This is a genomic window from Actinobaculum suis (assembly GCF_900618115.1).
Lineage (GTDB): Bacteria > Actinomycetota > Actinomycetes > Actinomycetales > Actinomycetaceae > Actinobaculum > Actinobaculum suis.
On record NZ_UYIO01000001.1, the window covers coordinates 2,189,983 to 2,247,653 of the forward strand.

A 57,671-nucleotide genomic window follows, 5' to 3' on the forward strand; every position below is an offset into this window, starting at 1 on the left:
CCGGTTATGATACTGGCGTTTGGATTTCTTCGCTCGCTCCGGAAGACCGTCCTACCGCTGTTTTTTCCGCTAATGACCAAATGGCACTCGGGCTACTAGCGGCTTTTCTAGCCACTGGCATTGATGTGCCTGGGGACATTTCCGTGATCGGTTTCGATAATGTGCCTGAATCTGAATTCTACAGCCCGGCCCTCACCACTATTACTCAAGACTTCACGGAGCTCGGTCATCGCGTCCTCGAAGCCACCCTCGCTTTGTTAGAAGGAAAGGACCCAGATGTCACACCGATCCCTGCAAATCTTGTAGTACGGCAGTCCACCGCCCGTAAGAAGGTCTGACCCAGCAACGCCTAGATGTGCTAATGGTAGCCCCGAATGGCACCTCGGGTTGCGGAGCAGAAGACGAATTTGGGGAGCTCTATGCGAACAGGGCTGATAAACATAGATCCCTAGCTCGCTAAAGAGCTCCCCTATTCCCCGTTTCCATGCGCCACGACTAACCGTAATCGGGCAGTTGGGGTGTGGTTACTAAAATCCGTAGCCTGGTTACTCCTTGCGGGAGAAACACTAAATGGCGAAAGCATTTCACCATTCTACAGTCGGAAAATGTGGATAGGATTGCGTTACTGCCTCTCGCTCAACTCCTTCATAATTGTTGGAAGCTTCTTGTCAATATCGTAGAAGTACAAGATTACTGCCTGTAGGACAAACGTGATCATCGGTACGTAAATAAACGACCATAAAATCGCGCTTATAGCACCATCGGTCTGTACAGAAGCCGCCCCATCGTATCCGCCCATGCCTAAGATCCAGCTCATCAGGGCGGTTCCGATTCCAATACCAAGCTTCTGCGCAAAACTTCCCGAGCTGTATAGCAAGCCTTCAGATCGAATACCGGTTTTCCATTCTCCGTATTCGATCGTGTCCGGGAAAAGAGCCCACACAATCCCCAGTAGTGGGACTTGCCCCAACCCCTTGAGAATCTGAGCGGTCACGGCAACAGTGAAGCTCGCAGGGGCAACCGCCATCACGATAAGACCTATCAATGAAATGACGACCCCCACCATCATCAGCTTCGTTTTACCGTAACGCCGAATAAGTTGCGGCAAAAATAGAAATCCAACCATAACCGGAACCAGGAATGCCCACGTGAGTACAGACACGAGTTGTTCATTCCCCAATATCCACTTACAGTAGTAAACCAAAGCAGATTGATTTAACGCGTAACCCACACTAAACACAAGGAAGAAAACTGTCGCTAAAATCCAGTACTTATTAGCGAACATTGCTTTCAGTCTAGTTTTAAGGGGTAAGTTCTCTTGCCCTTCGTCTCGAGCCGCTCTGATTTCCCGGGTGCCGGCGACTGTGAACCAGAATAGAATGACAGATAAACTCGTCAATATAGCAAACGCAATAACCCACGCACGCTGATCGTTTCCCAGCCGCTTCACCAGCGGCAGAGTGACAGTAGTTACTAGCAAGAACCCGATTTGAGCCATGAACATTCTGTAAACGTTCAATTTTGCTCTTTCGTTGATGTCACGCGTCATCAGTGTATTAATGGTTCCATATGGAATACAGACCGCAGTGAATGCAAGAGTCATCAGGAGATAAGTTACATACGCATATAGCAGTTTCCCCGAAACAGACGTATTCGGAACTGCGAAGAGTAAGGTGGAAAACGCTGCAAACGGGATCGCGCCGAACAAGACCCAAGGCCTTGCTTTCCCCCACCTGGTATCGGTTTTATCTACCAGAGCTCCCACAATTACATCTGTAATGCCATCAAAAACCCTGCCGAGTAGCATCAGAGTTCCAACAGCCGTCGCGGGAATGAAAGCTACATCGGTATAGAAGAATACAATAAACATTCCCAGCGCGGCCCAGGTAATATTGACAGCCATATCGCCAGCGCCGTATGCTATCCGGTTCCAAGTTTTAATCTCACCCTTGAAACCGCATATTTTCGCTTCTGGGCCTGGTTTGGTCTCACTCATTCTGCTACCCCCACAGTTACAACCGAGAAGGACGCCGGCGGCAAATCCACACCAGATTGATCGCGAGAGCCCATTTCCTTCATAGAGATTTCGTTTGGATTCTCAAACGTATTAACACTATTTAGCTTTTCGCCTTCTAGCCTACGCACGCCCGTAATCTTGAAATCGTGCCCACTTACTTGTATTTCAAGCGGAACAGATTCGTCAAGATTTGCGTTCAATACGAAGATAGTCAATTCGCGAGTCTCCGGATTTCGCACTACTGCTGCATACACAGTTGGAATTTCCCGTTCATTGACCGTAACTTTCGTACATTCCAGCCTGTAATCCAGCACCTCTCCGCGTCCACGCTGCGTAAACTCACGGAGCGGATACCAGATCGCTTGCCGTAGGATTCCACCCTCCTCGCTCGTAGTAATTGGAGCGATAGCATTTACCAACTGGGCTAGACATGCAATCTCTACGCGGTCTGCATGGTTGATCAGGGTCATCCCTAAACCTGCAAACGTCAATGCATCTAGAAGCGTGTATTTTTCCTGCAGAATAGGCGGGGCTTCCTCCCACCTTTCCGCTGATGTAACCTCCAACTCAGTAGCACCAAGCAGATCATCTGGTCCATCAATCTTGAGATCAGAGAAGTTCCAGACGTTCCATTCGTCGAGACATACCGGAATGTCTTTTGTCTCGCCTCGCTTCCCCTTCACGAAATCGAGAACAGCCTCGGAATTACTGAGATGCTCGTCTAGAGCGTGCCATGCGTAGATAAATTCAGAAGCCTCGCTCCCTCCACGCGAGGCATAAAAATGAGTGGAAAGATAGTCAATTTGCGAATAAAGCTTATTCAGAACAATCCTATCCCACTCCAGACATTCAGGAAGTACATGGTAGGAACTACCGCAGGCGACGAGCTTAATGTCTCGGTCAACCCATCTCATCATCTTCGCAGCTTCGAGCGCCTTGTCCGCATAGTTCTCAGCGCTAAGATGCCCGGCTTGCCAATCTCCCTCCATTTCATTCCCAAGACACCAGTACTTGATGCCGTATGGCTCCTCATGGCCGTTCTTTCGCCGAAGATCGCTCCAGTACGTCCCACCCGGATGGTTGCAGTACTCGACAAGTTCCGCCGCTTCCTTGGGGGTGCCCGTACCAAGATTCACGGCGATCATAGGCTCAACGTTTGCCTTTCGAGCCCAGTCAATAAACTCGTCAATACCAAACTGATTGGGCTCGATGGTTGCCCAGGCAAACTCAAGCCTTCGCGGGCGATCTTCCTTTGGTCCAATACCGTCCTTCCAGTTGTAGTTTGAAACAAAGTTCCCGCCTGGATAGCGCACTAGACTTATCCCGAGTTCGTTAATTTCATCAATCACATCCTGACGCAGGCCTTTCTCATCCGCAGTTTTGTGATCGGGCTGGAAAAGCCCTCCATAAATGCATCGGCCTAAGTGCTCAGTAAACGACCCCCAAATTAGCTCGTTAATGGTAGCGTTCACATATTTAGGATCTACATGCAGTTTCGCCATTGAAGCCTCCCATAGAAATTTAAGAGGCGAGCCAACCTACTGCCCACCTACTGCGAAGATCATCTTTGATCCGCGGTAATGTTACCGATAACATGCGCTCGTGGCGAAGTCTAGTCCCAATAACTTCGACGCAGTCTGCCTATCGCTCTTACTCCACGTGTTCAAAGAGGATAGCCCCGGAATTCGTAAATGGCCGAACGGCTTCTCATCCAACCCACGAACGGGGCATTTCTACAAGATTCTTCGGGCGAATCGTCCCGCCGCGCAGAATTTTTAAACGAGCGGGCGCACACGCATATTCCTAGTCTCACGCCTGAGATTGTTTTCTACCGTTTTATGTCGAGGCAACTAAAACATAGCGTGTTTATGCCACTAACCATTACCGTGTGTGCACTGGGCGTGGCATTCGTGCGCTTGCGTGTTCCTGAAACTCGCGGCAAGAGTCTCGAAGAAATCGAAGAAGCCGCCGCTCAACGCGCTGGGCTTGCTACTAGGCAAACGCTGAACGGCTAGCCAAGCTCTTCGCGGTTACATACACCGACAGGTAGGGGCCGGTTTAGTTCGGACTAAACCGGCCCCTACCTCGCATCCATATGCAATTACCCATTACCAGCACGCAGGCACTACCCGTTTACCGGCTGGAACCGCTTAAGAGCCTGCTGCTCGCCACCGCCTGCCCGCGAGTGCGGGCCATAGCGCCGGCGATACGGCTTCGCGGAAGGGATCGCGCCTAGTCTTCCGCTTGCGCGTGGGCGATAGCGGCGGCGAGTTTTTGGTAGCGCGGCCAAGCCGGGTTTGCCGGGCCGGGCGTAATAGTTTCCGTGATCTCCGGTTCCCAGCCGGGAGCGCTCACGTCGAACCCGCACACCAGCGCGGCCTGGCGAGCCGCCCCGCGCGCCACATATTCACCCGGGCGGGGTATATACAAAGGAATCTGTAACACGTCCGCCATGATCTGCGCCAAAACTGCCGACCGCGTGGCCCCGCCAATCAGCATCGCCCGCTCAATACGCAAACCGCCATCCCGCAAAGCTTCCAAAGCCCCGCGGAGCAAACACGCCAAACCTTCGTAGGCGGCCCGGGCGAAGTTGTGCGGCGTCGTCGAACCTGGGGTAAGACCATGCAAACTCGCGGTAGCGCGCGGCAAATTGGGCGTACGCTCCCCCGCAAAATAGGGAACCAACGTGACCCCACCGGCACCGGGCGCGGCCTGCGCCGCCAACTCCCCCAAACGCTCGAAACTCACGCCCAAAAGTTCGCAGAAGTAATCCTGAATCAGCGCGCCATTGAGCGTGCAGGCGAGCGGCAACCATGCTCCGTTCGCGTCCGCAAAACCGGTGACCCCGGAATGTGCGTCACGCACCGGATGTTCGGCAATCGCTGCCACCACCCCGGAAGTTCCGATCGAAATCGATGCCTGCCCGGGCCGCAAATTCAGCCCCAAAGCCGCCCCCGCATTATCGCCAGCCCCCGGGCCCAGCAACACCGGCACACTAGTTTTCGGCTGAGCAGTTCCCGGCAAGTTCGGCTCAGTTCCCGACGCCGCAGCTTCAGTTACCTCCGCTGCTTCAGTTCCCGACGCCGTAGCTTCTCCCGTTTCCTCCAAAAACTGTGGGTGTACGCGCCCCACGGATTCGTAGGGGGCGGCGATGCGCGGCAACACGAGCTGCCGGGCTTGGGCTTCGGTAATGCGCAGGGCGTGGGCGAGGATGTCATACCGGTATTCGTTAGTTTCACAATCCATGTAACCTGTGCCGGAAGCGTCCGAACGGTCTGTGGTGAGAGCGCGAATATCGGCGGTGCCGCGCAGTTTCCAGGTGAGCCAATCGTGCGGGAGGCAGATCGCGGCGATGCGGGCCGCGTTTTCTGGTTCGTTATCGGCAATCCAGCGCAGTTTCGTTACCGTGAGCGAGGCAACCGGCACTGAACCCACCGCTTGCGCCCAAAATTCGGCGCCCAGCTCGGCGGTAAGAGCGCGCGCAGCGGCCGCTGACTTCGTGTCATTCCATAATTGGGCGGGGCGGATTACTTCGCCCGCGGCGTCCAAAAGCACCATGCCATGTTGCTGGCCGGCTACGGAAAGGCCGCTAATATCGGCCAAACCGCCCGCCCGGGCAGCGGCCTCGCGGAAAGCGGTGAGCCAGGCCTGCGGGTCTACCTCCGTACCGGTCGGATGCGCGGCCCGGCCTTCGCGAACCGTGGCACCCGTGCGGGCGTCCACAATCAGAATCTTGGTGGACTGCGTGGAAGAATCAACCCCGGCCACTAGTTGCGGGGACTGTTCGGAATGTTTGGCTTCTTGCATGGCGCTCCTTCGGGCCGTACCGCATGCGAGGGCACCTGCGGCTACGCTGTTCGCTGTTTACAACGTGCTGTATACAACGTGCCGCTTGCCTGACGCCGCTTGCCTGACGCCGCTTGCCTGACGCCGCTCACTAGGCGCCTTTGCTAGGTGCCGTTTGGCAGGCACCACTTGCTAGGCGCTGTTCGCTCGGTGCGCGCAAATACATGGCACGCACCGCGCAAACCGATAGGACGGCCGCCGGCAAGCTGACAAGCCGGTGAGCTGGCAACCGGGGTAGTACGGCACCCCAACAGTGCAGCAAACCGGCAAGCCAACACGCGGCAGACTACCCCCGCAACGGGACTTTGTTCTTAAGTAAAACTAACCAATTGAGCCGCGTTTTTCAATGCCATGCGGAGCTGAAATCAGGGCGCGGCTGGCCACAGTTACCAAGGTGCCCGCCATAGCGTTACCAAGGTGCCCGCCATAGCGTTACCAAGGTGCCCGCCGCAGTATTCTCCGCTACAAAAGGTTCGCCGCCACGTCCTATTGTGGCAGGTAATTGGATGGTCTTAGTTCTTTTCGTTTATGCTGAAATACTGACGGCTCGGTGAGCCTGTCTATGACGGATTTTTCATCTAGAAGTCACATATCTAGAAGTCATACATATGTACAGTGTGCGAGGCCTGGAAAGGATCACAGCATGAAACCCGGCAAGAATGCGACGTCGATTCGTCAAGACAATTTGCGTCTCATTCTTTGTAATATCCTCGCGGCCGGTTCTGCTACTGCCGATCCCACTATTACTTCTGCGCCTTCGGCCGGAAAGGCTCACGCGCCACTACCGGAAGACGTTTCCGAGTTGCATGAAACGGCCGTCGCAAGCTCCGCACCGGTAACGGGCACTAACGAATCTCCCAACGCGGCTCCCCTAGCGTCTCCGCACGAAACTCCCCACGAGACTCCCGAAGGTTCACCCGATTTACCCGCCCCCGTAGCGGGCACTAACGAAACCCCTGATGAAGCTCCCGCAGGGTCCTCCAATTTACCCGCCCCGGAAACTGCTACTGGCCTTTCCCGCGCGAAGTTGGCACAAAGTACCGGGCTCACGCGGGCAACGGTTTCCCGCCTTACTGACGAGTTGATTTCGGCAGGCATGATTGAGGAGTTGGAGCCGGTGCGGCCACAGGTGGGGCGGCCGGCAGCGCCACTAGCCGCCCAGCCGGGCAAGAACATCGTGCTGGCCTTGGAAATCAACCTGGAATACGTAGCGATTTACGCCCTCGACTTGGCGGGAAATGTGCTCACATCGCGCCTCGAACGGTCTGATTCACGCGGTTCGGATCCGGCGGTGGTATTGGCCTGGGTTTCTCGGCTAGCGGGCGAAGAAGCGAGCAAGTTGCCGGCCGGGCAGTTGCTAAGCACGGTGTTGTGCGTGCCCGGGCTGGTAGATACGGATAGGCGCACGATCGTTACCGCACCAAACCTGGGTTGGCAGAATGTAGACGCAGGTGTTTTGCTGGATTTTCCGGGGTTTGATGCGGGGCATTTCCGGGTGATTAATGAGGCAGATGCGGCCGCTTTTTCGGTGTTCTTTTCCCGCCCCGGCGTGCGCGCCGGCTACTCGAGTTTCTTGTACGTTTCCGCGGAGGTCGGCGTGGGTGCGGCGATCTTTTTCGAGGGTCAGCTCTTTTCTGGCGACCACGGTTGGGCCGGCGAAATCGGCCACATGTGCGTAGACCGTTCCGGCCCGAAATGCCGTTGCGGTTCCAATGGTTGTTTGGAACAGTATGCAGGTTTTGATTCGATTGTGCGGAATGCTGGCTATGCGGCGGGCGCGGAAGGCGGAAAGGAAATGAGCCTGGCGAAGCTGTCGCGTCTTTTCGATGCGGGCGATCCGGGCGCCCGTGCCGCTATCGATGCTTGCGCCCAAGCTTTAGGTACGACGATCGCCAACGTTTTGAACCTATTGGATTTGCGCCTGGTAGTTTTGGGCGGGAATTTCGCGCGCCTTTACCACCGGCTTGAAATAATTATGAAGGCCGAAATTGAGTACCGTGTACTTGGCCGGCGCTGGGAGGACGTGCAGATCGAAACCAGTGCCTTCGGGGATTTCGCCGCTTCCCGCGGCGGCTGCCTAGCCGGCTTCGCGGAGATTCTCAACCACCCCGCACGCTGGCACGAATACGGTATCCCCATTTCCTTCGACTAACCCCGCCGTCTGCAACACCTCCAGCAACACCGACCGCAAAAACGACCGCAACGCCGCCAACACCGCAGCACCGCAGCACCGCCAATACTGCAGCCCTTACTTCTGCCTTGCGCATCCATTTAAACCTTAGATGCACATTTGGCGCGATCGTGCAACAATGTGGACATGGTCGGGAAATTGGCAAAGCCTACATCGCCTGCCTCCGCACGTGCACACGCGATAGTAACTTTGTTCTTGCTTTTCTTTGATATTTACAGCACAAGTGCTGGAATGGCGGCATTTTCGGCACCACGGATTATTTTGGCGATGCTACTCGCCGGATCGTTGGCGCTCTCAGCCAAATCACCGCGCTTTGAGCTAGTTTTTATTTCGATCTTCCTTTCCTCAGTTTACGTGGGGAGAGAATGCTTGATTTGGCGATCTATCTGGCCATAGCCATCTGGGTTATGCGGGCGTGGGTCGTGGCTGCTATTTTCGTTCTATTCGCCGTCGAAACAACGATATTCCTACAGACACCTGATTCCGAACCACAAACTTCTAGCTCCCTGCTCCTAGGCGTAACAGTACTCGCCCTCAGTCTGGCGTTAAAGTGGCAGAAACAGCGTCGGATTTATGCCGAAAATACGGCTCGGAAAGCGCAGAAAACGAGCGCTGCAAAGAGCCGCGCCCTTGCCCAGGAATTGCACGACAACACAGCTAAGGACCTCGCCCACATCATTCTGCTGGCTCGCGATTTTGCTATCCGCCACCCCGAATTTGCAGAAGCATCTCAAGTGCAAATAGATATTGCCCGCAATGCTTCGCGCCGCATCCGCGCCCTTATCGCAACGATGAACATACCCGACCAGACGGAACCTATGGCAACCGTTATTGAGCAAATCCAGGGAATGCTTCTCACGCGGCGCATTACCTTGCGAGTTTCCATGCCTAATTTGGATGAGAGCCTACTAAGTTCCGGGCAGCTTGCGACGGGAAACTTCATGGTTCGCGAATGCGCATCCAACGTCCTAAAGTATTCACCTGAAAACAGTCAGGCTAGGCTCGTCATAGGATTCAATGAGCCTAGCCGCGAACTCACGATTCTGATGAGTAATGACATATGTAGCGAGGGATCTACCCCCGATATTGGTGGTGGCTTCGGGCTAGCAAACTTGAAGGTGCGTGTGGAATCTCAAGGGGGAGAGTTTGCCGTGGGAACCACTCCAACAAATCAATGGTTCACACACGTCACAATTCCCGGTGACAAGTAAGCCGTATGTTAAAGCCGAACGAACCAAGAGTCGGAAGACTAGAGTCGGAAGAGAGGTGCAATGAGCAGCAAAATTAGGGTTGCACTTGTAGATGACGACCAGCTCGTCCGCATTAGTTTCTCTCTATTTTTGAACACTCTTGAGGACATCAGCGTTTCGTGGGCAGCGGCAAGCGGGAAGCAAGCGCTCGAGCTTCTGCAGTCACAAATGGTTGATGTGTTACTTCTCGATGTGGACATGCCTGGGATGGATGGAATTGAAACCGCACGCGCCGTTCGCGCCCTACATCCAGAGTTGCCGATCGTGATACTCACAGCCTTCCTAGAAGAAGATGCTCTCGACCGAGCTCTAAAAGCCGGCGTAAACGGATTCCTTACCAAAGATTCGGATCCCGAAGAGGTTTTATACGCTATTCGACGTGCTAAGCAAGGAAAGAACGTAGTGGCCGCAATTCCCACACAACTACTATCTGAGGCCTACCAAGGATCATTGGAGAACCGTAAAAAATACGCCGATTTTGTAGCTGCCGTAGAAAATCTACCTTCGCGCCTCGAGCCCATCTTCACTCTCCTACTCGAAGGTATTCCCAATAAGAACATAGCTCGCGAACTCGACCTAGCAGAGACTACAGTGCGGTCGTACGTGAGCGAACTGCTGGAGATTACCCGCTGCCAGAGTCGTACAGAACTGGCTATCACTGCCGTAAAATCCGGGGTGGCCTAACAATACCCACTCTGTGACGGGTCTCTTGCGCCCGGTCTTGCTCCCTATACCCACCAAAATCGGTACCGAAAACCAACATTCGTCGATACAGCTTCCTCAACCCTGCACTTTACCCTGGATATATCCCAATTGGGGCAGTTGGAAATTTCAAAACCTATAACTCCAACGCTTTCATACAATTCGGGGGCCGAGCAGCCTTGCGTAGCGGAGGCATCAACCTAGCCGTTTCACTTGCGTGGTACGGGGTTCGATGCATCGGCAGGTAAGTAGGCTCGTCCGAACGTGAGGGGAGGAACCATGACTGAAAAACACGATCGTAAACGACGGCCGTTGAGGTGGAAATCAGCTTTCCTGGGACTTGGCATAGAGGTTGTTCTTATCTTTTCGTTGACGTGGATTTACGCGAAACTTCGGGATATTTCATACATATATGTACTCAAGTTTTATGGACCCTTGCTTGGCGTGTTAGCGCTCGTTGGATTCATTGTAGTCCTATTCGATATCAAGTCCTTGCGTAAATGGGTCTGATTTGCACGTAATTCCGTGTTGACTATCGCCGGCGAGGAGATCCATTACTCCTCGCCGGTAGCTTTGCTACTTGCGTCTACGCTTTCTCTCTGTGAAGACCACGTCAGAGGATGAGCGCAGGGCGTTTCGCGCACACTTCGGAAATAAGTAGCTACTAAGTTCCATACGCCATTGGACACTCACCTTCTGCACCACTTCAACTATTTCCCAGCACTCCTCCCCTAACTCTAGAACGCCTTCACCCATTTAGACATCGACGAATGTCGATATTCTCGGTCCACGCTTTTCGATGGCACGCGATCTAACCGACAGATATCTTGGTTGTGTCCACACAAATCACACACGCAAGGAACTCATCAATGAAAGACTGGGTTGAACAACATATCTAGCGTTTCTCGCTGATACTCACGATTATTTTCGCGCCCCTCATTATTTGGGGTTCTTGGGACCTCATCGGAGAGGTGCAACCTATTGCCCTTCGCATCGCGATTTTCGCGGGCGAGCTTGCGGTTACGTATATTGGCCTCGGCCTCTTGCTTATGTGGAACCGCTACACGCAGCGCAAATACCGCGAAAAAGGCATTATCAAGTAATACTCCCGGGCCGGGCCACTACAATGGCGGCCTGGACCAGCCGCCAAGTTTCTCAAGGTGCCAATATCCAGCAGGCCAACATTCAGCAGGCCGATATTAGGCAGCACGCATCCCACGAAACTCAGGAGTGGTAAGCCACGAAAATTGCAGGGCTCCCTCATTTTCTACGCAGAAGTAGATAGTCACCATGGTCACTGTGAAAAAGACCGCGGAGCAGGCAAGAACAGCGAAGTTCTCAGAATAAAGAACAGCGAAAGTTCGCAGAATATACAAACCGCGAGGTGAATAAAGCGATCGGAACCAACGGAATTGGCGAAACACACAGGGCCTCGGAGCTTGCAAAGCAAAGGACCACAAGTAGGTGAACACCGCGTAGCGGGTGGAGCGAGCGGACCTGACGCAGTTGACCTGCGCAAATAGGTACACGCTAAAGATAGCCATCTGGAAAACCGGCGGCTAAAAAGACCGAATCCATCCGCCCCAGACGCAGATAAACCATCCAGCAAATAATCCTGGCAATAACCTGTGCAAAAAATAAGCGATTCCCGCTTAATCATACGGGAGTAAAACCGCGCGTTCACGCCCAAAAGTCCCAGTTCAGAGCAACTTTTTATGCCTGCGAAAACGGCGCGAAAATCGTCCTAAAACAGTCCGTTTAACCTCCGATAATCTCCGGTTTAGGCGGTGGTCGATACCCGTGAACCACCACGACACAGGGGGATACATGGCAACCCATACATCCATCCATGACAATACGCCCGGCCGCGATGCTGGCTCGGAGCACCAGGAAGCGCACGCCCAAGCAACGGGCCAGGCAACGGGCCAAGCAGCGGCCCAGGCGCAGGCTACCAAGCAGCCCGCCAAGCAGCCGGCCACGCCAGCGGCAACGTCTACCGCACCCGCAGCAGTTCCAACTGTTGATGAGCTAGCGCGCCGCGCTCACCAAGCTCTCCACGAGTTCTCGCCTTTCGATCAGCAGGCCATTAACAAGATCGTGCACGCGATGGCCTTGGCGGGTGTGGATAACCACATGCACTTGGCTCGCCTGGCAGTGGAAGAAACCGGCCGCGGCCTGTTTGAGGATAAATGCGTAAAGAACCTCTTCGCCACTGAGTATGTGTGGAATTCGATCAAGTACGACCGTACCGTTGGCGTGATCCATGAAGATACCCAGCGCGGGATCACCCAAATCGCAGAACCGGTGGGCGTGGTGGCCGGCGTCACCCCGGTAACGAATCCTACCTCCACGGTCATGTTCAAATCGCTCATCTCGATTATGACGCGCAATCCGATCATCTTCGCTTTCCACCCCAGCGCCCAGGAGTCTTCTGCCGCGGCCGCCCGCATTATGTATTCGGCAGCGCGCGCGGCGGGCGCGCCCGAACATTGCATCCAGTGGATCGAAGAACCTTCGATGGAAAAGACCCACGCTTTGCTCAACCACCCGCTCGTTTCCCTCACTTTGGCTACCGGTGGGGCGGGCATGGTCAAATCGGCCTATTCCACGGGCAAGCCGGCTCTCGGCGTCGGCCCCGGAAACGTACCGGTGTACATCGAAAAGAGCGCGCGCATTGAACGCACCGTAAACGATCTGCTGCTTTCGAAAACTTTCGATAACGGCATGATTTGTGCTTCTGAGCAGGCGCTTTTCATTGATTCCGAAATCGCGGAAAAGGTAATTGCCGAATTTGTGCGCATGGGTTCGTACGTGCTCAACGCTACCGAACGCCAGCAGCTGCAGGATTACATGATCACGGAGAAAGGCACCGTGGCCGCGGAATTGGCCGGCCAAAACGCGCTCAAGATTGCGCGCGGAGCCGGGCTGGAAGTCCCCGCGGGCACGAAGCTACTTCTGGTGCCGATTGAAGGTGTGGGGCCGGAACATCCCTTCTCGCAGGAAAAGCTGTGCCCGGTGCTCGGCTTCATGGAAGTTTCCGGCAAGGAAGAAGGTTTCCGGCGTTCGCAAGACATGCTGAATTTCGGGGGCTTAGGGCATACCGCAGTTATCCACACCCAAAACGGCCTGGTAGAACGCGAGTTCGGGCTGGCAATGAATGCTTGCCGTATTATCGTGAACTCGCCTTCCGCGATCGGTGGGATTGGTGACGTCTATAACGGGTTGATTCCTTCGCTCACGCTCGGGTGCGGTTCTTATGGCCGTAACTCGGTTTCGCACAACGTTTCCGCCATTGACCTCATCAATATTAAGAGCTCGGCCGAAAGGCGCAATAATATGCAGTGGTTTAAAGTCCCGCCGAAGACGTATTTCGAACGCTACTCCGTGCAGTACCTGCAAAAGATGCCAGCGATCGAGCGCGTGTTTATCGTCACCGACCCGGGCATGATGGAACACGGATATGTAGATATTCTGATCCATCATTTGAAGCTACGTAAGAACAATGTGGCTTGGAGTATTTTCTCCGATGTGGAACCGAACCCTACTTCCAACACGGTTTTCAAGGGTGCCCAGCAGATGCACGATTTCAAACCGGATTGCATTATTGCGCTCGGCGGCGGTTCGCCGATGGACGCGGCGAAGGTCATGTGGCTGTTCTATGAGGAACCGGAAGCTTCCTACTTTGGGATGAAGCAGAAGTTTATGGATATCCGCAAGCGTACCTACCGGTTCCCGAAGCTGGGAGCGAAGGCACGTTTCGTGGCGATTCCGACCACTTCCGGTACGGGCGCGGAATGCACACCTTTCGCGGTAATCACCGATTCGGAAACGCATATGAAATACCCGCTGGCTGATTATGCGATCACCCCGGATGTGGCGATTGTGGATGCCCAGTTTGTGGATTCGGTGCCGCGCCGCACCGCCGTAGATTCGGGAATGGATGCGCTTACGCACGCGATCGAATCCTATATTTCGGTAATGGCTTCGGATTACACGCGCGGGCTTTCTTTGCGTGCCGCCCAAATGATTTTCGAGAACCTGCGGCCGGCGGTGTTGGAGAACGACGTCGAAGCTAAAGAACGCATGCATAACGCCTCCGCGCTGGCGGGTATGGCTTTCGCTAACGCGTTCCTCGGGATTGTGCATTCGCTTTCTCACAAGTGCGGGGCGGAATTCGATATTGCGCACGGGCGGGCCAATGCGATCTTCTTGCCGCACGTGTTGCGTTACAACGCCACGCGCCCGTACAAGCACGCCATGTTCCCGAAATATGAGTCTTTCCAAGCGGATAAGGATCTAGCTACGCTCGCCCGTTACCTGGGCTTCCCCGCTTCGACCACTGAAGAAGGCGTGGAATCAATGATCCGCGAAGTCACCAGCCTGGCCGAAGATTTGGGTGTAGATATGTCCCTGCGCGGGAACGGGGTGACCCGCGAACATCTGGACCGCGTGATCGACGGGCTGGCCTACCAGGCGTTTGAAGACCAGTGCACCACCGCTAACCCGGTACAGCCCCTGGTTTCCGATCTGAAGCGGCTGATTTTGGATGCCTACGAAGGTGAGCTCGGGTATTGCGAGAAGAATCTGGATCCTTCCGCCTGGCAGATCGATCTGGAACGCGGCGATGCGGCCCGCGGCATTTCCAGCGCCGATCCGGTGCTCCCCGGCACGCTCGGTGCCGCCGCCGAAGCTAAGGCTGAAGGCGCTGCGGGGGCAGCAGCTGGTGATACTCCGGCCGTTGCGGCTAATGCGGCTGAGCTTGCCGCACTCGGCGACGCCGGCCTTTCCGGCATCGCCGCAGCCGGGGCCGCCGTGGGCGCTCCGGGCGACCACAAGCATGTGCCTTCCGGCCTGCCCGTGGTCCTCTCCACCGAGCTAAACGAACACACCGGCCCGCAAGCCGAATAAAGAGTAGATACCAGATGCCAAGTGCTGGCCCCGGCCTTTTACGCCGGGGCCTTCACCTATGCGCCCCTTGCCGCACTTATGAGTTCCTTGCCGCGAGTTGTTATGTACTACGATATTTGTGATCAAATAAGGAGGTGGCATGGCCAGCGACCGGGTAATAGGTGCAGTCTCGCAAATCATGGACGCAATCCTGGATAAGAGGTTCTCCCCCGGGGATCCTCTGCCTCCGGAAACTGAGCTGGCCCAGTGGCTGGGCGTATCGCGGCCAACCATGCGCGAATCCGTCCGTTCCCTCGCCGAGCGCGGGGTTTTGCGGGTGGTGCATGGGCGCGGTACTTTTGTGGCCGATCCTCACACTTGGAAGGACCCGCGGTCCATAATTACCTGGATGTCCCGGAACTGTTCTCGCAGGCAGTTGGGTATTCACCTGGTGGAAACGCGCCGCATGATCGAAGTGGGGGCGAGCGGGCTTGCCGCCGCGCGGCGTACCGATCTGCAAATCGCTGATATGCGCCAGATTCTAGATGCTTATGCGCAAGCTTCCGCGGAGAACGACGTCGAACGTGCCACCCAACTAGACCTGGACTTCCACAATTCCATTATGAGCGCCAGCGGCAATCCACTTCTCGCCGCACTTTTAGATCCCCTGGCGGAAGCCCTCCTCGATTCGCGGCGCCACACCACCGAATTTCCGGAAGTGCGCAAACGCGCCGCTGGCCACCACGAGAACATTTTTGCCAAAATCGCGGCCAACGATCCTACCGCTGCTAAACAGGCCATGCGGGCACACATGGATCAAACCCGCGACGATATCCTCACCCTCCTCCAGGACTGATTCACCGCCCCGCGGATTTACCCCCGGTAGCGGGAGGGCGCGAAGGGCCCGCCAGAGCTGATTCACCCGCCGCGCGGATTTGCCCCTACCCCATACACACTAAGCAGGTTTCCAGATTGCCCACACTCCTCTGAGATCTGGTTGACAAGGCGCGCTCTTGAACTTTAGTCTGTGTGGACCTCAGACCTCTGAGCACTGGTGCTCGGAGGTTGCGTTTGGGCCGGAGTTCCCAAATCGCCATGAGGCTAAGACAAAGGAGTTCAGATGGGCATATCCCTTGCCGAGTTAACAGCCGGTATGCCAGATCCGGTAGAAACCCCGGCCGCGCAGGTGCGCGCTGCGAACGCACATGCCCCGGTGCTTATCGTGTTAGACGATGACCCTACGGGCACGCAATCTGTAGCCGATCTTCCCGTGCTCACCAGCTGGAATGTTTCCGATCTTGAGTGGGGCTTACAAACCGGGAAACCCGCGGTATACGTGATGACCAATTCCCGTTCGCTTTCCCCGGAAGATGCGGAACGGGTCAATCGTGAAGTAGCTACGGCCGCATATGCGGCCGCGCGCAAACTGGGCGATATTCCGATCAGTTTTGTTTCTCGTTCAGATTCGACGATGCGAGGCCATTTCCCGCTCGAACCGGACGTGTTGGCAGACTGCATCAAAGCTGAAACCGGGCGGGAGGTAGACGGCGTCGTAATTGTCCCCGCTTTTGCAGACGCCGGCCGCATCACTGTAAAAGGCACCCACTATGCCGGTTCGCTTGCCGATGGGTTCGTACCCGTGGGCGAAACCGAATTCGCCAAGGACGCTACTTTCGGGTACCAAGCTTCGTACCTTCCCGCGTGGGTGGAGGAGAAAACGGCCGGGCGCGTGCCTGCTAGCCAAGTGCTTCTCATCGATCTGAAAACTTTGCGTACCGGCACCGCCGGGGTGGCCGATATTTTGCGGCAAGCTTCCGGACGCCAACCCATTGTGTGTGATGTGACCTGCGAAGACGATCTGCGGCTGTTGGCCCTCGCGCTGGCCACCGTTGAAGGCGAAGGTAAGAGCTTCCTGTACCGCGTAGGGCCGCCGTTTGTGCGGGCGCGGATTGGGCAGGAAACGCGGGCCCCGCTCACGGCCGCCGAAATTCAGGAAGCACGGCTGGGTACCGACTTTGCTACCGGCGGGCTGATAGTAGTCGGTTCGCACGTGGCACTCACTACCCGCCAGCTCGACAATTTGCGGGAGGCGCAGGCACCTACCGAATACGAAATCGACGTGGCAAAGGTGCTTGACCCGCAAACCCGCGAAGCACATCTGGCGCAAATCGTGGAGGCGGTAGCGGCAGACCTCGCGCAGGAAAACGTGGTGGTACGTACTTCTCGCACCCTCGTTACCGGCGCGGATGGGGCGGCTTCGCTCGATATCTCGCGGCAGGTTTCGAGTGCGGTGGTTGCGGTGGTACAAGGTGTGCTGGCACGCCGCCGGCCACGTTTCGTAATCGCCAAGGGTGGGATTACTTCCTCCGACGTGGCCTCGAAGGGGCTGGGAATTCGCTACGCAACAGTGCTCGGCCCCATGCTCCCCGGGATTGTTTCCGCCTGGCGCGGAGAAAACGAACCGGCGCGTGGTATTCCCTACATTGTCTTCGCCGGAAACGTGGGCGATGAAACCTCCCTCACCCAAGTTGTGGAAAAACTATCTGCCTAATAAGCGGCAAGAAAAGAAACCAACCTAAGGCAAAACTAAGGCAAAGGAGCCACGAAAATGACCATTATTTCAGCACTCGGTTTGGGCGCTATGGGCCTGCCCATGGCCACCAACCTGGCAAAGAACGAAGCCTTTACCGTGCGCGGATTCGATCCGCTAGAGGCTTGCCGCACCCGGGCGGAAGCAGCCGGGATCGAAACTTTCGCGAGCGCGCGGGAAGCAGCTACGGGCGCGGATGTGGTGCTCGTTGCGGTACGTGATCAGCAGCAGCTCAATGCGGTTTTGCATGGGGAAGATGGTGTTGTTGCGGTACTCGAACCGGGCGCGGCAATTATTTTGACTTCCACCGTGGGGGTCGCGGTAGCGGAAACGGCCGGCGCAGAATTGGCGGCCGCACAACTGGACCTGGTGGATGCCCCGATTTCGGGTGGGCCGGCCCGGGCGGGTGAAGGCGATCTGCTCGTCGTCGTTGGCGCTACGGACGCCGCTTGGGAAAAGACCCGCCCGGTATTGGAACAAATGGCCGGCAACCTGGTACGCGTGGGAGATACTCCGGGTAAGGGCCAGGCCATGAAGACGGTGAACCAGCTCCTGTGCGGGGTACATATCGCTGCCGCGGGCGAGGCTTTGGCACTTGCCCGCAAGCTTGGTTTGGATACCGAGCAGGCCCTGGAGGCGTTGATGTCTGGCGCGGCGGCTTCCTTCATGCTCGGCGATCGGGGTGCCCGGATGCTGCGCGTGTACGACGAAGATGTGGAAGTCAAATCGCGGCTCGATATTTTCGTGAAGGACATGGGGATTGTTACGGACGCGGCGAAGAGCGTGGGCCTTGCCGTACCGGTAGCCGCTGCCGCGCAGCAGGAATACCTGATTGGAAGCGCGCAAGGTCTAGCTGCACACGATGATTCGAATGTGATCCGTGTGGTCGCTCCGGAGGCCTAAATGTCTGCGGGGGCTTTATTGGCGATAGCGGCGGTGGCGGTTGCCATCCTCTTGCTGCTGGTTATCAAATTCAAAATGTCTGCCTTCGTGGGGCTGCTCCTGGTTTCTTTGGGAACCGGGTTAGCCACGGGTATTCCCCTTGCCGAAATTATTCCGGTGATGACGGAAGGCATGGGCAAAACCCTCGGTTCGGTAATGATCGTGGTGGGTTTGGGCGCAATGCTCGGCCGAGTGATCGAAGTGGCGGGCGGCGCGGAATCCCTGGCCCAATATTTCACGGCCAAACTCGGGGTGAAACGCGTGGTAGCGGCCGTTACGATAGCTGCCTTTATTTTGGGGATCCCCGTGTTCTTCGACGTCGGGTTCATTATTTTGGCGCCGATCGTTTTTGGTTTCGCGAAGGTAGCGAAAGTCAACCCGCTAAAGATCGGGTTGCCGGTGGCGGGGGTAATGCTCACCGTGCACGTGGTTTTGCCGCCTCATCCGGGGCCGGTGGCCGCCGCTGGAATCTTAGGGGTCGACGCCGGCCACATGATTCTCGTGGGTCTTCCGCTTGCCGCCTTGGCAAGCGCCGTCGGCTACTTCAGCACGAAACTGTTCCGCATTGACAAGCTAACCCTTGGGGATAGCCCGGCGGCCGCCTCGGTTGCTACTACCGCAGCTGCTGCAGGTGATGGTTCGGGGAACGGAACTGGCAGCGGATCGGGTGGCGGCGGTACGGTGATCACCGCGCCGCGCGTGAAACCACCCAGTGCGCTCACGGTATGCGCGCTGATTTTGCTACCGATCGTGCAGATCATGGTGGGAACCGTGGGCATGATGCAAACGGAAGAAGGCACGCAGGCACACGGGGTTTTCTCCTTCGTGGGTGCCAGCCCCTTTGCGTTGCTCGTGGCAGTGATCGTGGCTTATCTGGTGATCGGGCACCAGCAGCGTTGGGATCTAGAAAAGCGCGGTTCGATTCTTGATTCGGCTTTGCCTTCGGTGGCGGTAATCGTGTTCGTGACCGGCGCGGGTGGCGTTTTCGCTAACGTGCTGGTGGAATCCGGCATTGGGAAGGCCCTTTCGGACGCGCTGCTTGCCACGAACATTCCGATCATTCTGATGGGCTTCGTGTTGGCAATAGTATTGCGCGCCGCGCAAGGTTCGGCCACTGTGGCAATTTTGACCACGGCCGGGCTGTTGGCAGAGCCCATGGCTCTAGCTGGCTACACCTCCCTGCAAGCCACTTTGGTAACAATCGCGATGTGCTTTGGCGGTATGGCCTTGTCCCATATCAACGATTCTGGTTTCTGGATCGTCACCAAATACCTAGGGCTTTCCGTGCAAGACGGCCTGAAATCGTGGACGCTCCTAACCACAATCATCGGCGTTGCAGGCTTCGTATTTACGTGGCTGCTCTTTGCGCTGGTGTAGGGCCGGGGCCCCAACGGCTAGCAGAGCCCTAACAGCCGCCGGGTAGATATTCGGCATAGCTATATGCATAGCTATATACATAGCTAGAAAATAGTGGGTCGGTTGCCGTAATGGGTGGCCGGCCCACTATTCGCATACTTCATTCGCATACTTCATTCGCATACTTCCAAACCAGCAGCCGCAAGACTGGCAAAAAGTTCGGCCAAGATTTCTGGGCTCGTACCCAAAGCGCGGAGCATACCAATAGTAGAAGAGGCAAGAACCTGCACGTTTTCCGAAGCAGAAAACTCGGCCGGAGCGGCCGGGGCCAGCCCGGCGTCGATCATTGCCCGGCGCATTGGCCCGGCGGCTACCGGGTCTGCCAGGAGCTGCGAAATTGGGGTTTCCCTTGTGATCCGCAAAGGCGCGTTATGACCGCCGAAGTCAACCCCGAGCTCGCAGCGCAAATCCTGACTGGAAGCAGCCGCATACACAATATGTTCGCCCGGCTCCACGAACCACGCCTTAGCTTGCGGATCCCAATAGGCGAGCTCTTCCCACGGAATCCGGGCAGAAACCCGCGCAGCCTCTCCCGGTTGCAAAGTCACCGCGGCAAAACCCTTCAGCTCGCGTACCGGCCGCGGCGCCACTCGCCGCGGCGGCTGCACATAAAACTGCACAACCTCCCGTCCGGCCCGCGCACCCGTATTCCGCACTTCCACGCTTACCTCCACCGCCATGCCCGCGGAAAACCCGCCAACGCGGGCGGATTCTCGTTTTTCGGCGACGCCGCCGCTTTCCGGCTCCCCGGGAAGATTTCGCCTTAATTCCCCTGCTTGCGCGCGTGCTTGCTGCGCGGTGCCGGCCGCGGCATTTTCCGACCCTCCGCCCGCGGAAAGCGGCTCGCCGGGAAGGAATCGTACCTGCAGGTCAGAATAGTCAAAATGCGTGTAGGAAAGGCCGTGGCCGAAGGGGTAGGTAACGGGGATACGCCGCGCGTCGTACCAGCGATGGCCGGTGAACACGCCTTCCGCGTACTGGTGGTGGCCGAAAGCACCCGGGAAATCCAGGTAGCCGGGCGTATCTTCGAGCCGGGCGGGCACCGTTTCCGCCAATTTGCCGGAAGGATTAATATCCCCGCACAGGATACCCGCCAGGGCTGCTCCCCCACCCTGGCCAGGAAGCCCGGCATCGAGTATTGCCGGCACTACCTGTGCTATTGGTGCTAAACGCACAACCGTTCCATGCATCACCACCGCTACCGTGCGCGGTTGCACCTGCGCCACCGCCCGCGCCAATTCGAGCTGCGCAGCGGGTAATTCAATGTGGGTACGGTCAAAACCTTCCGATTCCGCGTTTTCTGGGAGCCCCAAAAAGACGACGGCCGCGCTCGCGGCCTGCGCTACCGCGAGCGCAGATTCCCGCTCTACCGCAAGCGCGGCATCCCGCACCACCGCGCACGCGGACTCCGGCGCTACCGCAAGCGTGGCCTCCCGCGCCACCGCGCACGCGGACTCCTGACCTACCGCAAGCGCCGATTCCTCCGCCCCGGCCGGCAAACTGGTATCGGCAGCTTGCGGAATAACGTATCCCGGCGCGAAGGTTACGGGGCCGGCCCAGCGCCGGCGAATTTCCGTAAGCGGGATATCCACTTGCGTGGCATTGACATGCGAACTGCCGCCGCCCTGGTAGCGCGGCTGGCGGGCGAACTCGCCAATCACGGCCAAACTCTGGGTTGGGTCCAGCGGCAACGCCGCGTTTTCATTGCGCAAAAGCACGATGGCCTGAGCGGCAACTTCCCGCGCCAGCTCATGGTGTTTGCGATACAGCGCCGCCTGGCTTTCTGGCTTCGCCGGCAAAGCCGGCTTAGCTGCAGATGCGGAGACGGTAGCGGGTTGTGGGGGCGCGGACTCGCCCCCACAACCCGCGGCCAGTTTCGCTGTGGCCGGGGGATTACTGGGCCTGCCGGGGCCGGGCCGTTCCTGGTCAAGCTGGCCCTGGCCAAGCCGTTCCTGATCTAGCCGGCCCAGGCCGAGCCTGATCACGCGGGCTGCGGATTCGCGCAGGGACTGGGCTGATAGTTGGCCGGTGCGAACGGCTTGGATGATAGCGGCGTCGTCGTACAAGCGCGGGCCGGGCATAGCTAGATCGGCGCCGGCAGCGAGCGCGGCCGGGTGGTTGGTGATAGCACCCCAGTCAGAGATCACCGCCCCGGTAAATCCCCATTCGGTGCGTAGGAGGTCGGTGAGGAGCGAGCGGCTTTCAGCCACGCGTTCCCCGTTCAACCGGTTGTAGGAGCACATGATAGCGGCGGGACGGGCGGTGCGGATGGCCCGCACGAAGGGGCGGAAATATACTTCGCGCAGGGCCCGCGCGGAAACTTCGGAGCTCATGGCGCCACGTTCGGTTTCGGCGTCGTTGGCTACGAAGTGTTTCAGGCAGGCACCGACCCCGGTGCTTTGCAGGCCCGTAATCCACGCGGCAGCAAGGTGCCCGGTGAGGATCGGGTCTTCAGAGAAATATTCGAAATTGCGGCCGCCGCGCGGGTCGCGTTTCAGGTTCACGCCTGGGCCGAGCACCACGTCTACTTCCTGCGCGAGCGCTTCTTGGCCGATGGCTTCGCCCACCGCGCGCGCAGTTTCCGGCGCCCAGGTTTGCGCGAGTGCCACCAAAGGTGGGAAACAGGTAGCTGGCACGGAACCAGAAAGTCCCAGGTTGTCGCCGCTGCGCGGGTCTTGTTTGCGCAACCCGTGCGGGCCATCTGACATTACGACGCCGGGGAGCTCAGCTTCGGAAACTTCAGAAATGGGGACTTCGGAAATAGGGGCTTCGGTAACGGGGACATCAGCAGCCGGACCTTCAACAACCGACCCCTCAGCAACCGGAAGCTCGTCAGCCGGAAGCTCAGCAACGCGCGGTACCGGAATGGGCGCGGTGGTCCAAAATGTTTGACCACCCGTTAGCCGCACCTGGGTTTCTAGGCTGAGCCCAGCCACGAACTCGGCGAGCACGGCGTCGTCTACATGAGGATGCATGGGTGATTTAGGCGTGCGTGGCATCTAGGCCTCCTGCTCACTGGTTACAAAGGCTTGATTTGATGGTTCGCCCGGATTGGCCGTGCAATTCCGAACGGCTCCGCGCAGCTTGATCTGGCGGCTCCGCGCAGCTTGGCCCGGCGGCTTCAACCTGCTTGGCCCGACGGCCCCAACAGTCTGATTAAAAGCTTAGGGGGTAGGAGATCGTTCCTACCCCCTAAGCTGGTTTATTGAGCTGTGATATCTGCACGGTGCCGCATGTCTACACAATGCCGATACCTGGTGGCGCCTCTATCTGGAAGCCGTTTGCGTGCCGGCGGTTAGAGTCTTTTTCGCGGCCGGGCCAGGTGTACCATCGCCCCAGCGGATCACATCCGCTTCCGTAAGATCTTCTTGCTCGAGGCGCTCGACCTGTTCTTCCCGGCTGAGGTTATAAATACCCAGACCAGTTGCCGCCAAGATGAGGGCGAAGATCATGCCCGACCAGTTGAGCACTGCCCACGGCACGTATTCGAGCGTGGGCACGCCCAGAGTGGCAGCCATATATGCACCCGCCGCCGTCCACGGGAAGAGCGTTTCAGTTACCGTCACCGAATCTTCTAGCGTTCGTCCGAGCACCTTCGGATGCACCCCGCGCCGTACATACGCGGGCCGGAGTACATCGCCCGGCATAATGAGCGAAATCTGGCCATTGCAGGTAACCGCGATTGTGCCCAAGCCGATGCCGATTGTGGAGGAAACTAGACCGAAGCGGGTCTTCACACCGCTGAGCACCCGTTCCACAAGGTAATCCAAAGACTTAGATACGCCCATGATCCCCGCAAATGCTATGGCACAGAAGCAGATTGCCAAAGTGCCGAGCATCGAGTTCATACCGCCACGCTCCAACAGTGTTTGCATGCTCTCCGATGCGGTATCAGGATCCCATCCCGAGGCGGTGATCATATCGAGTTTGAAACCAGAAACAAGCGTGGTGAAGGCGTCCTTGATATGAACTCCTTGAAACACGAAAGCATTAATCAGGCCAAGTACCGTACCAAGCAACATCACCGGAATCGTGGGTAATTGCATTCCCGCTCCAATGAGTACAACAATCGCAGGTACCAACATCCACAAATTAAAGTTAAAAATGGTGCTGAGCTCGGAGGTGATCGCTTCCACCCCGCTGATGTCTCCATCTACGTCATGAGACATAAAACCGGCGACGCCGAACACAACGGCCGCAAGCACGAAAGCCGCGCCAGTTGTCCACAGCATGTTCTTCACGTGCGTGAACAGCGGAACACGGGTGATCATGGCAGTAATATTCGTGGTGTCTGAAAGTGGCGACATTTTATCGCCAAAGTAAGCACCAGAAACGACTGCCCCCGCAACCATTGCCAGGTTGACATCCATGCCAATAGCGATGCCCATGAACGCCACGCCAATGGTTCCAGCCGATCCCCAAGAAGTTCCCGTACATAGGGAAACAATCGCGGTGCCGATAAGGGCGATGAGCGCTAGCCACCGCGGATCGATAAGTTTCAGACCCCAATAGACGAGGTACGGAATGGTACCGCCGGCCATCCAAGAACCAATAAGGATTCCGACCGTGAGCAAAATAAGTAAAGCCGGCCAGGCTTTTGCCATTTTCTCGGAAACGGAGTCCATCATGTCGTCCCAGCTATAGCCCAAGTACCAGGCAACCACCGCTGCTACCGCGGCAGCGCTAATAATCATGGGTTCTACGGGCAAATCGAATCCGATATAGCCACCGCCAATGAATAACACTAGAGCTAGAACTGGCAATAAAGCTAAGAAAACATTGAGTTCTCGCTTCTTCCGGGGCTTGGCAACTTTGCTCGCTGTGCCGGTCGAATTTGCAGAGTTTGCGGAGCCGGTTACGGTAGCGCCTTTGCTAGTTCGGTTTTGTGCAGGTGGAGTACCCGCAGGATTCTCCGCGGTTTCGCGGTTCTTTTTGTGAGCCACTGTTCTCACCTTTCATTCATTAGTCGTTTGTTGGCTTTGTGATCCGCCAGCTTCTTTGCCCAGATTGCGGGTTGCATTGACGGTGGCCTTGTTCTGATGCCACTGCTGGAAGCGGTCAAAAGCTTCTTCCAACATGGGCCGCGGCACGGCTAAATTGAGCCGGGTATAGGCGGCCCATTCAGTGCCAAAGCCGCTACCCGCTGAAACCTGTACGCGGGTTGCAGCTTGGAAAGCCTGCATTTTTTCCGCGGTGTCCAGTTCCGGGCCGGTGTGGATCCACAACAGATACGTGGCTTCTGGTGTAGCCGCTTGCCAATGCCCAGCGTGATCTGCGTTGATGCGGCCTATGGCATAGGCAAAATTTGCGTCTATATAAGTGCGTAGATCGGCTAGCCAAGCATCGGTTTCCGTCCAGGCTGCGATGGCGGCAGGGATCGCAAAATAGTTCGGATTGTGGAAACCGTGTGCACGCTTGCCGGCTTCTAATTCTTGGCGCAAATCCGCATTTTCTACGATTATTGCCGCCGCTTCCAGGCCTGCCATATTAAAAGTTTTGCCAGGAGAAACCGCGGTAATAAGCCGCCCGGTGGCGGCCAAGTCTGGTGCTACTTTGGCCAGCGGATTATATTGTGCGCCTTGCCGGAGCAGGTCGCAGTGAATATCGTCCGAAATTACTAGGCAATTATGTTTGCGTAGCAGTTCCGCGAGATTTTCTAGTTCCTTCTGCGTAAATGCTCTCCCGGTGGGATTATGCGGATTGGTGAGGATGAACAGATCGGCGCCATCTAGCCGGCGTTCCAGATCCGCGAAATCAATTCTCCATTCGCACGAATTTGCGGGCGGCAGCATAAGACTTTCGCTAATGTGCACGCCTTGCTTTTCGAGTACTTCTAGGATCGGATCATAAGCAGGCGAAAGAGTAACCGTTTTTTGCACTCCGCGAGTGGTGGCGATCATCGCCACCAGTTCTACTACGCGCGGCATAAACACCACGCTTTCCGGCGCGAATTCCCACTCGTGATGCCGGGCGAACCAACCCGCCGCGGCCAGCCGGAAATCATCGAATACTTCGGTGTACCCGTAAATCCCATGGGCGGCAGCTTTCTCTACCGCCGCTTGCACTGCCGGTGCCGTCCGGAACTCCATATCTGCTACGGAAAGCGAAATTGCTTGCTCCCCCATCGAGCTAGCCATGAGGTCCCACTTCGCGCTATAGGTATTCCACCTATCTACAGTTTCGTCGAAACGATGCATATACCTCCCTGCGCTATCTAGCTCGCGCAATATTTTGTTTTCCACGAGAGCCTCCTCGCACTCTTCTGTGTGAAACACGCGCCGCCAGGTGTTTGCGATAGCGGAAACTTGGATTCTTTCAGCCTTCGCTTACACCGAATGCCCAGAGTAAAATTTTTGCTTACTCCGCAGCCATCCTCGCCTTGCACCGCCTACTTATAACCGGGTGGCAACTATGGACTCCTGGCCATGTAGTCGTCGAGGAATCCCTATTGGATGCGGGTACTACCCCTTCTTTGCAGGTAGCCTCCAACGTCCAATCACACCGGGCGGAAAACCCGCTATAAGCCATAAATTTGGCGTCCGGTAGGGCACTCTCGACTTTGTTTTTCTATAAAACTAAGTCACTGGCCTGGAGTTGTCAAGGGCCGTAAGTGGGGCCAAGCTTTTCGCACGCCTTTCCGATTCAGCCTTCCTAAAATTTCTGCCAACCCTTTCACTAGACACCCAGATTTCGCCGGCGAATAGCGCTTTGGGCGCAAACTCAGGCCCAGGCGAAAATCGTTTTTCCGCTCCCCTTGCAAGTCCCGCGCCGCTCCGTCTAGACTTTGTTTTATTACACAACAAAGTCGTTGGAGGCTCGGTTTTAGATTTGGATTTTGCATAGTTATACAGCGGCGCGCATGCGCGTTTGCAAGGCCCAAACCCATCCGCACTAAAAGCGCCCGCGGCAATGTAACCGAGTGAAGCGAGTGAGAAGAAAGGCCGATTATGGCAGATCTGTGGAATATCGAGAAGATCCCGTTTGTGGGAACCGAAGAGGTTAAGCAGGGGCGCGGTTTTCGCTATTACGATGCCGATCGCGTAGTTGCCGGCAAGAAGATGAAGGATTGGCTGCGCTTTGCCGTAGCTTATTGGCACACCTTCGATGCCCGGCTCGTAGATCCTTTCGGGGATGGCACGGCGCAGCGCCCCTGGGACGGCAAGTATGCAGACCCGCTCAGCCAGGCCCTAGCGAAGGTCGATTACTCTTTCGAGTTCTATCAGAAGCTCGGCGTGGAATACTTCTGCTTCCACGATCGTGACATCGCCCCGGAAGGCGATACTTTGCGCGAATCAAACGCGAACCTGGACCGCGTCGTCGAACAAATTGCTGCGCAACAGGAGGCTACCGGCGTCAAACTCCTGTGGAACACCTGCAACCTTTTCAACAATCCGCGTTTCGCTTCCGGTGCGGCCACTTCTCCTTTCGCGGATGTTTACGCCTACGCGGGCGGCCAGCTCAAGCATTCGCTGGAAATCGCTAAGCGTTTGGGCGCGGAAAACTACGTGTTCTGGGGCGGGCGCGAAGGTTACGAAAACTTGTGGAACACGGATTATAAGCGCGAACAAGATAATATTGCGCGCTTCTTCCACATGGCCGTGGATTACGCGCAAGAAATCGGTTTGGAAGCGCAGTTCCTGCTCGAACCGAAACCGAAGGAACCCACTACGCACCAATACGATTTCGACGCCGCTACCACGATCGCCTTCCTGCAAACCTACGACCTCATGGACCACTTCAAACTCAACTTGGAAGGCAACCACGCGAACTTGGCCGGGCACACGTACCAGCACGAAATCCGGGTGGCGCGCAGCGCGGGCGTGCTCGGCTCGCTGGACGCGAACCAGGGCGATAAGTTGCTCGGTTGGGATCTAGATGAATTCCCGTCTGATTTGTATGAGACGACGGCGGTTATGTGGGAAATTCTCGATGAGGGCTCGATTGGGCCTTCCGGCGGCCTGAACTTCGATGCCAAGCCGCGGCGCACTTCCTACACGCCAGAAGATCTGTTCCTCGCCCACATCGTGGGTATGGATAGTTTCGCGGCCGGCCTGCTCGTAGCGGCGAAGATGCACGAAGATGGTTACATCCAGGAGCTGCTCGCCCAGCGCTACGCTTCCTTCGATACCGGTATTGGCAAGCAGGTAGAAAGCGGCGAGGCCACTTTGGCCGACCTGGAAGCCCACGCGCTTGATATTCCTTCCGCCGAACTGCTGGCTGCCACCGAGCCCGCACACCTCGAGCTCATCAAGGCCACAATCAACAACTACATCATCGCCGCGCTGCGGTAAGCGCTACGCTACGCGAGGCGGCGGCGTCGCGCAAAGCAACTGCGCACGGCCAGCACCTGCGCAAAGCACCACTCTAAGCGCGCACTAGTAGCCCAGCGGCCCGGGCCCGGATTCTCAAAATTCCGGCCCCGGGCCGCCTTGCTGCTTAGACGGCAGTGTCTCCTCGGTATACTCCTTATCGTCCTCACGTGATACGGGTGTTCCCATGGCAAGGAAGCAGGCACTCCCAGCTGGCATCCCCCGTGCCAGAGGAAATGAGGAGTACGAAAAACTGCTACCTGCAAGCAGCCACAAGCTACGTAGCTGCACAAAGGAGACTTCCGATGACTATCCAGATGACCACCGAGTTCGAGGATGCACTTTCCCGGATTGCCGCGGGCCGCAATGTGCTCATCGCCCGCGATGTGGCTTCAACCTCCCGCAAAGCGAAGAAGGCGCGCGAGTTCGGCAAGCCCATCATCGCACAAAGCCAATTCGAGGACTGGTGGCATCATGGGCCGTTTTTGGACACGAAGACCTAGACGCCGAGCCCTTGCCGAAACCTTTTGGAGAGTCGCGCATCTGCATCGGTTGCGTAACCGGGTCTCACACGTCGAACCGCTACTCGACATGAATGTTCGCGCACATATTCAAGAAGCATTTGATCTCGTTAAAGTGTGCCGGGACCTCACCTCCTGTTGGTGGGCATGGGCTAGCCCCGGCGGTTTGCCGGAGGAAAGTAGTCTTCTACCCTTTCCCGTAAGATCCATTCCGCGCAGTTGAAAGAGGAATGCGGTAGTGGCCGGGCTGGATTAAATAGACCATGCGATTTGAGCGTGTCTTCCGTGACGGCCCTGTTGGGCAGGATGAAAACACCGAGCTCAAGCGTTTACTCGGGGAAGCCGAGTTGGAAAAGGCTCTGCTGAAGGAGCTTGCGGAGGGAAAGTTCTGACCCCGGCACGCAGGTATGAAGCCATCGATTACGCTCTATCTGTGGGTTATTCGGTGCGCTTTGCCTGCCGGGTCGTCGGGGTATCCAGAGCGGCGTACTACAACGCCTGCAAACGCCACCAGAAGCCTGGCGCGGATAAGTACGCCGCTGTGCGTGGTGGTAGGCCTCGGGTGTTGCGTATGGATAACGGCCCGGAGTTCATCAGCCATGAGCTGACTCAATGGGCAGCCAAGCAAGACACTATCGAAGCGTTCATCCCACCGGGAATGCCCTGGCATAACGGGTTTGTGGAGTCCTTCCACAACCGGCTACGTGACGAGCTGCTAGAAGACGAGATGTTCGACGACCCTGCCCACGTGTCACGCTGCCTGCGACTGTGGTCAGAGCGTTATAAAACGCATCATCCTCATTCGAGCCTAGGACTTATCCCACCGACTGAGTACACCAACCAATGGCACCAAACCCAGCAAGGCACTCAAACCGACCGGTCCTAAAAACTAACCCAGCCCACAACCGCAACGAAGCCGTAACGAAAGAATGCTTCGGACCGGACACCTTCTATCTCCGCGTTTACGACATTAACGGTGTGGAAATATTGCGCGCCGAAAACACTGGCAGCATTGAGGGTAATAACTGTCGAACTGGGCTTATGAAGGGCGAGACCGGAACCTGGCGAACCGCATTTAATGGTCCCGATTCTGAGTTTGGATGGGCCGTTTTCGAAGACTACGAAGGCGAGGAAAGTATTGTTACGCTCGATCCGAACTTAGAGTTGCGGCGAGAAACTAGCTACTGATCGGCTTGATTTCGATTTCCGCTGGTCCCCGTGCGCCCCGTAACCATTCCTCAAAGCCAATAGAGCCCCGCGCGGTTTTGGTGTGGGATATCGGCGATATCCTCCAAGCCGCGCGGAGCTCAAATTTTTCCGTGTACCGGTTCCGGTGAACTCCTTCTGTCAGATTTTTACGCGTCTCTTTCCAGTTCCTGCGTAGAGGCTCTTCTCTGATTTTCGAATCACTCACCGGCTCGGTGTCTCTCCTACGTCGTTTCTTTCTCAGCATCGCCCGCAGAGCCACGTCTTCGTACTCGGACACCGCATTGTGTTCTGCTGCTCACCCTTTCGTAGCACCACCGGAGAGTCCGGCCACGATATATTTCTGCAGGCCAATGAATATAACCAGCACCGGCACGGCAATGATCACGGCAATGGCCATGAGATCATTCCACGCGGTTCCGTACTGGCCGATTACCCGATTGAGCGCCACTGTGAGCGGCTGTATTGAAGCGTCTGTGGTGAGCGTGAGCGCGAATGTAAACTCGCCCCACGCCATCAAGAACGCAAAGGAACTAATCATAATTACACCCGGCCGAATGGTTGGAATAATGATCCGCACAATTGTTTGTAGCGTACTCAGCCCATCCAGCTTCGCCGCTTCCTCTACCTCCACTGGGAACTGTTTAAAATACGGCCGGAGCAAGATTACCGCGAAGGGCAAAGTTGCGGATATATCCGCGAGAATAACGGAAATATAGTTATTTATCAGATCCAATTGACGGAACATCACGAACATCGGAATTGAAATAGCGATTGCCGGCAATAGCTGCACCACCGTCAGCATTACCATCATCGACGTCGTTATTCCGCCACGCAACCGCGCCACCGCATAGGAGGCAGGGATAGCAATTACCAGTGTTAAAACAAGTACAGACAGGGCGATGATCACAGAATTCAACAAGGCTTGCCAAACCCCGTAATTACCCGTCATTACGCGCGCAAAAGACTCCACCTGCGGCTCATGCGGATACATTTGCGGTGGTGATGCGAACATCGCTTTATTAGACTTCAACGACGTGTTTATCATCCAGTACACCGGGAACAAGTACACCGCGGCAATCAACCAAGCGATGACCGATTTCCACCGGTTGCGGACTTCTTGCCGGACCCGCCGCCGCGGATGACGGGTCTGAACTGCTACTTCTTCAGAGCCACGGTCTATATGCGCTTGCCCCTTGAATTCACCAACACTTAGTCCCGGATTCGGGCTGTCGTCAACAGTTACTTCTGTATGAGCTCCTCCCCCATTTTTAGCCATGGCGGTGTTGCTCCTTTCTTCATGTTTCATGGCTACCCCGCTTACTCTTCATCCCGCAGGCTCTTCACGTAGAACCATGAAAGCCCCAATGGGAGAAGCAGAGTCAGGGCGGAAGCCGCGGCTCCATTGCCGAAGTCGAAGACGGTGTAAGTTTCCAAATATGTGTAGATCGGCAGGGTTGTGGTGGCGTTGACCGGCCCGCCCTTCGTCATAACGTAGATAAGATCGAATACCTTGTACGTATTGATCACACCCAACAAGAGCACCGAAATGGTGACTGGTTTCATTAAAGGAAACGTGATCGACCAGAATTGCCGCCAGCTCGAAGCCCCGTCCACTTGCGCAGCCTCGTAAAGCGAATCGTCAATAGTCTGCAATCCCGAGAGGAGTAACAGCATATTGAAAGGGATCCCCACCCACAGATTCGCGATGATTACCGCTACCATCGCCGTGGGACCAACCGTCAGCCACCGGATCGGTTCATCAATGACCCCGAGTTTGCCAAACAGAAAATTGACAACCCCGAAATCTGAGTCAAAAAGCCACCGCCAGATTGTGCCTGTAACTACCGGAGGCATAATCCACCCAACAAGCAAGAGGGCGCGAATAACTCCGTTTCCGGGAAATGGCTTGCGAAAAAGCAAAGCCAAAGCGAAACCGAAAACATATTGGAAGAAAAGGCAAGCGATAGTGAAAATGGCACTCAACCCCAAGGCCTGCCAGAACACGGGATCGGAAAGCACATTCCCGTAGTTCGCAAATTTATTGAAGGTGAAGGTGCCCTTGATCAGATTTGATCCGTTGGCATTAGTAACCGAAAGGAAAAGGTTATAGAACAGTGGGAAGACCAAGAAAATGGCGATATAGAGAAGCGCGGGCGTGGCCAGGATTAAGCCCAGCCGCCGCGTAGTACGCTGGCTTCGAGTGAGTGGTACCCGGCGCCCGCGCCGCTTCGGTTTCTTCCCTTCGGTTACCCTGGCGATTGTGATGGTTGCAGTATCATTGTGCGGCATGGTTGCCTCCTTACGGCAAGAGCGGCTTAATGCTTGCCTCTGCCGTTTCGGCGGCCTCCTGGGGGCTCTTAGTTCCGTTCAGAGCCTCCTGAATAGAGAGCTGGATAGCCTCGGAAATCTTCGCGTACTCCCCGCCGTAGGAACGAGCGTGCGCAATCTTCAGTTGCTCTTCAAAGACCCTCATATTCGGATCGTCGGAGAAGGATAACTGACCTTTCAGATCCGGACGGGACGAAAGTTGACCGGTAGTATCGCAGTAAATCTGCGCACCTTGTTTGCTAGCCATGAACTTCACAAAAGCTTCCGCTGCTTCTGGTTGCTTCGCGCCTTCCATCACCACCAAATTCTCGCCACCTAAGCCAGTAGCGGCTTCTTTCCCCTTAGGCAATGGCGCTGTAGCCCACGGGAAATCTTCACCAATATTAGCTATCTCCCACGGGCCATTGATCATCATCGCTGCTTTTTCCGTGACGAAGCTATTCCGTGCATCTTCCTGACTCATATTAGTTACTGAGGAAGAAATCGATCCGTCATCTACGAGGCCCTTTACATACTCCAGTGCTTCGGCTCCGCTCTTTGCATAGTTATTCAAATCTCCCCCGGTTTGCCATACGAAGGGAAGCATCTGGAACACGCCCTGTTCATTCTTGATGGCAGAAAGCGCCAGACCAACATGATCGTCAGTAGTCAGTGCCTTGGCGGCTGACTTCAACGATTCCCAATCAGTAGGAACGGAAACACCCGCTGCGTCAAGCATTTCTTTGTTGTAGAAAAGTGCCAGGTTATTCGAATTTAGCGGCAGAGCGTAGGTCTTGCCTTCCAATTGACCCGATTCCCATGGCCCTTCGTAGAATTCGTTCTTCATGCCGCTCGTGGCTTCAGATATATCCCGAAGCAAGCCGAGGTTTGCAAAATTCGACGTATCAACATTGTCGATAATTGCGGCATCCGGTACGGCTCCCCCTACACCACCTTGAATGATGGACTTCTGCATATCTGCAAAGGCGAAGGAAGTCCGATTCACCTTGATGTTAGGATTCTGTTTCTCGAATTCGGCAACGGCGGCCACCATGCCATCATTAGAAACGCCACTACCCAAGTAATCCCAAACCTCGAGTGTGATCTTGCCGTCCTCGCCGGAATTAGATGCCTTTTTATTACTTCCACAGGCCGTTAGCCCGGTGAGTGCCAGGCCGGCAACTGCCGCCACCGCGGCGACCTTCCGCAGTAGATTTTTGTGTGCCCTCATGATTATTCCTCTTGTTATTTGTTTGGTTTTGTGGTGGCAAAGCTATCTGCCACCACTTCAACATTTTGGATTGGTTGGTAGCGCGCGTCCGCCTTGTTGTAGACCAAATCCGGATTCTTGGTAGTGGGTTTCCGGATTGTTGCTGACGAGCTTCTACCTCCACCAGGCGCGGATGTTTCCGTTTTCTGCCTGGCTCGGCGCAACAATTTCTCCGGAGGCAAGTTCTGGGAAGGGCTTCCAAGAGTTTTCGGCACTTCCGGATTCCACCTGGATCCGCTCACCCACAAAGTTCGCCGCCCATGGCAGTGCAGCACCCGCGTGTTGAACCGAAACTCCAGCTGCCTCCGGCATAACGGTAAATTCGGCCAGTCCGTCCGGCGTTCTTACCGAAATCGTTTCGGCAATAACGGGTTTTCCATATACGTACAAGACCACACCAGCAGGCCCGCAATTTGCGGTCGTCTGCATGCACTCTGCAGAAAGTGCGAGCACGGTACCCTCACGCACCATGACCGGCAGTGAATCGATAGCATGGGTTTCCCGATGCCAGCCGGCGTCACACACGCGCTTGCCGTTCAAAATGTTTATCCAGCCCCCGCACGGCAGATAGAAATCGACCTCGCCACTGTCGCTCATCACTGGTGCTACCAGGAGCTTCTCACCGAGCATGTACTGCGTTTCGGCGAAGCAAGCCCCTAAATCGTCGGGGTATTCCAGAATCATGTGCCGCAAAATCGGAATGCCACGTTCCACGGCATCCTCCTCTGTATGCTTCAAATACGGCACGAGCCGGTTCTTGAGCCGCGTGAAACGCTGAGCTACCCGCACGGCGTCGTCCCCGTAATTCCACGGCACCCGGTAGGAATCTGAACCGTGCAAACGCGAATGCGAAGAAAGCATGCCAAAGGGATACCAACGCGTGAAAACCTCCGTTGGGGATTGGCCTTCAAAACCGCCCATATCATGGCTCCAATATCCGAAACCAGAAAGCCCAAAGGAAAGCCCTCCGCGCAAAGTCTCGCCCATGGAAACGAAACTTGGCTCCGAATCCCCACCCCAATGCACTGGGAAAACCTGCGAACCAGCCGTGGCACTGCGCGCGAAAACGATCGCTTCTTCTTCCCCGCGTTCTTCTGCAATAACCTCGTATGCGGCCTTGTTGTACAGATAACTGTAATAATTGTGCATGCGTTGTGGATCCGAACCATCGTGCCAGCGCACATTATCAGTTGGAATACGCTCGCCAAAGTCTGTTTTCAGGGCGTCCACACCTTGCCGAATCAGGGTACGGAGCTTGCCCTTCCACCATTCCACCGCCGCCGGGTTCGTGAAATCTACAAAGGACAGTCCCGACTGCCAGTGGTCACTTTGCCGCACGCTGCCATCGATGCTGTGCAGCAGATACCCTGCTTGCCGGCCTTCTTCAAAGAGTGCGGAACGCTGCGCAATATACGGATTAATCCACACGCAGGTCTTAATCCCACGCTTGTGCAAACGTTCGAGGAGCGCTTCCGGGTTCGGGAAAACTTCCGGGTCCCAGGTGAAATCGCACCAATGCGAGGCGCGCATCCAATAGCAATCAAAATGAATAACAGAAAGAGGAATCCCAAGCTCTTCCATCTTGTCCACGAAGGACTCAACCTTCGTGTAATCAGTTTTGAACGACGTCGAAAGCCACAACCCGTAGGACCAATCCGGCACGTGCGGCGGACGCCCGGTGAGAGCTGTGTAGCGCTCTAAGGTTTTCTTCGGACTACCGCCATAAATGACGTAATACTCCAGGTATTGGCCCGGCACTGAGAACTGCACCCGCGTATTGATTTCACTCGTAACTTCGTAGGAAACCTTCTCGGGATGATTCACGAATACGCCATATCCACGGTTACTCAGGTAGAACGGAATGTTTTTGTATGCCTGCTCGGTGGCGGTACCACCATCCGCATTCCACATATCTACGGTTTGGCCATTCTTGATAACCTGACTGAATCTTTCACCCAAGCCGTAGATATATTCATTTGGCTGCACGGTGAGTTGTTCGTGAATGTAAGTTTCACCACTAGGTGATTCCGCAATTCCCTGGGAACGGCCAATTGCGGAAGTTACCTGTTTCCCCTTTGCCTTGAATTCCAGAAGATAATTACCGTTTTCGCAGGACATTTCCGCGCTGAGCTCCCCCGAAAGCATCTTCGCTCGGTTTTCTCCGGTTTCAATCTTCGTATTCGCGGCCGGCAGGAGCTCCTGTAACTGATAGTGCGGGCCGGGATCCACTGCTCCCGCAAAGTGTGTTAACCGTACTCGAATAATTCCTTCGGCTACCGCCTCGAGATCAACGGTAAGCTGGGGTGAATCAAGCTCGGCCCCCTTGAAGGGAATGTGGCGCGTGTACACAAACGCACGTAATAAACGCCCCCCCCCCGAGACCTCAAAGCCCTGAATTGCGCGCGGATGTTCTATTCGCCATCCCGTCCTGGGAAGCCAGTACCCATTGGAAAACTTCATCTCAGACCTCACCTTTGAGTTATTAGTGCCTTTTACTTCTATGCGGGATACCGTTGCGGCAGGCTCGACGGAAATTCCGCGCCCCTCTACCTATACGACTAGCCGGAGTGTTGATGCACCTTCGCATCTCTTGCCAGTCATTTCGTTCCGCAGAAAGTTCCTTACACTCCACCGTTGGAGCAAGACCTTCCTGAACGAGGGTGACGCTCACCACCCACCGCTCCCCCTATTATGTTTTACTACAAAACAAAGTGCAAGAGCTGGCGCTAAACCACCAGTTTGAGCTGGAACGACGATCGACCATCAAACACTTAGCGAGCAATTCATGCTCGCATCTAGACAAATAAAAGCCATCCAGCACGCACCACGCCACCACACACCACGCCACAAGTCCCGGAACATGCACCCAATCCGCATACGCACCGCACCGCCACGCCTCCCGCGCCGCACCCCGCGCCACACATCCCACACCAAGGACTTTCGCCCTAATTTCTGATCGTGGCACAGCGCACGCTGGCGGAAAATTTCAAAATAACCAATTTAGCTCGGTTTTGAATCACTTTTTCCGGGTAGAATCTCAATGTCTGGAGCGACTTTTTGGACCCGGCGACGTCGCCGGGTCCATTCTCTCCTTATACTCACGCCAATTAGATCCTTGCGGTTAGCTCCACCGCAGATCACCGAAATGGAGGACCAATGGTCAAACCTTGGCACTTCATTACTCTCCTGCTGGCCGTGGTTTCACTAACTCTTGGCGGTTGCGCCGGATTTGGTGGCATCAAGCTTAGCGAGGTGGGTAAAGATGGAACAGTTACATATCTGAAGATTGCGTTAAATCAGACCGAGTCGCATCCTTCCTACAAAGCCCTCGAACAGTTCGGCAAAGAACTGAAGGAGGAAACGGGCGGCCGTTACGAAGTCGAAATTTACGCAAACGAACAATTGGGCTCGCAACAGGAAGTTCTCCAGTACGTGAAGTCCGGCGCGATCGAAATGGCGATCGTTTCCGGTACTCAACTGGAAAATGTGAATACGGATTTCCGGGTGCTTAATATGCCCACCACCTTCACCTCAATCCCGCAACAGATCGCGGTTTTGCAAGATCAAAGCATCGTGGGAGATCTTTTCTCCTCCCTCGAAGAATCCGATAACATCACGGTTTTGGGTGGTTACACGCAAGGTGAGCGGCACATTTACACCACCAAAAAAGTGGTGAAGAAGCCGGAGGATCTCAACGGTTTGAAGATCCGCGTCCAGGAGTCCGACATGCATATTCGCATGATCCGCCTCATGGGTGGCACCGCTTCCCCGCTTTCTTACGGGGAGGTTTACTCCGCCTTGCAGGCCGGGGTGCTCGACGGCGCGGAGAACAACATCGTTTCCTATAACACCGCCCGCCACATGGAAGTGGCGCAGAACCTTTCTTACACGAACCACCTCATCGGCCTTGACTACATGATCATGCGTGCCGATCTGCTCAAGGCCATGCCGCAAGCAGACCGTGACACCTTCTACCGCGTGTGGTACGACTCGATGGACTTCCACACCAAGCTATGGGACGAATTCACGCAAGAATCTTATGAAGCCGCGATCGCCGCAGGTGCTACTTTCCACGAAGTCGATCAAGAAGCCTTCCAAAAGGCCCTCGCTCCCATCAAGGACGAGTTCCTCACCACCGATTACGAAAAGGAACTCTACGAAAAGATTCGCGCTAAGGCAGACGTAGCACCCAACGCCAAGGCCACGGAAGGAGGCGCCAAATGATAGCCGTAGCAAAAGCCGTAAATAAAATTCTAGAGGTTATTTGCGTATTCATTTTCGCCGTTTTGGTGTTGACGACGACGTGGCAGGTCTTCTCCCGCCTCGTCCTGCACTCCCCGGTCACCTGGTCGGAAGAACTCGCGAAGATTTCCTTCGTGTGGCTCTCCTTCCTCGGTGCGGCATATGTGTACGGGAAACGCGGCCACATGGCCGTGGAATATCTGGCCCGCAAACTGCCCGAAAAGGGGGAACGCGGAGTTGCGATCTTCACGCACGTGGTTGCTCTCATTTTCGCCGTCGTGGGCCTTATCTGGGGTGGCTGGAATGGGGCCATGAACGCGTGGACGCAAAACCTTACCGCCCTGCCCGTAAATATTGGCTCCGTGTACCTGGTGATGCCAATTGCCGGGGTGGCGATCGCGCTGTATGCGCTCTTCTACATCGTCGAAATTGCGGCTGGGAACGTAAGCCCATACCCGATAGCGGAAGCAGACCTAGCCGAAGAAGAAGGCCGCGAAGCGGCCGCCGCAGCCGCGAAATCCACCCAGGAAGGGGTGTAGCACCATGACTCCTACCGCTTTGGCAGGGCTCATCCTGCTCGTAGGTATTATCCTTCTTATCGCTCTATCGGTACCGATCGCTATTGCTATCGGGGTGCCCGTACTGCTCGCGGCGATGGCCGTAATGGCACCGGATGTGGCAGCAATGTCGATTGCCGGGCGCATGTTTACCGGCGTCAATTCCTTTACCTTGCTGGCGATTCCATTCTTCATTTTAGCTGGCGTGATAATGAACCAGGGTGGTATTGCCGCCCGCCTCATCGACGCCGCTAAGGTGCTGGTTGGGAAAATGCCGGCAGCCATGGCACAAACGAATATCGTGGCCAATGCGCTTTTCGGTTCGGTTTCCGGCGCGGCCGTAGCCGCCGCTTCCGCCATCGGAACGATCATGACGCCGCGCATGGTCAAGGACGGCTACAACCGCGCATTTTCCGCCGCGGTGAACGTGGCCTCCGCACCTTCCGGCATGCTCATCCCACCCTCGAACACGTTCATCGTGTATTCGCTGGTCTCCTCCACTTCTATTGCCGCCCTGTTCATGGCCGGCATTGGCCCCGGCCTGCTGTGGGTGGTGGCCTGCTTGGCAGTGGCGCTCATTATGTACCACCGTTCCGAAGGCAAGAACGTAAAGGTTCCGGAAGAACGCCCCTCCGCGAAGGTCGTGTTGATAACGCTGTGGCGGGCAGTGCCTTCACTCTTCATGATCGTGATCGTAATCGGCGGTATTATCGCCGGCTTCTTCACCGCCACCGAATCCTCGGCAATCGCCGTGGTGTACTGCTTGGTATTGGGCTTTGCTTACAAGCAAATCAAGATCAAGGACCTGCCGGGCATCTTGGTGAAAGCCACCGAAACCACCGCGGTAGTAATGCTACTCGTAGCGGTTTCTTCCGGCCTTTCCTGGGTGATGGCCTTCGCCGGAATTCCGCAGATGATTACCGGCTTCCTGCTGGGAATTACTGATTCGAAGATCGGCATTTTGATCATCATCATGCTGATCTTGCTGCTGGTTGGAACCTTCATGGATCCCACTCCGGCAATCCTCATCTTCGTTCCCATTTTCCTGCCCATCGTGACCGAACTTGGTGTAGACCCGGTGCACTTCGGCGCCATGGTGGTTATGAACCTTTCCGTGGGCGTGATTACGCCGCCGGTTGGAAACGTCCTCTTCGTGGGGGCGAAGGTGGCAGGCCTAAGAATCGAACCAGTTATAGCCAAACTCTGGCCATTCCTAGGGGCAATCATTGGAATGCTCTTCGTGGTGACCTTCGTGCCCGCGATATCGCTCTGGCTACCGGGAATATCAGGCTTGCTATAGCGGCCTGAGTTATCAGCCACGTGTGCGGCAAATTCGCCTAGCCCGTGCCGTGTGCTTTGCAGCACCGGCCACGCGCGCTAGCTACGTGAACCAACCACGTGTGGGCCAGACGTACCGCTTGCGTCACGTCTGGCCCACACGCACGTCTAGCGCCCGGCACTCCTCCTGCCCGCGCACACCACTGCCCAACATATGGTTAGCCTTGCCTCACCTCCAGGTTGGGCGTAACGTTCCGTTCATGCACGATAATTCACCCTTGCCACAATCCGACCGGCCTACAAGTACCGCAGCCGGGCATTGGGTGCTGGCACGAGCCGGGAAGCGCGTACTTCGCCCCGGCGGCCTCCAACTCACCAAACGGATGCTTACCGCGGCGGGTATTCCCGGCAGCCAGGTAGTGGAATTCGCGCCTGGTCTGGGCCGCACCGCCCAGCTCATAGTTGACAGCGGCGTAGCTTCCTACACCGGAGTGGATCTAGACCCGGCCGCCGTAAAACGCGTGGAAAGCATAGTTGCACCCCACGGCGGGGTGGTCGTTAACCGCAAGGCACAGGAAACCGGGCTGGCAGACGAAGTGGCAGACGTCGTCGTCGGGGAAGCAATGCTCACCATGCAAGGGGCGAAAACGAAGGCGGCGATTGCCGCGGAAGCTTTTCGGATTTTGCGACCCGGCGGGCGCTATGCGATTCACGAAATGGGGCTTACACCGGATGATATTGCGCCCACATTAGCGGACGAGCTACGTAAACGGCTCGCGCAAACAATCCGCGTCAACGCGCGGCCGCTCACACAAAGCGAGTGGCGGCAGGTTCTCACCGCGGCTGGTTTCGAGGTCGAATGGGTAGATACGGCGCCGATGGCTTTGCTTTCGGTGCGGCGCAATCTGGCGGATGAGGGCGTACGCGGAGTGGCTCGCATCGCGCGAAATGTGCTCCGCGATAAAGAATTGCGGGCGCGCGTGCTGCAAATGCGCGCTACCTTCAAGGAATACCAAGACCATATGTGCGGCATCGCGATTGTGGCACGCAAGCCGGCCTAATCAGCCCAGCAGCCCGGCAACCCGGCAGCCCTGCAACTAACCGGGAAGCTAGCCAGCCGGGCGCCGACCAGCCGGTTAGCTAACCGCAAAGCTCCCCGGAAAGTTAACCGGGAAGCGAGTTAGCGACGTCGTACCCGGTGCCTTCGCGACTACGCGCGTAACCGCGAAAGCCTCGCTCGCGCCATTTTGCCAAATCTGGGTAGCACCACCGCCGCCTTAGTTCGTGAGTTGCCAGCGCTTCGTTTCCAGGAGCGCTTCCACCATGTCGCGGAATTGGCCGGGCTGGGCGGCAAGTGCTGCCGGCGTACCGCGTTGCACGATCCGCGCTCCGGAACCCGCTGGCGCCCCAGTATCGCGCGCCCCGGAAACCGCTACCCCGGTATCCGCCGGTATCGAGCCCGCTGGCGCTTCCGCGCCTCCCAGCACCGCGCCTCCCGGTACCTCATTCTGCTTTCCAGTACCGAGCACAATTACCTGGTCGGCGTTGCGGATGGTGGAGAGCCGGTGGGCTACCACGATCACTGTGCGTCCGGCGGATAGTTCGGCCACTACCTCGGAGATCGCCGCTTCGTTTTCCCCGTCCAGGGCGGAAGTTATTTCGTCCAGGAGCAAGATCGGTGCGTCTTTGAGGAAAGCGCGGGCAATGGCCACGCGTTGGCGTTCCCCGCCAGAAAGGCTCTTCCCGGCCGGCCCCACCTTCGTATCCCAGCCATGCGGAAGCGCTTCGATTACGCGATCCAGGCGCGCCCGGCGGGCCGCGGTTTCCAGTTCCGCGTCCGTGGCGTCCGGGCGGGCCACTCGCAAATTCTCGCGAATCGTTTCGTCAAACAGGTACACGTCCTGGAACACCATGGCGATATGGTTCATGATTTCTAGCGAACCAATTTCTCGCACGTCTACCCCGCCGATCGTCACCGCTCCGGCATCCACATCCCAGAACCGCGCGGCCAGCCGCAATATCGTGGATTTCCCGCAACCTGAAGGCCCTACCACCGCGGTCACGCTCCCCTGCGGCGCCTGGAAAGAAATGCCATCCAGTATCTGGCGGTCTGCTTCATACGCGAAACGCACGTCCGTAAACTCGATGGTGGCGCCATCTGGGCGGCGTGCATGCCCGGCAGGTGGCTCCGGGAGCGGTTCCGCATCCATAATTTCCACCACGGCCCGCAATGCCACCAGCGCATTATTCGCTTCCGTCTGATTCAAAGAAGCCTGCGTGAGTGGCAAGAGCATGCGTGCCACTACGGCCATCAACACCAGGTAGGCCACGGCATCCAATTGGTAGTTGCTCACGAAGGCCCAGCCGGCCGCCAGCACGAGCGCGAAAGTTACGTTCACAATCAGGTTGAAGCCTTGGGCCGGTTTGCTTTTCACGCGAAGCCCCCGCATTACCGCCGCGGCGTCTTCCGCTAAAGCTTCCTGCACGGGTTGCCAATTCGCGCCCACGCCGGTGGCGCGTAGCACGGCTTGTAGGCGCGCGAACTCAATGAGCCGCCCGGCGGCTTTCTCCGCCGCGTTACTTTCCAACTCATTAGCCCGCGTGACGGACGCACCCATAACCCGCCACACCAATATCAGTGGAAAAATCGCCGCCCCCATAATTAGTGCCAGCCGCCAATCCACAAAGAAGGTAGCAAGCAGCATCACCAAGGGCGTCACAAAAGCGTTCAAAATATTCGGGATCACCAGCGAAGCCACATGCGAAAGTGTGTTCACGTGCGTCGACGTCGCATTCGCCACCGCTGCTTCCCGCTGCGGATTGAACCACCCCAGCGGCAGGCGCAACACGTGCTCCGCCACCCGGTCGATCATCGTGTCGCAAACTTCGTACACACTGATCCGATACGAGCGGAACATCGCGTACGTATCCACCAACACCGTCGCCACCCCGCACACCGTAATGATCAGCAACCAGTGCGGCGCTGCCGGCGAACCTGAAAACAGGGCCCGCAGGAACGGGATCATGAGCGCCAAAGTCACGCCCTGCAAAATCGCCGACGCCGTGAACCAGCTGATCGTTTTCCGTAGCTCAGCCGCGTTGACCAGGCGTTTTAAGAGTTTCCACATAGCTAAGCCTCCGTTACTTCCGTTGCCGCGCCGGCGAAGCTCTGCGCGCGCCACATGGCTGCATACGTGCCGCCGCGGGCAAGCAGTTCGCGGTGGGTTCCGATTTCCGCTACGCCCCCGTTTTCGAGGACGACGATCTGCTCGGCGTCCTGAATAGTTGCCAGCCGGTGCGCAATAATCAGCACGGTCTTGCCCCCGGCAAGCGTGCTCAAAGCCTGATGGATGGCCCGTTCGGATTGCGGGTCTGCCTGCGCGGTAGCTTCATCCAAAATCAGGATCGGGGCTTCTTGCAGGTAGGCACGGGCCAATGTGATCCGCTGTTTTTCCCCACCCGAAAGATGCCCGCCGGCATCTCCGAGCACGGTGTCATAACCGGCCGGCAGTTCCAAGATGCGCTCATGAATCCGGGCGGCTTTGGCCGCATTTTCGATCGCTTCGCGGCTTGCCTCCGGTGCTCCCAAGGCAATATTTGCCGCCACGGTTTCATTTGCCAATGCCACGTCTTGTAGCACGATCGCCACTTGGGATAACAGCCAGGAAGAATGCGCCTCTCGCACGTTCACGCCCGAAACGCGCACCGCACCGGCGTCGACGTCGTAAAACCTAGCCGCCAGCCTTGCCAAGGTACTTTTCCCGGAACCGGAAGGCCCCACCAGGGCAGTCACGGTTTTTGCCGGCACGCGGAAAGAAACATCTTTCACCACCGGGTTTTGCGGTTCGTATCCGAAGGTCACGTGCGCGAACTCGACTTCCCCGGGGGCGGGGCCAGGGCCGCTAGTTTTCTCCCCTTCCGGCATATCTGCTTCGCTCAAAAGCTGCGCGGTGCTATGCGCGGCGAGGTTTGAGGTATACAAATGTTGCATGAGGCTCACGAAGATGAGCAATCCGGAGGGGATCCCCGGGGCGATCAGGAAGAAGGGCAGGGTATCCGAAAGATTCATCCAGCCTTGCGTCACGAACCAGAAAGCGGTTATTGCTACCGTTACGAAAATTGTGGCGGGCCGCCAAATTGCGCCGAGCAAACTAATTGCCTTGCCGGACTGCGATGTCCATTCATAGGAAATAGCCGAAAAATTGCGCCGCGTGCTTTGCATTTTGGTGCGGGTAAGGTCGGTGGCTTGGAAATTTTTGATTTCCTTTATACCTTCGAGCATTTCCACGGTGGCGGCGGCAAGTTCGGTTTGCGCCACCCCAAAACGTTCCGTAATCCCCGCGTACCCGCGCATATGCCGGCCCATAACCAGCAGCGAAATGAGCAGCCAAATACCAATAAGTACCAGCATGAGCCGCCACTCTACTACCGCTAAATAAATCGTTCCTACCAAGAGGGTTACGACGGCGTTAGTGAGATCGCCCGGAATATGTGCTACCAAAGTGTGGATGGCACTGGTGTCGTCGCACACCATTTTCCGGATGTGGCCATGCGGGATTTGCGCTATTTTTCCGAGTGGCAGAGAGCGGATTTTTGCCACCACTTGGCCGCGCATTTTGTAGCGCAGTTTTACTTCTGCCACATGCGCGATACCAAGCCCGCCTAAGTACAGGAGCTGCCCTAATAGCAGGCATACAACAGCGATACTGATCCACACCCACGGGCGGGTAATACCGCCGAGCGGCGTGCCCTCGGCAAACCAAATGACCGCTAGTTGCTGTAGGGCCACGAACGGTACCAAGGTAAACACCGCGCTAGTGGCGGTGAATATGGCCGAAACGATCATGGCCGGGCGGGCCGGGCGGATCAACTGACTTACGGTAACCTCCATTGCGGTTTTCTCCATTCGGTCAGGCATAGCGGGCCACAACCCGCATCGTCATGGTAGTAAGGCTACCCTTACCCGCGCTTACCCGCTAGATCTGCCCACGACCCGCGACTCGTGACCCGGAGTCATAAGTCATGACCCATGACCCGTAATGAAGATATTTATCCCTGCGACTGTCCCAGTAATCATCCCGTTCTCGCATGCACGGCTGATTTCTGCACCACCGCTCAGACCCGAGATAACTATCTACCCGAAAGTGCTCCGTGTTTCATTTTCGGTAACAGACTCAATCTCGCTTTGTTCTAGTTCGCGCAACGTGATTCCCTCGCTGTTCTTCCAAGACGCCTTGCCCGATGTGGAGGCGCCGGTTAGGAAGTCTGAAGCAGCCGAAGGGGAACTAAATAAAGTATCGCACATTAACTCATAGCCGCTACCGATCCGATCTGCAAGTTTTTGCGGTTTTTCCGTGCCAAATCCGGAACAGAGCGGGCCATATCTTCTCGCAGTTTAGCGCCCGCGAGGACAACAAATCCCTCCGTTGTTTGGCGCCCTTGTCCGGACGCACCACGCGAGTTCAGATACAGCAATGGCTCCACACGCGGCCTTGCATCATTCTCTTTTTGAGTGGCAACTTTCGCGTCATCTACGACGTCGAACACCCTATACCCTAAAGAACCAATCAATATTTTTGCCGAAGAGATGAACTCGTTCAGTTCGGCTTCCTTTTCCTCAGTTACATTCCCAGGCGAAGGATCCTGGCTATTCACTACCCGCACGCGCCCAGCCCGCATAGCTTGCTGGTAAAACGCATTTTCTAGATAGGAAATCTCGGTTGGTCCAAGAGCATTATCGGAATCGGTAATCATAATCGCGTGAGTAAAGTAGTCCAAGTTCTCGTCATTTAGATGCTCCGTCACCCGTCCGAGTACGCCTTTACCATTTTTGCGTTCGCGAGCCTGCCCAACATAGAGCAACTCTTCTCCACTTTCGGCGTCCGCACCAAAAAGGAGGTAGACGCCGGTCTGTGCAAGTTCCTCACGGTCACGGGAACGCGCGATTTCTGTCCGCGGAATCAAAAAGACCTTGCCCACCCAGTTGTCCAAAGAACATTTAATCCGCCCGCTCGGAGAACCGTCCATAAGGAACAGTTTCGCGGTTCTCGGACTTGCCATTATCCACCTCAGCCTAAAACAATTGAACTTATGTGTAACACTCAAGGATACTCGGCACCCACGTTCGGCGGCACGGCAGGAAGTTTCCGCCTTCGAGTAATAGGTAAAATGTACAGACAATGGGCTGGAAGCAAGTCAGGAATGTCGTACGCGCAATCAGATGCGTAGTTTTCGCAGGTCTGATCCGGCTTTTTTCGCGAATCGTATTTGAGGTACTAATGGGACAAGTTCGCGGCTACCTCGGCGGCAAGCAGCTACCCCGCCATCAGAAAAAACGGCCCCGGTCATTTGGGCATTACCTTCGCCTGGCAAACGTTGGCAAGAGGCCTGACCGGGGATCTATCGCCCACCAGCATACCGGGAATTCTCATTTCATGCTTCTGCTTTGCTGTGGTCCCGGACGCGGTTATTGCGCTCACCCCTTCCGCAGCCGCCCGGCGCGCTCGTAGAATTAATCTCGCAATGTTGTATGCGAAAGCTCGCGCGAGCCCAGAGAAGTTTTCGCGCGGGCTTTAGAGCGGAGAAAACACATGTTACTTGCAGGCAAAGTTGCCATTATTACGGGTGCGGGTTCAGGTTTTGGCAAATCCACCGCATTGTTGTTCGCGCAGGAAGGTGCCAAGGTAGCCGCCGTCGATCTCGATTTGCAGGCCGCGCAGGAAGTGGCCACGCAAATCACGCAAGCGGGCGGGGAAGCGATCGCGCTGCAGGCCAATGTGGCCGAGGCGGAGCAGGTCCAAAACTTCGTGGAAGAAACCGCGCGCACCTTCGGGAGGATCGACATTCTCTTCAACAACGCCGGCACTTATGTAAACGGCGATGCCGAACAGACCGATCTCGAAGGCTGGCACACCTCGCTTGAAGTCAACCTTTCCTCGGTGTTCTACGGCGTCAAATATGCCATCCCCTACCTGAAGGAAACCCGCGGGAACATTATTGCCACCGCTTCGGCAGGCGACATTATTGGCTTCCCGGGAGCTGTTTCCTATGCGGCTTCCAAGGGTGGGGTTATTTCGCTTATCCGCGCCGTCGCTGTTGACTACGCGGCGGAGGGCGTGCGCGCGAACTGTGTTGCTCCCGGCACCGGCGAAACCGGCATGACCCACGACCTTTTGCAAGACAGCAACATAAAACAGGCCTTCCTCGCCCCGATCCCGATGCAACGGCTCGGCCAACCGGAAGACGTAGCCCAAGCCGCTCTCTTCCTCGCCTCCGATAAGGCGTCCTACATCACCGGCGCGGTGCTCCCCGTAGACGGCGGCTGGACAATGTCCTAGCGCCGCACGCGGCGGCAAAAGTATCGCTTGTACTAGTAACAGCGGGCGTACGACGCTGTTCACAGCGCCTTCGCCTGCGGTTACAGTAGCAGGTAGGCCACCGAATACGAGGCGAAGATAGCCAGGCCGAACAGGATTTCCGCCATGGCAGTGTTTTGCCGGGCGGGAACTAGCCCGGCTTCGTCAGCAGGCGGACGGCCAATACCGCATACGTCGCGCACGAGCCGCCAGCACAGCACCAGCGAAGGCACATAAAGAACAAAAAGCCAAGCAAACGGCCACAGGAACAGGCTCAAAACGATCGCACCAATAAAGGCCGCCACAATCATTAGTAGATAAAGAATGCGGGCGCGCCGGCCGCCCAGCCGCACAGCAATAGTGCGTTTGCCAGCCACTTTATCGGTGGGAATATCGCGAATGGAATCAACTACTAGCAAGGCACAAGCGAGCAACCCCATGCAGACCGCGGCGATCCACCCGCTGGCCGGCACACCTCCTACCTGCACGTAAATCGTTCCCGCCGCAGCAAGCAGACCGAAGAATACGAACACGGCCACCTCGCCCAAACCAATATAGCCGTACGGACGCGGCCCGCCCGCATAAAACCAGGCGGCAAGCAACGCCAAAACACCCGGAATTAGCAACCACCACTGGCCAGTCATAGAAACCAACCAAATTCCGAGCGCCGAACCGAGCGCATAGAAAGCTAAGGCCGCGGTGAGTACGGCCCGCGGGCTAGCCTTGCCGTTCATTATGAGACTTTCCGGGCCCACGCGTTCCGCGTCGGTGCCGCGGACGCCGTCCGAATAGTCATTCGAAAGATTTTCACCGATATGCAAAGTGAGCGCTACGGCCAGGCAGAGCAGCGCTTTTCCCCAGTGCACGCTACCTGCCCAAACCGCGATTCCGGTGCCTGCCACCACAGGCGCGGCACTAACGGGCAAAGTGGGAACGCGAATACCCACAATCCAATCCTTTAAAGTTGCCATAACCACCGATCATAGCCAGCACGGCACCACCCGGGGCAGTTTTGCTTTCTCGGACCATAATTAGGATTTTCTGGCACAACATGCGTAGTCTGCTGAAAGGCAGACGCCGTTGCGGGTACCTACCTGGTTGCGGGTACCTATCCGGTAGCCCGGTTTTGTTTGTAGCTGGCGGCGCTTTGCTAGCGGCGCTTTGCGGGCGACGCTTTGCGGGCGACGCTTTGCGGGAAGCTACTTTGGTGCGAACGGCACTTTAGTGTGAGCCGCTGGCTCATGCTAGCCCCGCGAACCTCAGAGATATATAGATACTCTGACACCAGCAGAAAAGGAAAACAAATGGCCACTGGCAACTCATCCACAGCCCCGGATTCGGCGAGCACGGAATCCACAAGCAAGGGTCTCGCGAGCGCAGAGTCTGCGGGCATGGACCTCCCGGGCACGGATTCCCCGAGTGCAGAACCGGCAAGCTCAGAACCGGCAAACTCAGAACCGGCAAGCGACGCATCCCCCGCGCCGCAAGATCTCCTCTGCCCGGATTTTGATCCGGCGCTTCCCACGGTTTTGATTGGGCATTTGGGGAGCCCTAAGGAGCCGACGGCCGCGGCGGTGCGGCCTTTCTTGCGCGAATTCCTTTCGGATCGCCGGGTAATTGAGATGCCACCGGCCGTGTGGCAACCGATTTTGCGCGGAATTGTGCTGCGCACGCGCCCGGCTAATTCGGCCGATCTATACCGCCAGATTTGGGACGCGGCCGGCCCGGGCACGGGATCGCCACTAATTTACTGGGCGGAAGCCCAGCGCGCTGCCCTGGCCGAAAAGTTTGCGGGCACGGCCAATATTGTTACCGCTTTCTGCTATACGGCCCCGCGTATTGGTGCCGTGCTCGAAGCCATCTACCAGGCTGGGGGCCGCCAAGTTTTCGTGCTGCCACCTTATCCACAGTATTCGGCGTCGAGCAGTGCGCCGGTAACGGATCGCGTTGCGCGCTGGATGCTTTCCGCCCGCGACCAAATGGAAATTCGCACCAACCGTTCCTTCCCCACCACGGAGCTGTATATTTCTGCGCTTGCCAACGCTATCGAAAGCCTGTGGGAAGAATGCGGGCGGCCTAATTTCGCGGCCGGGGAGCGCCTCCTCCTCAGCTTCCATTCCATTCCGGAAGAAATGCGCGAAGCGGGCGACCCTTACGTTTCCGAATGCCAAGCCACCGCCTCCGCACTCGCCACGTGCCTCGGCCTTGCCCCGCGGGACATGCTCGTCACCTACCAATCGGTTTTCGGGCCCGCGCAATGGGTGGGCCCGGCCACGATCGATACCGTCAAGGAACTCGGCGCGCGCGGAGTTTCCCGGCTCGACGTCGTCTGCCCTGGCTTCCTGACCGATTGCCTCGAAACCGTGCAGGAAATCAATATCCTCAACCGGCTGGCTTTCCAAGGCCTGGGCGGCGGCGATTTCTTCTATATCCCCTGGGCCAATAACTCTCCCGGCTGCGTAGAAATGCTCACCGCCCAAATCCGGCGCGGCATCGCCGGCTGGTAGGAGCAGGCGGTCTGGTAAAAGCCGGCGGTTATTGCACCGGGTTTTTGGGGAATTTGGCAACGGCCCCTTTGGCGAAGGTATCGAGCCGTTTAATGGGCCCGTAGGCTTGAATTTCGGTGCCTTCCGCTAAATTGGGTTGGCCGATAATGGGCTGCCAACCGGTTTCCGTAAGCTGGGAAATGATTTTCACGCCTTCGCGGCGCCACAACCGGTTCTCATCGATCGGGCGGGCGGCCAGGCGGGCCGGGATCGCGGTTTGGATGATCGCCATCCCGTCGGAAAGCTCCACGTAATCCAGGCTTGCCCCTAACAAGAGATGGGCGATGCGCCGGCCCATCGCCACTTCCGGGTAGACGATATGCGGGATACCTATTTGCCGCAAAATTCTGTCATGCGCGGTGCCGGAAGATTTTGCCCACAAGTTGGTGACGTTCATATCGCGCAAGAGTGAGCAGGTAAGGATCGAAGCTTCTACGTGTTCACCCCCGATTGCTACCACCACGCCGGTGAACTCATCTATACCTAGATCGCTAAGTGCCTGTATATCCGTGGAATCGGCACATACTACCTGGCTGAGGATGCCATTATTGTGCGCCACTTTTGCTTCGTTGGCGTCTACCCCTACCACGGTGGCCCCGCCGGCCATGAGTTCGCGGGCCAGGGCCGTCCCAAATCTACCGAGCCCCAAAATTGCGTAGGTGGGCTTTGCAAAACTAACCAATGATTGGCCTTTCTTTCGGAAGAGAAATCGATGATTCATTCGGGTGGGAGGCCAGTGCCGTAGCCACCGTGATCGGCCCCAACCGGCCAAAGATCATCAAACTAATAATGATTATTTGGGCCACGCCGGGCAAAAGCGAGGTGATGCCCGTACTTAACCCCACGGTGCCAAACGCGGAAGTGGCCTCGAATAAGACGGCGTCGAGCGGGAAATCTGTACACACCAATAAAGCGAAGCAGGCGGTTACTAGCACCGCACCGCTCAACGTAATCACGGTAATGGCTTCGCGGTAAACATCCGGGGCGAAGGATTTGCCGAAAATGTTTACTTGCCTAGAGGCGCGTACTTCTGCGGTTACCAGCGCTACCAATACGAGTGCCGTGGTGATTTTGATACCGCCCGCGGTGCCGGCCGGCCCGCCCCCGATGAACATGAATACGTCCATTGCCAAGAGCGTGGAATCGTGCATTTGCCCGATATCGATTGAACTGAAACCGGCGGTACGGGTTTGTACCGCTTGGAAAGCGCCGGCCAGGAATTTCGCGTGCAAGGGCAGGCCGCCCAAAGTATCCGGGTTGTTCCATTCGGCAGCCAAAATCAGCACGGTCGAAAATACAAGGAGAAAGCCGGTGCCGATCACTACCATGCGCACATGCAAGGACCATTTGTAGTAGTGCCACAGGTCGCGCCGCAATTGGAAGAGCACCGGGAAGCCCAGCCCGCCCAAAATAATTGCGCACATAATCGGCAAGCAGATTCCCCAGTCGGTTACGAACCGTTCCATATTGCCGGTAAATAGTGCGAAGCCGGCGTTATTAAAAGCGGAGACGGCGTGGAACACCCCGTACCAGGCGGCTTTGCCCAGCGAATACCCCAAGCTGAGGAAACGCAATAGCAAAGCGCAGGCTATAACCGCTTCGATTCCCAAACTGGTGAGGAAAACGCGGGTGAGTATCGGCCGGGCGCGGCCGATAGTGGAACGCCTTTCGGTGGCGATCACAATATCGGCGCTGAGCCGGGCCCGGCGGGTCACAAACAGCCCCAAGAAGGTAGCGAAGCTCATCACCCCGAAACCACCAATTTGGATGAGCGCGAGTATCACTACGTGGCCGGTGGTCGTCCAATAGGTAGCGGTATCGACCGCGGAAAGGCCCGTCACGCATAGCGCGGAGGTAGCCGTGAACAACGCCGGAAGGAGGGGAAGCCCGCCTGCGTGCGTCGTGGAAAAGGGCAGCATAAGTAAGCCTGTCCCTACAAACAAAGCGGCTAGGAAACCACCGAGGATCCACACCGCGGGATTGTTCCTGTGCCTATGTCTATATGGCATAACGGGACACAATACTCCTGCTCGGCGCCAGGTGTTAGTTTCGCAAAAGCGATCTTTCAGACATTTGGGTAGGGCCGGGCCCGGCGCTGGGCCTACCCCGCCTCAGAATCGCCGCTGGGCAGGTGCACCGCGTCCGGCCAGCGCCGCGCGCCAGGATCGCCGCCTGCCAGGACCGCCCTGCGCTGGGCCTACCCCGCGCCGGGACCGTCGTCCGCTACTCGATCCGCAAGTCCACGCGGCGCAAGAGTTGCGCATTGAGAGCCACGATGACCGTGGATCCGGCCATAAGCACGGCTCCCACCGACATTGGCATTATGAATCCAATCGGTGCGAGCACGCCCGCGGCCAAGGGCACGGCGAGCAGGTTATAGCCTGCCGCCCACCACAGATTCTGTTTCATCTTCCGCGTGGTGGCCTGCGATAGCGTGATCACCGAGTTCACGGCCCGCGGGTCGTCGGCGGCCAGAATAATATCGGCGGCCGCAATAGCTACGTCTGTACCGGCACCGATCGCGATTCCCACTTCGGCTTGGGCGAGGGCCGGGGCGTCGTTCACGCCGTCGCCCACCATCGCTATTCGCGCCCCGCGGCTTTGCATTTCTTTAATCCGGGCGGCCTTTTCTTCCGGCCGCACCCCGGCATAAAACTCGCTAATTCCCAAGCCCTCCGCTACCGCGCGGGCCACCGGTTCCGCATCGCCCGTCATCATCACCACGTTTATGCCCCGTTCTTGCAAACGGCGTACCGCGAGCGCGGATTCGGGGCGCACGGCGTCGTCCAGCCGCAAAGCGCCGGCCGGCCGGCCCTCCACGAGCACGTGAATAACGGTAGACCCGGCCTCATCCCACGCTTGCGTACCGGGCAAAGCCGCCACCTCGTTTTCGGCGAGTAGGCGCGCCCCACCTACCTGCACGCGCGCACCGTTCACGGTGGCGCTCACGCCGAGGCCGGGTACCGAACGGAAATCTTCCGCGGTAGGAAGTGCGGGAGTACCCGCCGCGCGGGCAGAAATTTCGGTGGCGGTGGTGACGATGGCGCGGGCGAGCGGGTGTTCGGACCGCTGTTCCACGGCGGCCGCGAGCTCCACTAGTGCGGTTTCGCTCAGGCCGCTTTCCGGGTTGGTAATAACCCCGGTGACCTCGGGTTTTCCAGTGGTCAGCGTGCCTGTTTTATCGAAGACCACGGTATTCATTTCCCGCATTTGTTCCAACGCCAAGCGGTCTTTAATCAAAATGCCAGATGCGGCCGCCTTACCGGTAGAAATCGAAACCACGAGCGGGATTGCCAGGCCGAGGGAATGCGGGCAGGCGATCACGAGCACGGTAATCACACGTTCGATCACGTTCTGCGGCGTGCCGATAACGGCCCACACGATCGCGGTAATAATTGCCGCACCCAGGGCAAACCAGAACAGCCAGCCGGCGGCCCGGTCGGCCAGTCTTTGTGCCGGGCTGGTCGAATTTTCGGCTTCTGCCACGAGTTTTTGGATGCCGGCCAGCGCCGTATCTTCCCCGGTGGCGGTTACTTCAATGGTGAGCCCGGAATCGGTGGCCACGGTTCCGGCCACCACTTTCTCACCTTCGCTGCGGGGCACGGGCCGCGATTCGCCCGTCATCATCGATTCGTCTACCGCCGCGCTACCTTCGCGTACGACGCCGTCCGCGGGAATGCGGCCACCGGGCCGCACGAGCACTTGGTCACCGGGCCGGAGCGCGGCCGGCGTCGTTATAACTATTTCCCCGTTGGCGGTGAGTTTTTCGGCTTCGTCTGGGAGGAGCGCGGCCAAGCTATCGAGCGCGGAAGAGGTTTGTGCCAGGGATTTCATTTCGATCCAATGCCCGGCCAACATGATGACGATGAGGAGTGCGAGCTCCCACCAATATTCGAGGCCGCGCGGGATGAGGCCGAGCGTGGCGGCCCATGAAGCCAGGAAGGCAACGCTGATTCCGAGCGAAACCAGGAGCATCATGCCCGGTTGGCGCGCCCGGATTTCACTCACTGCGCCTTCCAAGAACGGGCGGCCACCCCACACAAACATGACCGTGCCGAAGATCGCGGCCACCCAAATTCCCCAGCTCGGCACCGTATAGCCGAGCAGACTTGCAAACATGGGAGAAAAAGCGATCACCGGGATCGCCACTATGATCATCTTCCACAGCAAAGACCAATACATTTGGGCGTGGGCCTCATGCCCGCCACCACCCGCGCCGCAATGGCCACCGCCGTGCCCTCTGTGCTCGTGACCGGCATGTTCGTGGCCGGCATGTTCATGCCCGCCGTGCGCGCCGCGCCCGGCGGTTTCGTGGCAGGCGTGTTCGTGCGTGCCGTGTTCATGCCCGCCGGATTCGTGGCACGCGGGCGTGGAGCTATGTTCCGCGTGTGCGCAAGCGTGGTCTGCGTGGCGTGAAGCCCGTGTTTCTTTCTGGTGCATTGCCGAAGTCCTTGCCCTTTCCGCCGCTCTCTCTAACCTCCTGCGAGGATACCCCCAGGGGGTATGGCAGGCAAGGGTATGTATCGAGCACGGCGGATATAGAGCAAGGACGGATTTTCGGCGTCGTCACCAGTACTGGCGCTGGTACCCCCTCCGGTCCCGCGCCAGCTTTTTAGTTCACGGCCGCGCACTAGTTGCTCGCTTACGCGCTAGCTGCGCGTCAGTTGCGCACTAGCTGCGCTTTAGTTGCACGCTAACTGCGCTTTAGTTACACGCTAACTGCGCGTTAGTGCAAGCTTTGGCTTGCGCTTAGTTCATGGAAACGAGGATCTTTACTTCGCTCGGATCCTTGAGCTTGCTCAGGCCGTCTTCCACAATGCGGTCCGCGGTAATCTTCGAGGTGATCAGCGGCGCCACGTCGATCTCCCCATCCGCGATAAGCCGGATGGCCTCCGGGTGATCGTTCGCGTACCCAATGCAGGAACCGAGCGTGCGGTCCTGCATCGTGAGCGCGGCAGTAATATCGAGTTCATACGGGTGCATGTGTAGCGCGACCACTTCCAAGTGGCCAGCAGCGCCGAGAACCGCGAAAAGCTGGTTCATAACAGTGGTACCCCCAGCGGCGTCGAAAGCGTATTCGGCCATTGCCCCATCACTTTCCTGCCGCACAATTTCGGTGAGATCCTCCGTGGTTGGGTCCACTGCCACATCCGCAAAACCGGTGCTGAGAGCCATTTCCCGGCGTGCCTGCGCCGGTTCGGAAACGATCGTGTGCACGCCGTAGGCTTTGAGGACCGCCGCGGTGAGCAGACCGATCGGCCCCGCCCCGCCCACGACGGCGAGCTTGCCCGCACCTTCTTCCTTGCCGTGGATTCCCGCGTGGCGTACTGCGTGCACGGAAACGGCGAGAGGTTCAAGTAGCGCCGCTTGGTCTAAGGGTATATCCCCAACCTTGTGCACGAAACGCTGCTCTACCACAATCTGTTCTGCCAGGCCGCCACCCCGCCCGGAAATTCCGATGAACCCCATGTCTACGCACAGGTTGTAAGCACCTTTCTGGCAGGCCGGGCACTTGGCACAGACCATCAACGGCTCCACGCACACCGAATCTCCGGGCGCAAAACCTTCTACGTCATCCGCTACTTCTTCCACGACGCCGGAAAACTCGTGGCCGAAAATAACCGGCAACGTTTCTCCCGAAATCGGATGCGGTTCGGTAGCGGTCGGAGCTGGCGGGATTACGCCGTCGTAGTAAAGATGCACATCGGAACCGCAAATACCGTTATATGCCGGTGCGATCCGCACGGTTCCCGGGAGCAATTCAGGTGCTGGTACTTCTTCGAGCCGCACGTCTTCTTTTCCGTAATATCGGACGGCTTTCATATTCGTGACCTACTTTCAGCCGGCTCGTGCAGCCTGCACTGGCCGCCCGAGCGGCAATCGCTTAACTACGCTGTTCGCGACAGTTGCATCCAACTGTCGCTGTTATTTTACTTCACGAAAATTTGGCGCCCTGCTACTTACCTCCTACATACGGCCCTTTACCCGCGCAAATGCAAGCCTGTTTTGCAGGCAACCGCGGCCTTGTTTAGAACGCAACCGCGGCCCTATTTTGAAGGTAATCGCGACCCAGTTTCGAGCCTAGCCGCGCCTATTTTGAAGCGAACATTGCTTGCAATGCTTCCGGGAGCGCGAGGTCTTGGCCGGTTTCCAGCTTCCTGTTAATTGGCGCGCCGGCAGCCACCTTTGCCGGAAAGTCTGGCTCCAAGAGGAGCGTGCTGGCGGCCCCCACCAGGTCAGCATTACGCAGGGTGTTACGCGCGGAAGCAGCATCGGAGTTTTTGCCCGTTGCAATGAGCTTGGTTTTGCCGGCAAGTTCGCGATATAGCCGCGCGTTCAACTCGCTGCGCCGGGATACCGTTTCGCCACTCACCGAGGTGTGTACGTAGTCAAGGCCGTGCGAGGCGAACCCCGTGAGCAGCTCGACGCTATCTTCAATCGTGTACCCAACATCTTCCCCGTGGATTTCTTCCGGGCAGATGCGGTAACCAATAATGAAACCTTCCGGTGCGGCGTCTTTCACCGCTTCGAGTACACGCCAAGGCATCCGGCTGCGTTCCCCGTACTCATCTGTGCGGTGGTTGGAAAGCCGGGAGAAGAACTGTTGCAAGAGATAGTGGTTCGCACCATGAATTTCGACGCCGTCAAATCCGGCCGCCGCGGCACGCCGGGTGGCCTGCGCAAAGGCCGCAATAATTTCTTCCACCTGGGCTGTGGAAAGCTCGCTTACGGGATAGTCGAGAAAGCTGTAATCCACCGGGCTGGGCGCGTAAGCGCGGCCGTGTTTCTCGTATGAATATTTCGCTTCCCTACCGGCATGGTAAATCTGCAAAATCGCTTTCGCACCGCGAGATTTCATGGCCTGCGCCAAGCGGGTAAGGCCGGGAATGTGCTCGTCGGAATAGACGCCCAAAGAGTTTTTAAACGCTTCCGAGTAGCAGCCTACCGCGGCCGAGCCAGTAATGAGCATGCCTCCCGCAGCCGCGCGGCGCCGCCAGTAAGCCAGATCGGCCTCCGTTACTTCGCCCTCTTCGGTGGAAGCACCGATAACCATGGGCGCCATTACGAAACGGTTAGAAACCGTTACACCACTATGCCCAGTAAACGTAACCGGCGTGAAAAGTTCCCGGTTTTCTGGGGTAATGTCTTGTATTTCCGGAATAACAGCTTTTTCTGCCGCGGAATTATTCACTTGCGCTGCATTTTGCACGTTTTGCGGCACCTGATTGCCAGTGCCGTCTACGCCGTTTTTCTCCACATTTTGCATATCTTCTCCGCTCTCCCCCTATTCACCGATTTAGGTGCGCAATGGCCAGTGCGGGCCCGCACTGCGCCGCGCCGGCCCACACTGGCCTGCACCGTGCTGCACTGACGCGCACTACGCCACGCTGACGCGTGCCATCCCGCGCCTGCCCGCACCGGCCCGTACCCGCCTGCACCGGCCTAGTAGCGCACCCACACAGCCAAGTTCAATATTCAACATGCCAGGTTTGTGCAACTAAAGCAAGCATTGTTCTCTTTTTGAACGCGTACGTAAACAAGTAGTGACGCCCGCGGGAAACGAAAAATGCCACGTCGGCCGCGAAACAGTTCAGGCTTTGCTGCAGAAAATACGTGCCTGCGAACGTACAGTTAGGCCTATGCCTGAAGAAGTCGAGATCGCCGGCATTCGCCTCACTTTGACCCGCAAACGCGGTATAAAAAACCTAAATTTGCGCGTGGTGGGCCCGGATGGTCAGGTGAAACTCAGCGCCCCGCCGCGCGCTTCCATGCGCGCTATTACTGATTTCGTTACCTCCCAAACCGGCAATATCCACCGGTGGCAAAACCAGGTGCGTGCCCGCGCGGCCCGCGAGCAGCGTTTTTATAACGACGGCGAAACCCACTACTTGTGGGGCATTCCCCACAAATTAACCGTGCTTCCGGCAGGCCCTACGGCCCGGCCACACCTGCGCGTGGAACCGCCACTCACTGCCGCCGATCGTCTCCCGATCCGCAATGCTTCCAGCCTCCGCACTTCGCGGGCAACCTCGCAACTAGCTTCGCAGCAAACCTCGCAGGCCACTTCGCAGGCCATAACCTCGCAGGCCATAACCTCGCCGGAAACCTCGCAGACCACCTCGCAGACCACCTCGCAGGCCATAGCCTCGCCGGAAACCACAAGCCCTGCCATCGTGTTGACCGTGCCGGCCGGCGCATCATCCGAACTACGCGCCAAATTAATGGTCGAGCTGTA

General features: G+C 57.0%; 44 protein-coding genes (2 of these 44 only partly in view). 24 read left to right on the forward strand and 20 right to left on the reverse strand.

From position 1 onward, the window contains the following. On the forward strand, window positions 1-338 hold the 3' end of the coding sequence (locus H8274_RS08800; protein WP_049620421.1) for a LacI family DNA-binding transcriptional regulator. The gene continues 679 nt to the left of window position 1, outside the view; the window shows 338 of its 1,017 coding nt (coding positions 680-1,017); its start codon lies beyond the left edge, outside the window; it ends in the stop codon at window positions 336-338. Between the two features lie 284 nt (window positions 339-622). Here H8274_RS08800 and H8274_RS08805 read toward each other — a convergent pair whose 3' ends face one another. Both H8274_RS08805 and H8274_RS08810 read right to left on the reverse strand, forming a co-directional pair. Continuing rightward, complete coding sequence (locus H8274_RS08805; protein ID WP_185934331.1) at window positions 623-1,996, reverse strand: MFS transporter; 1,374 nt, start codon at window positions 1,994-1,996, stop codon at window positions 623-625. Then, window positions 1,993-3,519, reverse strand: coding sequence for an alpha-N-arabinofuranosidase (locus H8274_RS08810; protein WP_185934332.1), 1,527 nt, complete (start codon window positions 3,517-3,519; stop codon window positions 1,993-1,995). Before H8274_RS08810 ends, H8274_RS08805 begins: the two co-directional genes overlap by 4 nt. A gap of 189 nt (window positions 3,520-3,708) precedes the next feature. Between H8274_RS08810 and H8274_RS08815 the strand changes: the two genes are divergently transcribed. After that, complete coding sequence (locus H8274_RS08815) at window positions 3,709-4,032, forward strand: hypothetical protein (RefSeq protein ID WP_185934333.1); 324 nt, start codon at window positions 3,709-3,711, stop codon at window positions 4,030-4,032. Between the two features lie 217 nt (window positions 4,033-4,249). Here the strand turns inward: H8274_RS08815 and H8274_RS08820 are convergent, their stop codons facing one another. Then, window positions 4,250-5,824: a xylulokinase gene (locus H8274_RS08820; RefSeq protein WP_185934334.1), complete on the reverse strand. Its 1,575-nt coding sequence runs from the start codon at window positions 5,822-5,824 to the stop codon at window positions 4,250-4,252. Between the two features lie 682 nt (window positions 5,825-6,506). On the opposite strand from H8274_RS08820, the gene H8274_RS08825 reads away from it, so the two are divergent. The 9 genes from H8274_RS08825 to H8274_RS08860 all read left to right on the forward strand — a co-directional run bounded on the left by H8274_RS08825 (window position 6,507) and on the right by H8274_RS08860 (window position 19,802). Further along, on the forward strand, window positions 6,507-8,015 hold the full coding sequence (locus tag H8274_RS08825) for an ROK family protein (RefSeq protein ID WP_185934335.1): 1,509 nt from the start codon (window positions 6,507-6,509) through the stop codon (window positions 8,013-8,015). A gap of 404 nt (window positions 8,016-8,419) precedes the next feature. Beyond that, window positions 8,420-9,265 (forward strand): sensor histidine kinase, encoded by an 846-nt coding sequence (locus H8274_RS08830; protein WP_185934336.1) that lies wholly within the window; start codon window positions 8,420-8,422, stop codon window positions 9,263-9,265. 60 nt (window positions 9,266-9,325) lie between these two features. Continuing rightward, a complete protein-coding gene (locus tag H8274_RS08835) occupies window positions 9,326-9,988 on the forward strand; it encodes a response regulator (RefSeq protein ID WP_065415449.1) in 663 nt (220 codons plus the stop codon). A gap of 989 nt (window positions 9,989-10,977) precedes the next feature. Next, a complete protein-coding gene (locus H8274_RS09890; RefSeq protein WP_276330078.1) occupies window positions 10,978-11,109 on the forward strand; it encodes a hypothetical protein in 132 nt (43 codons plus the stop codon). Between the two features lie 724 nt (window positions 11,110-11,833). Beyond that, window positions 11,834-14,914, forward strand: a complete 3,081-nt coding sequence (gene adhE, locus H8274_RS08840; protein ID WP_244924582.1) for a bifunctional acetaldehyde-CoA/alcohol dehydrogenase — start codon at window positions 11,834-11,836, stop codon at window positions 14,912-14,914. A 139-nt stretch (window positions 14,915-15,053) separates the two neighbouring features. Next, complete coding sequence (locus H8274_RS08845; protein ID WP_049618925.1) at window positions 15,054-15,749, forward strand: FadR/GntR family transcriptional regulator; 696 nt, start codon at window positions 15,054-15,056, stop codon at window positions 15,747-15,749. 264 nt (window positions 15,750-16,013) lie between these two features. Continuing rightward, complete coding sequence (locus H8274_RS08850) at window positions 16,014-17,444, forward strand: four-carbon acid sugar kinase family protein (protein ID WP_185934337.1); 1,431 nt, start codon at window positions 16,014-16,016, stop codon at window positions 17,442-17,444. Window positions 17,445-17,501: 57 nt separating this feature from the next. Further along, window positions 17,502-18,386 carry an NAD(P)-dependent oxidoreductase gene (locus H8274_RS08855; RefSeq protein ID WP_049618927.1) on the forward strand — a complete coding sequence of 295 codons (885 nt, stop codon included), beginning with the start codon at window positions 17,502-17,504 and terminating at the stop codon, window positions 18,384-18,386. After that, a complete protein-coding gene (locus H8274_RS08860) occupies window positions 18,387-19,802 on the forward strand; it encodes a GntP family transporter (protein ID WP_185934338.1) in 1,416 nt (471 codons plus the stop codon). It abuts the gene before it with no gap. Window positions 19,803-19,954: 152 nt separating this feature from the next. Here the strand turns inward: H8274_RS08860 and H8274_RS08865 are convergent, their stop codons facing one another. The 3 genes from H8274_RS08865 to H8274_RS08875 all read right to left on the reverse strand — a co-directional run bounded on the left by H8274_RS08865 (window position 19,955) and on the right by H8274_RS08875 (window position 26,083). After that, window positions 19,955-22,840 (reverse strand): glycoside hydrolase family 3 C-terminal domain-containing protein, encoded by a 2,886-nt coding sequence (locus tag H8274_RS08865; protein WP_221884791.1) that lies wholly within the window; start codon window positions 22,838-22,840, stop codon window positions 19,955-19,957. A 267-nt stretch (window positions 22,841-23,107) separates the two neighbouring features. Further along, window positions 23,108-24,784: a Na+/H+ antiporter NhaC gene (nhaC, locus tag H8274_RS08870; protein ID WP_185934339.1), complete on the reverse strand. Its 1,677-nt coding sequence runs from the start codon at window positions 24,782-24,784 to the stop codon at window positions 23,108-23,110. Window positions 24,785-24,796: 12 nt separating this feature from the next. Further along, complete coding sequence (locus H8274_RS08875; RefSeq protein ID WP_244924583.1) at window positions 24,797-26,083, reverse strand: MalY/PatB family protein; 1,287 nt, start codon at window positions 26,081-26,083, stop codon at window positions 24,797-24,799. 705 nt (window positions 26,084-26,788) lie between these two features. Here H8274_RS08875 and xylA point away from each other — a divergent pair. The 5 genes from xylA to H8274_RS08895 all read left to right on the forward strand — a co-directional run bounded on the left by xylA (window position 26,789) and on the right by H8274_RS08895 (window position 29,859). After that, window positions 26,789-28,132: a xylose isomerase gene (xylA, locus tag H8274_RS08880; protein ID WP_065419433.1), complete on the forward strand. Its 1,344-nt coding sequence runs from the start codon at window positions 26,789-26,791 to the stop codon at window positions 28,130-28,132. Between the two features lie 323 nt (window positions 28,133-28,455). Further along, complete coding sequence (locus H8274_RS08885; RefSeq protein WP_185934340.1) at window positions 28,456-28,653, forward strand: hypothetical protein; 198 nt, start codon at window positions 28,456-28,458, stop codon at window positions 28,651-28,653. 281 nt (window positions 28,654-28,934) lie between these two features. After that, window positions 28,935-29,063: a hypothetical protein gene (locus H8274_RS09895; protein ID WP_276330079.1), complete on the forward strand. Its 129-nt coding sequence runs from the start codon at window positions 28,935-28,937 to the stop codon at window positions 29,061-29,063. A gap of 41 nt (window positions 29,064-29,104) precedes the next feature. Further along, window positions 29,105-29,557, forward strand: a complete 453-nt coding sequence (locus H8274_RS08890) for an integrase core domain-containing protein (RefSeq protein ID WP_185934341.1) — start codon at window positions 29,105-29,107, stop codon at window positions 29,555-29,557. A gap of 92 nt (window positions 29,558-29,649) precedes the next feature. Next, on the forward strand, window positions 29,650-29,859 hold the full coding sequence (locus H8274_RS08895; protein WP_143021795.1) for a hypothetical protein: 210 nt from the start codon (window positions 29,650-29,652) through the stop codon (window positions 29,857-29,859). Window positions 29,860-30,175: 316 nt separating this feature from the next. On the opposite strand, the gene H8274_RS08900 is transcribed toward H8274_RS08895, so the two are convergent. From H8274_RS08900 to yicI, 4 genes are all read right to left on the reverse strand, one after another. Next, on the reverse strand, window positions 30,176-31,186 hold the full coding sequence (locus H8274_RS08900; protein WP_244924584.1) for a carbohydrate ABC transporter permease: 1,011 nt from the start codon (window positions 31,184-31,186) through the stop codon (window positions 30,176-30,178). Window positions 31,187-31,197: 11 nt separating this feature from the next. Beyond that, window positions 31,198-32,169: a carbohydrate ABC transporter permease gene (locus H8274_RS08905; RefSeq protein WP_185934342.1), complete on the reverse strand. Its 972-nt coding sequence runs from the start codon at window positions 32,167-32,169 to the stop codon at window positions 31,198-31,200. Window positions 32,170-32,179: 10 nt separating this feature from the next. Continuing rightward, a complete protein-coding gene (locus tag H8274_RS08910; RefSeq protein WP_074662819.1) occupies window positions 32,180-33,418 on the reverse strand; it encodes a sugar ABC transporter substrate-binding protein in 1,239 nt (412 codons plus the stop codon). 153 nt (window positions 33,419-33,571) lie between these two features. Beyond that, entirely contained in the window at window positions 33,572-35,917 is a 2,346-nt protein-coding gene (gene yicI, locus H8274_RS08915) for an alpha-xylosidase (protein ID WP_185934343.1), read from the reverse strand. Window positions 35,918-36,613: 696 nt separating this feature from the next. Here yicI and H8274_RS08920 point away from each other — a divergent pair. From H8274_RS08920 to H8274_RS08935, 4 genes are all read left to right on the forward strand, one after another. After that, on the forward strand, window positions 36,614-37,681 hold the full coding sequence (locus H8274_RS08920; protein WP_185934344.1) for a TRAP transporter substrate-binding protein: 1,068 nt from the start codon (window positions 36,614-36,616) through the stop codon (window positions 37,679-37,681). Beyond that, window positions 37,678-38,238, forward strand: a complete 561-nt coding sequence (locus tag H8274_RS08925) for a TRAP transporter small permease (RefSeq protein WP_065414781.1) — start codon at window positions 37,678-37,680, stop codon at window positions 38,236-38,238. Before H8274_RS08920 ends, H8274_RS08925 begins: the two co-directional genes overlap by 4 nt. A 4-nt stretch (window positions 38,239-38,242) precedes the next feature. After that, window positions 38,243-39,556 (forward strand): TRAP transporter large permease, encoded by a 1,314-nt coding sequence (locus H8274_RS08930; protein ID WP_185934345.1) that lies wholly within the window; start codon window positions 38,243-38,245, stop codon window positions 39,554-39,556. A gap of 238 nt (window positions 39,557-39,794) precedes the next feature. Then, entirely contained in the window at window positions 39,795-40,595 is an 801-nt protein-coding gene (locus H8274_RS08935; protein WP_065419438.1) for a class I SAM-dependent methyltransferase, read from the forward strand. Window positions 40,596-40,811: 216 nt separating this feature from the next. On the opposite strand, the gene H8274_RS08940 is transcribed toward H8274_RS08935, so the two are convergent. The 4 genes from H8274_RS08940 to H8274_RS08950 all read right to left on the reverse strand — a co-directional run bounded on the left by H8274_RS08940 (window position 40,812) and on the right by H8274_RS08950 (window position 45,594). Beyond that, window positions 40,812-42,662 (reverse strand): ABC transporter ATP-binding protein, encoded by a 1,851-nt coding sequence (locus tag H8274_RS08940; RefSeq protein ID WP_049619797.1) that lies wholly within the window; start codon window positions 42,660-42,662, stop codon window positions 40,812-40,814. A gap of 2 nt (window positions 42,663-42,664) precedes the next feature. Then, window positions 42,665-44,440: an ABC transporter ATP-binding protein gene (locus H8274_RS08945; protein WP_231583119.1), complete on the reverse strand. Its 1,776-nt coding sequence runs from the start codon at window positions 44,438-44,440 to the stop codon at window positions 42,665-42,667. Window positions 44,441-44,668: 228 nt separating this feature from the next. Then, window positions 44,669-44,839, reverse strand: a complete 171-nt coding sequence (locus tag H8274_RS10060) for a DUF4357 domain-containing protein (protein WP_197077827.1) — start codon at window positions 44,837-44,839, stop codon at window positions 44,669-44,671. Then, window positions 44,839-45,594, reverse strand: coding sequence for a GIY-YIG nuclease family protein (locus H8274_RS08950; RefSeq protein WP_218122548.1), 756 nt, complete (start codon window positions 45,592-45,594; stop codon window positions 44,839-44,841). Before H8274_RS08950 ends, H8274_RS10060 begins: the two co-directional genes overlap by 1 nt. Window positions 45,595-46,124: 530 nt before the next feature. Between H8274_RS08950 and H8274_RS08955 the strand changes: the two genes are divergently transcribed. Then, window positions 46,125-46,871 carry an SDR family NAD(P)-dependent oxidoreductase gene (locus tag H8274_RS08955; RefSeq protein ID WP_185934346.1) on the forward strand — a complete coding sequence of 249 codons (747 nt, stop codon included), beginning with the start codon at window positions 46,125-46,127 and terminating at the stop codon, window positions 46,869-46,871. Between the two features lie 80 nt (window positions 46,872-46,951). Here the strand turns inward: H8274_RS08955 and H8274_RS08960 are convergent, their stop codons facing one another. Next, on the reverse strand, window positions 46,952-47,860 hold the full coding sequence (locus tag H8274_RS08960; RefSeq protein WP_185934347.1) for a 1,4-dihydroxy-2-naphthoate polyprenyltransferase: 909 nt from the start codon (window positions 47,858-47,860) through the stop codon (window positions 46,952-46,954). Between the two features lie 333 nt (window positions 47,861-48,193). Between H8274_RS08960 and hemH the strand changes: the two genes are divergently transcribed. Beyond that, the gene (gene hemH, locus H8274_RS08965; protein WP_244924585.1) at window positions 48,194-49,396 is read left to right on the forward strand and encodes a ferrochelatase; all 1,203 of its coding nucleotides are present in this window, start codon (window positions 48,194-48,196) and stop codon (window positions 49,394-49,396) included. Between the two features lie 28 nt (window positions 49,397-49,424). Here hemH and H8274_RS08970 read toward each other — a convergent pair whose 3' ends face one another. The 3 genes from H8274_RS08970 to H8274_RS08980 form a co-directional block, all read right to left on the reverse strand. Further along, window positions 49,425-50,117 (reverse strand): potassium channel family protein, encoded by a 693-nt coding sequence (locus H8274_RS08970; RefSeq protein WP_049619801.1) that lies wholly within the window; start codon window positions 50,115-50,117, stop codon window positions 49,425-49,427. Continuing rightward, window positions 50,110-51,354, reverse strand: a complete 1,245-nt coding sequence (locus H8274_RS08975; protein ID WP_083330119.1) for a TrkH family potassium uptake protein — start codon at window positions 51,352-51,354, stop codon at window positions 50,110-50,112. The genes H8274_RS08970 and H8274_RS08975 overlap by 8 nt, the downstream gene beginning before the upstream one ends. A 304-nt stretch (window positions 51,355-51,658) precedes the next feature. After that, window positions 51,659-53,617 carry a heavy metal translocating P-type ATPase gene (locus tag H8274_RS08980; protein ID WP_221884792.1) on the reverse strand — a complete coding sequence of 653 codons (1,959 nt, stop codon included), beginning with the start codon at window positions 53,615-53,617 and terminating at the stop codon, window positions 51,659-51,661. Window positions 53,618-53,623: 6 nt separating this feature from the next. Between H8274_RS08980 and H8274_RS09615 the strand changes: the two genes are divergently transcribed. Next, window positions 53,624-53,851 carry a hypothetical protein gene (locus H8274_RS09615; protein WP_218055932.1) on the forward strand — a complete coding sequence of 76 codons (228 nt, stop codon included), beginning with the start codon at window positions 53,624-53,626 and terminating at the stop codon, window positions 53,849-53,851. Window positions 53,852-54,184: 333 nt separating this feature from the next. Here H8274_RS09615 and H8274_RS08985 read toward each other — a convergent pair whose 3' ends face one another. Then, window positions 54,185-55,258 (reverse strand): 2,3-butanediol dehydrogenase, encoded by a 1,074-nt coding sequence (locus tag H8274_RS08985; protein WP_185934349.1) that lies wholly within the window; start codon window positions 55,256-55,258, stop codon window positions 54,185-54,187. A 268-nt stretch (window positions 55,259-55,526) separates the two neighbouring features. Next, the gene (locus H8274_RS08990; RefSeq protein WP_185934350.1) at window positions 55,527-56,693 is read right to left on the reverse strand and encodes an oxidoreductase; all 1,167 of its coding nucleotides are present in this window, start codon (window positions 56,691-56,693) and stop codon (window positions 55,527-55,529) included. Window positions 56,694-57,075: 382 nt separating this feature from the next. On the opposite strand from H8274_RS08990, the gene H8274_RS08995 reads away from it, so the two are divergent. Further along, window positions 57,076-57,671 carry the 5' portion of a M48 family metallopeptidase gene (locus tag H8274_RS08995; protein WP_221884793.1) on the forward strand. 367 nt of this gene lie beyond the right edge of the window, so the window shows 596 of its 963 coding nt (coding positions 1-596); the start codon lies at window positions 57,076-57,078; the stop codon falls past the right edge of the window.

What these genes read in the sequence shown, in the direction of transcription:
- H8274_RS08940 (WP_049619797.1), bottom strand. Translation starts at nt 42,662, where the DNA reads ATGTGGAAACTCTTAAAACGCCTGGTCAACGCGGCTGAGCTACGGAAA.
- H8274_RS08865 (WP_221884791.1), bottom strand. Translation starts at nt 22,840, where the DNA reads ATGCCACGCACGCCTAAATCACCCATGCATCCTCATGTAGACGACGCC.
- H8274_RS08935 (WP_065419438.1), top strand. Translation starts at nt 39,795, where the DNA reads ATGCACGATAATTCACCCTTGCCACAATCCGACCGGCCTACAAGTACC.
- H8274_RS09895 (WP_276330079.1), top strand. Translation starts at nt 28,935, where the DNA reads ATGCGATTTGAGCGTGTCTTCCGTGACGGCCCTGTTGGGCAGGATGAA.
- H8274_RS08945 (WP_231583119.1), bottom strand. Translation starts at nt 44,440, where the DNA reads ATGGAGAAAACCGCAATGGAGGTTACCGTAAGTCAGTTGATCCGCCCG.
- H8274_RS10060 (WP_197077827.1), bottom strand. Translation starts at nt 44,839, where the DNA reads ATGTGCGATACTTTATTTAGTTCCCCTTCGGCTGCTTCAGACTTCCTA.
- H8274_RS08950 (WP_218122548.1), bottom strand. Translation starts at nt 45,594, where the DNA reads ATGGCAAGTCCGAGAACCGCGAAACTGTTCCTTATGGACGGTTCTCCG.
- yicI (WP_185934343.1), bottom strand. Translation starts at nt 35,917, where the DNA reads ATGAAGTTTTCCAATGGGTACTGGCTTCCCAGGACGGGATGGCGAATA.
- H8274_RS08955 (WP_185934346.1), top strand. Translation starts at nt 46,125, where the DNA reads ATGTTACTTGCAGGCAAAGTTGCCATTATTACGGGTGCGGGTTCAGGT.
- H8274_RS08850 (WP_185934337.1), top strand. Translation starts at nt 16,014, where the DNA reads ATGGGCATATCCCTTGCCGAGTTAACAGCCGGTATGCCAGATCCGGTA.
- H8274_RS08815 (WP_185934333.1), top strand. Translation starts at nt 3,709, where the DNA reads ATGGCCGAACGGCTTCTCATCCAACCCACGAACGGGGCATTTCTACAA.
- H8274_RS08930 (WP_185934345.1), top strand. Translation starts at nt 38,243, where the DNA reads ATGACTCCTACCGCTTTGGCAGGGCTCATCCTGCTCGTAGGTATTATC.
- H8274_RS08905 (WP_185934342.1), bottom strand. Translation starts at nt 32,169, where the DNA reads ATGCCGCACAATGATACTGCAACCATCACAATCGCCAGGGTAACCGAA.
- H8274_RS08985 (WP_185934349.1), bottom strand. Translation starts at nt 55,258, where the DNA reads ATGAAAGCCGTCCGATATTACGGAAAAGAAGACGTGCGGCTCGAAGAA.
- H8274_RS08835 (WP_065415449.1), top strand. Translation starts at nt 9,326, where the DNA reads ATGAGCAGCAAAATTAGGGTTGCACTTGTAGATGACGACCAGCTCGTC.
- H8274_RS08805 (WP_185934331.1), bottom strand. Translation starts at nt 1,996, where the DNA reads ATGAGTGAGACCAAACCAGGCCCAGAAGCGAAAATATGCGGTTTCAAG.
- H8274_RS08825 (WP_185934335.1), top strand. Translation starts at nt 6,507, where the DNA reads ATGAAACCCGGCAAGAATGCGACGTCGATTCGTCAAGACAATTTGCGT.
- H8274_RS08980 (WP_221884792.1), bottom strand. Translation starts at nt 53,617, where the DNA reads ATGTATTGGTCTTTGCTGTGGAAGATGATCATAGTGGCGATCCCGGTG.
- H8274_RS08855 (WP_049618927.1), top strand. Translation starts at nt 17,502, where the DNA reads ATGACCATTATTTCAGCACTCGGTTTGGGCGCTATGGGCCTGCCCATG.
- H8274_RS08845 (WP_049618925.1), top strand. Translation starts at nt 15,054, where the DNA reads ATGGCCAGCGACCGGGTAATAGGTGCAGTCTCGCAAATCATGGACGCA.
- adhE (WP_244924582.1), top strand. Translation starts at nt 11,834, where the DNA reads ATGGCAACCCATACATCCATCCATGACAATACGCCCGGCCGCGATGCT.
- H8274_RS08820 (WP_185934334.1), bottom strand. Translation starts at nt 5,824, where the DNA reads ATGCAAGAAGCCAAACATTCCGAACAGTCCCCGCAACTAGTGGCCGGG.
- H8274_RS08885 (WP_185934340.1), top strand. Translation starts at nt 28,456, where the DNA reads ATGACTATCCAGATGACCACCGAGTTCGAGGATGCACTTTCCCGGATT.
- H8274_RS08975 (WP_083330119.1), bottom strand. Translation starts at nt 51,354, where the DNA reads ATGCTGCCCTTTTCCACGACGCACGCAGGCGGGCTTCCCCTCCTTCCG.
- xylA (WP_065419433.1), top strand. Translation starts at nt 26,789, where the DNA reads ATGGCAGATCTGTGGAATATCGAGAAGATCCCGTTTGTGGGAACCGAA.
- hemH (WP_244924585.1), top strand. Translation starts at nt 48,194, where the DNA reads ATGGCCACTGGCAACTCATCCACAGCCCCGGATTCGGCGAGCACGGAA.
- H8274_RS08910 (WP_074662819.1), bottom strand. Translation starts at nt 33,418, where the DNA reads ATGAGGGCACACAAAAATCTACTGCGGAAGGTCGCCGCGGTGGCGGCA.
- H8274_RS08810 (WP_185934332.1), bottom strand. Translation starts at nt 3,519, where the DNA reads ATGGCGAAACTGCATGTAGATCCTAAATATGTGAACGCTACCATTAAC.
- H8274_RS08830 (WP_185934336.1), top strand. Translation starts at nt 8,420, where the DNA reads ATGCTTGATTTGGCGATCTATCTGGCCATAGCCATCTGGGTTATGCGG.
- H8274_RS08925 (WP_065414781.1), top strand. Translation starts at nt 37,678, where the DNA reads ATGATAGCCGTAGCAAAAGCCGTAAATAAAATTCTAGAGGTTATTTGC.
- H8274_RS08920 (WP_185934344.1), top strand. Translation starts at nt 36,614, where the DNA reads ATGGTCAAACCTTGGCACTTCATTACTCTCCTGCTGGCCGTGGTTTCA.
- H8274_RS08960 (WP_185934347.1), bottom strand. Translation starts at nt 47,860, where the DNA reads ATGGCAACTTTAAAGGATTGGATTGTGGGTATTCGCGTTCCCACTTTG.
- H8274_RS08900 (WP_244924584.1), bottom strand. Translation starts at nt 31,186, where the DNA reads ATGAAACATGAAGAAAGGAGCAACACCGCCATGGCTAAAAATGGGGGA.
- H8274_RS08860 (WP_185934338.1), top strand. Translation starts at nt 18,387, where the DNA reads ATGTCTGCGGGGGCTTTATTGGCGATAGCGGCGGTGGCGGTTGCCATC.